This is a genomic window from Pseudoxanthomonas winnipegensis (assembly GCF_004283755.1).
In the GTDB taxonomy this organism is placed as follows: domain Bacteria; phylum Pseudomonadota; class Gammaproteobacteria; order Xanthomonadales; family Xanthomonadaceae; genus Pseudoxanthomonas_A; species Pseudoxanthomonas_A winnipegensis.
The window spans coordinates 504644-559641 of the sequence record NZ_SHMH01000002.1; the positions used below are offsets into that span (position 1 = coordinate 504644).

General features: G+C 68.0%; 53 protein-coding genes and 1 pseudogene (1 of these 54 cut by a window edge). 22 read left to right on the forward strand and 32 right to left on the reverse strand.

The annotated features are described in order from the left end of the window. Positions 1-426: the 3' portion of a thymidine kinase gene (locus EAT51_RS05590; RefSeq protein ID WP_130514888.1), read on the forward strand. 201 nt of this gene lie to the left of the window's left edge; the window shows 426 of its 627 coding nt (coding positions 202-627); its start codon lies beyond the left edge, outside the window; it ends in the stop codon at positions 424-426. A 16-nt stretch (positions 427-442) separates the two neighbouring features. Here the strand turns inward: EAT51_RS05590 and EAT51_RS05595 are convergent, their stop codons facing one another. The 4 genes from EAT51_RS05595 to EAT51_RS05610 form a co-directional block, all read right to left on the reverse strand. Further along, positions 443-3250 carry a serine/threonine-protein kinase gene (locus EAT51_RS05595; RefSeq protein ID WP_130561381.1) on the reverse strand — a complete coding sequence of 936 codons (2808 nt, stop codon included), beginning with the start codon at positions 3248-3250 and terminating at the stop codon, positions 443-445. 18 nt (positions 3251-3268) lie between these two features. Next, on the reverse strand, positions 3269-3838 hold the full coding sequence (locus EAT51_RS05600) for an ECF-type sigma factor (RefSeq protein WP_130514894.1): 570 nt from the start codon (positions 3836-3838) through the stop codon (positions 3269-3271). A gap of 84 nt (positions 3839-3922) precedes the next feature. After that, positions 3923-4735 (reverse strand): bifunctional DNA-formamidopyrimidine glycosylase/DNA-(apurinic or apyrimidinic site) lyase, encoded by an 813-nt coding sequence (mutM, locus tag EAT51_RS05605; RefSeq protein WP_130514896.1) that lies wholly within the window; start codon positions 4733-4735, stop codon positions 3923-3925. A 71-nt stretch (positions 4736-4806) separates the two neighbouring features. Beyond that, positions 4807-5628, reverse strand: coding sequence for an ABC transporter ATP-binding protein (locus EAT51_RS05610; protein ID WP_130514898.1), 822 nt, complete (start codon positions 5626-5628; stop codon positions 4807-4809). Positions 5629-5758: 130 nt separating this feature from the next. Here EAT51_RS05610 and EAT51_RS05615 point away from each other — a divergent pair, with 130 nt between their 5' ends. The 5 genes from EAT51_RS05615 (at position 5759) to EAT51_RS05635 (ending at position 10204) form a co-directional block, all read left to right on the forward strand. After that, a complete protein-coding gene (locus EAT51_RS05615; protein ID WP_130514900.1) occupies positions 5759-6958 on the forward strand; it encodes a DesA family fatty acid desaturase in 1200 nt (399 codons plus the stop codon). 183 nt (positions 6959-7141) lie between these two features. Further along, positions 7142-7477, forward strand: coding sequence for an EF-hand domain-containing protein (locus EAT51_RS05620; protein WP_130514903.1), 336 nt, complete (start codon positions 7142-7144; stop codon positions 7475-7477). Positions 7478-7645: 168 nt separating this feature from the next. Further along, the gene (locus EAT51_RS05625; RefSeq protein WP_130514905.1) at positions 7646-8503 is read left to right on the forward strand and encodes an EamA family transporter; all 858 of its coding nucleotides are present in this window, start codon (positions 7646-7648) and stop codon (positions 8501-8503) included. Between the two features lie 228 nt (positions 8504-8731). After that, a complete protein-coding gene (locus EAT51_RS05630; RefSeq protein WP_130514907.1) occupies positions 8732-9640 on the forward strand; it encodes a VOC family protein in 909 nt (302 codons plus the stop codon). 168 nt (positions 9641-9808) lie between these two features. Then, positions 9809-10204, forward strand: a complete 396-nt coding sequence (locus EAT51_RS05635; protein ID WP_130514909.1) for a MerC domain-containing protein — start codon at positions 9809-9811, stop codon at positions 10202-10204. Between the two features lie 34 nt (positions 10205-10238). On the opposite strand, the gene EAT51_RS05640 is transcribed toward EAT51_RS05635, so the two are convergent. From EAT51_RS05640 to zwf, 4 genes are all read right to left on the reverse strand, one after another. Next, a complete protein-coding gene (locus tag EAT51_RS05640) occupies positions 10239-11948 on the reverse strand; it encodes an ExeM/NucH family extracellular endonuclease (RefSeq protein ID WP_130514911.1) in 1710 nt (569 codons plus the stop codon). A gap of 93 nt (positions 11949-12041) precedes the next feature. Then, the gene (locus EAT51_RS05645; RefSeq protein WP_130514913.1) at positions 12042-12560 is read right to left on the reverse strand and encodes a c-type cytochrome; all 519 of its coding nucleotides are present in this window, start codon (positions 12558-12560) and stop codon (positions 12042-12044) included. A 227-nt stretch (positions 12561-12787) separates the two neighbouring features. After that, positions 12788-13501, reverse strand: a complete 714-nt coding sequence (gene pgl / locus EAT51_RS05650; protein ID WP_130514915.1) for a 6-phosphogluconolactonase — start codon at positions 13499-13501, stop codon at positions 12788-12790. Next, positions 13498-14982, reverse strand: coding sequence for a glucose-6-phosphate dehydrogenase (gene zwf / locus EAT51_RS05655; RefSeq protein WP_130514917.1), 1485 nt, complete (start codon positions 14980-14982; stop codon positions 13498-13500). Before zwf ends, pgl begins: the two co-directional genes overlap by 4 nt. Positions 14983-15119: 137 nt before the next feature. On the opposite strand from zwf, the gene EAT51_RS05660 reads away from it, so the two are divergent. Beyond that, complete coding sequence (locus EAT51_RS05660) at positions 15120-15869, forward strand: GntR family transcriptional regulator (RefSeq protein WP_130514919.1); 750 nt, start codon at positions 15120-15122, stop codon at positions 15867-15869. Positions 15870-15878: 9 nt separating this feature from the next. Here EAT51_RS05660 and EAT51_RS05665 read toward each other — a convergent pair whose 3' ends face one another. Further along, positions 15879-16142 carry a hypothetical protein gene (locus EAT51_RS05665; protein ID WP_130514921.1) on the reverse strand — a complete coding sequence of 88 codons (264 nt, stop codon included), beginning with the start codon at positions 16140-16142 and terminating at the stop codon, positions 15879-15881. A gap of 457 nt (positions 16143-16599) precedes the next feature. Between EAT51_RS05665 and EAT51_RS05670 the strand changes: the two genes are divergently transcribed. Both EAT51_RS05670 and EAT51_RS05675 read left to right on the forward strand, forming a co-directional pair. Then, the gene (locus EAT51_RS05670; protein WP_130514923.1) at positions 16600-17742 is read left to right on the forward strand and encodes a DUF3182 family protein; all 1143 of its coding nucleotides are present in this window, start codon (positions 16600-16602) and stop codon (positions 17740-17742) included. Further along, positions 17726-18568 carry an alpha/beta hydrolase family protein gene (locus EAT51_RS05675; RefSeq protein ID WP_130514925.1) on the forward strand — a complete coding sequence of 281 codons (843 nt, stop codon included), beginning with the start codon at positions 17726-17728 and terminating at the stop codon, positions 18566-18568. Before EAT51_RS05670 ends, EAT51_RS05675 begins: the two co-directional genes overlap by 17 nt. 63 nt (positions 18569-18631) lie before the next feature. Here EAT51_RS05675 and EAT51_RS05680 read toward each other — a convergent pair whose 3' ends face one another. The 6 genes from EAT51_RS05680 to EAT51_RS05705 form a co-directional block, all read right to left on the reverse strand. Then, positions 18632-18997, reverse strand: a complete 366-nt coding sequence (locus tag EAT51_RS05680) for a GatB/YqeY domain-containing protein (RefSeq protein ID WP_130514927.1) — start codon at positions 18995-18997, stop codon at positions 18632-18634. 103 nt (positions 18998-19100) lie between these two features. Continuing rightward, positions 19101-22490, reverse strand: a complete 3390-nt coding sequence (locus tag EAT51_RS05685; RefSeq protein ID WP_130514929.1) for a GH92 family glycosyl hydrolase — start codon at positions 22488-22490, stop codon at positions 19101-19103. 357 nt (positions 22491-22847) lie between these two features. Further along, a complete protein-coding gene (locus tag EAT51_RS20250; RefSeq protein ID WP_165422684.1) occupies positions 22848-22988 on the reverse strand; it encodes a hypothetical protein in 141 nt (46 codons plus the stop codon). A 190-nt stretch (positions 22989-23178) separates the two neighbouring features. Further along, positions 23179-23973 (reverse strand): siderophore-interacting protein, encoded by a 795-nt coding sequence (locus tag EAT51_RS05695; protein ID WP_130514931.1) that lies wholly within the window; start codon positions 23971-23973, stop codon positions 23179-23181. A 36-nt stretch (positions 23974-24009) separates the two neighbouring features. Further along, positions 24010-24360, reverse strand: coding sequence for a Fur family transcriptional regulator (locus EAT51_RS05700; RefSeq protein WP_130514933.1), 351 nt, complete (start codon positions 24358-24360; stop codon positions 24010-24012). Next, positions 24350-25042, reverse strand: a complete 693-nt coding sequence (locus EAT51_RS05705) for a PadR family transcriptional regulator (protein WP_130514935.1) — start codon at positions 25040-25042, stop codon at positions 24350-24352. Before EAT51_RS05705 ends, EAT51_RS05700 begins: the two co-directional genes overlap by 11 nt. 364 nt (positions 25043-25406) lie before the next feature. Here EAT51_RS05705 and aceE point away from each other — a divergent pair, with 364 nt between their 5' ends. Then, positions 25407-28100, forward strand: a complete 2694-nt coding sequence (gene aceE / locus EAT51_RS05710; protein WP_130514939.1) for a pyruvate dehydrogenase (acetyl-transferring), homodimeric type — start codon at positions 25407-25409, stop codon at positions 28098-28100. A gap of 46 nt (positions 28101-28146) precedes the next feature. Here aceE and EAT51_RS05715 read toward each other — a convergent pair whose 3' ends face one another. The 5 genes from EAT51_RS05715 to EAT51_RS05730 all read right to left on the reverse strand — a co-directional run bounded on the left by EAT51_RS05715 (position 28147) and on the right by EAT51_RS05730 (position 32748). Further along, on the reverse strand, positions 28147-29523 hold the full coding sequence (locus EAT51_RS05715) for a Fic family protein (RefSeq protein WP_130561383.1): 1377 nt from the start codon (positions 29521-29523) through the stop codon (positions 28147-28149). A gap of 205 nt (positions 29524-29728) precedes the next feature. Further along, entirely contained in the window at positions 29729-30214 is a 486-nt protein-coding gene (locus EAT51_RS05720) for a hypothetical protein (RefSeq protein WP_130561384.1), read from the reverse strand. Positions 30215-30372: 158 nt separating this feature from the next. Then, the gene (locus EAT51_RS05725) at positions 30373-31548 is read right to left on the reverse strand and encodes an MFS transporter (RefSeq protein ID WP_265937022.1); all 1176 of its coding nucleotides are present in this window, start codon (positions 31546-31548) and stop codon (positions 30373-30375) included. Further along, the gene (locus tag EAT51_RS20565) at positions 31449-31817 is read right to left on the reverse strand and encodes a hypothetical protein (protein WP_228257823.1); all 369 of its coding nucleotides are present in this window, start codon (positions 31815-31817) and stop codon (positions 31449-31451) included. The genes EAT51_RS05725 and EAT51_RS20565 overlap by 100 nt, the downstream gene beginning before the upstream one ends. A gap of 40 nt (positions 31818-31857) precedes the next feature. Then, complete coding sequence (locus EAT51_RS05730; RefSeq protein ID WP_228257824.1) at positions 31858-32748, reverse strand: glucose 1-dehydrogenase; 891 nt, start codon at positions 32746-32748, stop codon at positions 31858-31860. A gap of 74 nt (positions 32749-32822) precedes the next feature. Between EAT51_RS05730 and EAT51_RS05735 the strand changes: the two genes are divergently transcribed. Further along, positions 32823-33686 carry a LysR family transcriptional regulator gene (locus tag EAT51_RS05735; RefSeq protein WP_130561385.1) on the forward strand — a complete coding sequence of 288 codons (864 nt, stop codon included), beginning with the start codon at positions 32823-32825 and terminating at the stop codon, positions 33684-33686. 68 nt (positions 33687-33754) lie between these two features. On the opposite strand, the gene EAT51_RS20895 is transcribed toward EAT51_RS05735, so the two are convergent. The 3 genes from EAT51_RS20895 to EAT51_RS20750 form a co-directional block, all read right to left on the reverse strand. After that, complete coding sequence (locus EAT51_RS20895; RefSeq protein WP_228257825.1) at positions 33755-34093, reverse strand: hypothetical protein; 339 nt, start codon at positions 34091-34093, stop codon at positions 33755-33757. Between the two features lies 1 nt (position 34094). After that, positions 34095-34442 (reverse strand): hypothetical protein, encoded by a 348-nt coding sequence (locus EAT51_RS05745; protein WP_205965159.1) that lies wholly within the window; start codon positions 34440-34442, stop codon positions 34095-34097. A 178-nt stretch (positions 34443-34620) separates the two neighbouring features. Then, positions 34621-34746 (reverse strand): hypothetical protein, encoded by a 126-nt coding sequence (locus tag EAT51_RS20750; protein ID WP_265937023.1) that lies wholly within the window; start codon positions 34744-34746, stop codon positions 34621-34623. A 127-nt stretch (positions 34747-34873) separates the two neighbouring features. Here EAT51_RS20750 and EAT51_RS05750 point away from each other — a divergent pair, with 127 nt between their 5' ends. From EAT51_RS05750 to EAT51_RS05770, 5 genes and pseudogenes are all read left to right on the forward strand, one after another. After that, entirely contained in the window at positions 34874-35524 is a 651-nt protein-coding gene (locus EAT51_RS05750) for a hypothetical protein (protein WP_228257826.1), read from the forward strand. 12 nt (positions 35525-35536) lie between these two features. Next, positions 35537-36544, forward strand: coding sequence for an XVIPCD domain-containing protein (locus EAT51_RS05755; RefSeq protein ID WP_130561386.1), 1008 nt, complete (start codon positions 35537-35539; stop codon positions 36542-36544). Positions 36545-36584: 40 nt separating this feature from the next. Beyond that, positions 36585-36825, forward strand: a pseudogene (locus tag EAT51_RS05760) (hypothetical protein); the annotation flags it as partial. Positions 36826-37074: 249 nt separating this feature from the next. Next, on the forward strand, positions 37075-38199 hold the full coding sequence (locus tag EAT51_RS05765; protein WP_130561387.1) for a hypothetical protein: 1125 nt from the start codon (positions 37075-37077) through the stop codon (positions 38197-38199). Positions 38200-38202: 3 nt separating this feature from the next. Continuing rightward, positions 38203-39270 carry a hypothetical protein gene (locus EAT51_RS05770; protein WP_130561388.1) on the forward strand — a complete coding sequence of 356 codons (1068 nt, stop codon included), beginning with the start codon at positions 38203-38205 and terminating at the stop codon, positions 39268-39270. Positions 39271-39547: 277 nt separating this feature from the next. Here EAT51_RS05770 and EAT51_RS05780 read toward each other — a convergent pair whose 3' ends face one another. Next, positions 39548-40903, reverse strand: a complete 1356-nt coding sequence (locus EAT51_RS05780; RefSeq protein ID WP_130561389.1) for a DNA cytosine methyltransferase — start codon at positions 40901-40903, stop codon at positions 39548-39550. A gap of 133 nt (positions 40904-41036) precedes the next feature. Here EAT51_RS05780 and EAT51_RS05785 point away from each other — a divergent pair, with 133 nt between their 5' ends. Together EAT51_RS05785 and EAT51_RS05790 are read left to right on the forward strand one after the other, a co-directional pair. Continuing rightward, positions 41037-41489, forward strand: a complete 453-nt coding sequence (locus EAT51_RS05785) for a very short patch repair endonuclease (RefSeq protein ID WP_130561390.1) — start codon at positions 41037-41039, stop codon at positions 41487-41489. Beyond that, a complete protein-coding gene (locus EAT51_RS05790) occupies positions 41476-42282 on the forward strand; it encodes an endonuclease (protein ID WP_228257828.1) in 807 nt (268 codons plus the stop codon). Before EAT51_RS05785 ends, EAT51_RS05790 begins: the two co-directional genes overlap by 14 nt. 43 nt (positions 42283-42325) lie before the next feature. Here the strand turns inward: EAT51_RS05790 and EAT51_RS05795 are convergent, their stop codons facing one another. Beyond that, positions 42326-43048: a hypothetical protein gene (locus EAT51_RS05795; RefSeq protein ID WP_228257829.1), complete on the reverse strand. Its 723-nt coding sequence runs from the start codon at positions 43046-43048 to the stop codon at positions 42326-42328. A gap of 357 nt (positions 43049-43405) precedes the next feature. On the opposite strand from EAT51_RS05795, the gene EAT51_RS05805 reads away from it, so the two are divergent. Beyond that, entirely contained in the window at positions 43406-44125 is a 720-nt protein-coding gene (locus tag EAT51_RS05805) for an XAC0095 family protein (protein ID WP_130514950.1), read from the forward strand. A gap of 299 nt (positions 44126-44424) precedes the next feature. Here the strand turns inward: EAT51_RS05805 and EAT51_RS05810 are convergent, their stop codons facing one another. Then, positions 44425-45219 (reverse strand): EAL domain-containing protein, encoded by a 795-nt coding sequence (locus EAT51_RS05810; RefSeq protein WP_130514952.1) that lies wholly within the window; start codon positions 45217-45219, stop codon positions 44425-44427. 320 nt (positions 45220-45539) lie between these two features. On the opposite strand from EAT51_RS05810, the gene EAT51_RS05815 reads away from it, so the two are divergent. Next, positions 45540-46286 carry a glucose 1-dehydrogenase gene (locus EAT51_RS05815; RefSeq protein ID WP_130561392.1) on the forward strand — a complete coding sequence of 249 codons (747 nt, stop codon included), beginning with the start codon at positions 45540-45542 and terminating at the stop codon, positions 46284-46286. 619 nt (positions 46287-46905) lie between these two features. On the opposite strand, the gene EAT51_RS05820 is transcribed toward EAT51_RS05815, so the two are convergent. Further along, positions 46906-48660 carry a sensor domain-containing phosphodiesterase gene (locus EAT51_RS05820; protein ID WP_130553928.1) on the reverse strand — a complete coding sequence of 585 codons (1755 nt, stop codon included), beginning with the start codon at positions 48658-48660 and terminating at the stop codon, positions 46906-46908. A gap of 320 nt (positions 48661-48980) precedes the next feature. On the opposite strand from EAT51_RS05820, the gene EAT51_RS05825 reads away from it, so the two are divergent. Next, entirely contained in the window at positions 48981-49799 is an 819-nt protein-coding gene (locus tag EAT51_RS05825) for a GAF domain-containing protein (protein WP_165421892.1), read from the forward strand. Positions 49800-49907: 108 nt separating this feature from the next. On the opposite strand, the gene EAT51_RS05830 is transcribed toward EAT51_RS05825, so the two are convergent. Both EAT51_RS05830 and EAT51_RS05835 read right to left on the reverse strand, forming a co-directional pair. Beyond that, a complete protein-coding gene (locus EAT51_RS05830; protein WP_130514960.1) occupies positions 49908-50129 on the reverse strand; it encodes a hypothetical protein in 222 nt (73 codons plus the stop codon). 86 nt (positions 50130-50215) lie between these two features. Beyond that, positions 50216-50842: a YiiX/YebB-like N1pC/P60 family cysteine hydrolase gene (locus EAT51_RS05835; protein WP_130561426.1), complete on the reverse strand. Its 627-nt coding sequence runs from the start codon at positions 50840-50842 to the stop codon at positions 50216-50218. Between the two features lie 177 nt (positions 50843-51019). Between EAT51_RS05835 and EAT51_RS05840 the strand changes: the two genes are divergently transcribed. Beyond that, complete coding sequence (locus tag EAT51_RS05840) at positions 51020-51475, forward strand: PA2169 family four-helix-bundle protein (protein ID WP_130530356.1); 456 nt, start codon at positions 51020-51022, stop codon at positions 51473-51475. A gap of 121 nt (positions 51476-51596) precedes the next feature. On the opposite strand, the gene EAT51_RS05845 is transcribed toward EAT51_RS05840, so the two are convergent. From EAT51_RS05845 to EAT51_RS05855, 3 genes are all read right to left on the reverse strand, one after another. Then, positions 51597-52655: a GGDEF domain-containing protein gene (locus tag EAT51_RS05845; RefSeq protein ID WP_165422689.1), complete on the reverse strand. Its 1059-nt coding sequence runs from the start codon at positions 52653-52655 to the stop codon at positions 51597-51599. A gap of 366 nt (positions 52656-53021) precedes the next feature. Then, positions 53022-53687, reverse strand: a complete 666-nt coding sequence (locus EAT51_RS05850) for a hypothetical protein (protein WP_130561394.1) — start codon at positions 53685-53687, stop codon at positions 53022-53024. A gap of 158 nt (positions 53688-53845) precedes the next feature. Beyond that, positions 53846-54760, reverse strand: coding sequence for an outer membrane beta-barrel protein (locus EAT51_RS05855; protein WP_130561395.1), 915 nt, complete (start codon positions 54758-54760; stop codon positions 53846-53848). Positions 54761-54998 lie beyond the last annotated feature (238 nt).

The window sequence follows — 54998 nt, forward strand, 5'->3', positions numbered from 1 at the left end:
CTGCTGGCCGTGGTCGATGCCGACATCGCCGCGCACGGCGCGCTGCACTGCGTGCTGGTGGACGAGGCGCAGTTCCTCAGCCGCGCGCAGGTGTGGCAGCTGAGCGAGGTGGTCGATCAGCGCCGCATCCCGGTGCTGTGCTACGGCCTGCGCACGGATTTCCGCGGTGAGCTGTTCGAAGGCAGCCAGGCGCTGCTGGCCTGGGCCGACGAGCTCAGCGAGATCAAGACCATCTGCCACACCGGCGCCAAGGCCACCATGACCGTGCGCGTGGACGATCAGGGGCGCGTGGTCCAGGACGGGCCGCAGGTGGAGATCGGCGGCAACGAGTCCTACGTCTCGGTCAGCCGCGCCGAATACAAGCGGATCACCCGCGGCGAGTCGTCCATGCAGCCGCTGCAGGCGCCGCTGCCGCTACCCGAGTAAGCCGCCGGGACAGGCCCTAGCGGTTGCCTGCCAGCAGGCGCGCGTTGCAGGCCCGGGCGATGTCGTCGATCTCGCGGACCAGCGTGCCGCCTTCGGGCTGGGCGTCGTGCAGTTCGTCCTGCAGGGCCTTCAGCTCGGCGGCCGAGGACGGCGCGGCGCCGTCGCAGCGCGATTCGGCCAGGTAGGCGCGGGCGCGCCAGACCAGGCGCTGGGTCTCGCTGGTGTCGATGGGCAGCCGGGTCATGGCCGCCAGCGCCGCCTGCGCCGGCGCGGTCTGGCCCAGCCGCGCCCGGTTGCGGGCCTGGGCCAGCACGGCGCTGCGCTGGCGCAGCGGCATCGCGGTCTTGGCCGCGGTCAGCCGCACAGCGCTGTCGAACCACGGCGCGGCCTGGTCCGGCGTGCCGGCGTCGGCCAGTGCCTGGCCGATCATGCGGTCGGCCTCGCCGACGATCTCGGACTGCGCGCCATAGCGCTCGACGCGCAGCTGGCGGCAGGCCTGGAACGCGCCCAGCGCCTGCTCGGGGTGGCCGGCGGCCAGCTGCGCCAGGCCGATGTTGAAGAGCCCGCCATGCAGCAGCCCCTCGTTGCCCGGCGCGCGCCAGATGGCTACCGCCTGTTCGATATTGGTCAGCGCCTGGGCGCTGTCGCCGCGCTCCATGGCGATGATGCCCAGGCTGTTCCAGGCCAGGCCGGTGTTGCGATGCTGTGGGCCCAGCCGCCGCTGCACGTTGGCCAGCAGGGTGCGCGCCTGGCGCTCGGCCTGGGCGTAGCGTCCGCGGTCCACGTCCAGCGCCATCAGATAGGCGCGCAGGTTGCCCACGGTCGGGTGCTGCGGGCTGTAGAACGCCTCGGCCAGGGTCAGCGCGCGGTTGAAGCTGGCCTGCGCCGCGTCGGTCTCGCCACGCAGCCGCTGGGCCGCGCCGAAGCCGCGCAGCACGTCGATCTCCAGCGCTGTGTCGCTTTGGCCGTGCAGCTGGGCCAGCGCCTGGCGGTACAGCTCGAAGGCCGCCGGCTCGTCGCCGCGGTCGGTCGCCGTCTGCGCCAGATCGAGCAGGCTCTGGGCCTGGTTGGTCGGCAGCCCGGCCAGCCGCTGGCGCGCCAGCACCTGCTCGAACAGCGTCCGGGCCTCATCGCGTCGGCCGATCTGGCGCAGGCAGCGCGCGTACTGGGACAGGAACTCGTTGGCGACGCCCTGTTCGGGGCCCCGGCGCGACTGGGCCAGCGGTTCCAGCGGGCCCAGCACCGCCACGCACTCGGCGCCGCGGTCCAGCTGGGCCAGGGCGCGGCCGCGCTGGGTGGCCAGCTGCAGGCGCAGCTGCGCGGGCGGGTCGGGCGTGGCGTCCAGCAGCGCCTGGCCGCGCCTGAGCAGGGCCAGGGCCTGTTCGTAGTCGCCCAGGCCCAGGCGCAGGCGGCCGACCACGGCCAGCAGCTCGGCATGCGCCAGCGGCTGGCCGGCCAGCTCGCGCTCGCCGCGCGCCACGCCGTCCTCCAGCAGCTTGCGCGTGTCCAGCGCATCGCCGCGCGGGGCCGCGCCGGTGTTGTCGAACAGGCCGATCACGAAGTTCTGCATCGCCTGCGCGCGCTGCGCCTCGCGCATGGCCTCGCGCGCCTGGCGCAGGCTGACCGCCGCCGCGCCGACCAGCACGAAGATCGTCAGCGAGGCGGCCAGCAGCCACCAGCGCTGGCGCGTGGCGTACTTGCCCAGGCGGTAGGCCAGGCTCTGCCGCTGCGCCTGCACCGGCAGGCCTTCCATGTGCCGCCCCAGGTCGGCCGACAGCGCCTCGACCGACGGATAGCGATCCTCCGGGCGCTTGGCCAGCGCCTTGAGCACGATGCGGTCCAGATCGCCGCGCAGGCGCCGCGCCTGGCGGTGCGCGTCCAGGCCGACCTCGCCGGTCTCGCTGGCGCTCAGCACCATCTGCGAGGGGCGCTGCGGGTCCACCGCGATGATGGCCTGCTCCCACTGCAGCGGGTTCTCGCCGCGCAGCCGATAGGGCTTGTGGCCGGTCAGCATCTCGTACAGCACCACGCCCAGCGCGTAGACGTCGGTGCGGGTGGTGACCGGCTCGCCGCGGACCTGCTCGGGCGCGGCGTAGTGCAGGGTGAAGGCGCGCAGCTCGGTCCTGGCGACCGCGCCGTCGGGCGTGTCGAGCAGCTTGGCGATGCCGAAGTCCAGCAGCCGGGTCTGGCCGTGGACGGTGACCATGATGTTGGAGGGCTTCAGGTCGCGGTGCACGATCAGGTTGGCGTGCGCGTGGCTCACCGCCTGGCAGACCTGGCGGAACAGCGCCAGCCGCGCCTCCAGCGCCAGCCCGTGCTGGCGGCAGTAGTCGGTGATGGGCAGGCCTTCGACGTATTCCAGCGCCAGGTAGGGCTGGCCCTGGTCGCCGACGCCGGCGTCCAGCAGGCGGCCGATGTGCGGATGCTCCAGCCGCGCCAGGATGTCGCGTTCGCGCGAGAAGCGCAGGCGCAGGCGGTGGTCGGCGAAGCCCGGGCGCAGCAGCTTCAGCGCCACCCGCCGCTGGTAGCCGCCCTCGGCGCGCTTGGCGCGCCAGACCATGCCCATGCCGCCTTCGCCCAGCACGTGCTCGAGCACGTAGGGGCCGATGCGCGTGCCCGGGCGCAGGGTGGGCTGAGGTTCGTGCAGCGGCGGCGGGAAGTTGTCGTCGGCATCCTCTTCCAGCGCCAGCAGCGCGGCCAGCTCGTCGGCCAGCGCCGGGTCCAGCTGCCGGTGACGGGACAGCTCCTGCTCGCGCTGCGCCGGACTCATGTCCAGCAGCAGGTCCAGCAGGGGCGACAGGCGCTGCCAGCGCGCGGGATCCATGGGTCTTGGGCTCGCGCGCTACTCGTCCTGCATCGCCGCCAGCAGGAACAGCCGCGCCTTCTGCCAGTCGCGGCGCACGCTGCGCTCCGAGCGCTGCATCAGCTCGGCGATCTCCAGCTCGGACAGGCCGCCGAAGTAGCGCATCTCCACCACCTTGGCCAGGCGCGGGTCGGCATCGGCCAGCCGGTCCAGCGCGGTGTTGAGCGCCAGGGTGGTCTCGTCCAGGCGCAGCAGGTTGCTCTCCACGTCCTCCGGGATCTCGGCCACGCGCTTGAGGTCGCCGCCGCGCTTGCGCGCCAGCCGGCTACGGGCGTAGTCTACCACCACCGAGCGCATCGCCGAGGCGGCGTAGGCGAAGAAGTGCGCGCGGTCGTCGAAATGCGCCGCGCCCTGGGCGCCGAGCAGCTTCAGATAGGACTCGTGCACCAGGGCGGTCGCGTCCAGGGTGTGGCCCTGCTGGCCGGCCAGCTGGCGCCGCGCCATGCCGTGCAGCTCCTGGTAGAGCGTGGCCAGCACGCGGTCCAGCGCGGCGCGGTCGCCGCCGCGCGCCGAGTCCAGCAGCAAGGTGATATCGGTACCGACTTCCATGCGTCGACATCCTGAGTCGATCCCCACGAGGTCCGACTATAGCCGGTGGAACCGGAATAGCACAGAATTTTCGTTACTTTTCCGCTACCGCTGGCAGCGCGGGCACCACACCGTGGTGCGCTGGCCGATCTGTTCGACCTTCAGCGCGGTGCCGCAGCGCTTGCAGGGCTGGCCCTGGCGCCCGTAGACCCACAGCTCCTGCTCGAAATAGCCCGGCGCGCCGTCGGGGCTGATGAAGTCGCGCAGCGTGGTGCCGCCGCGGGTGATGGCGTAGGTCAGGACGGCCTTGATCGCCGCGGCCAGGGCCTCGTAGCGCTCGCGCGAGACCTTGCCAGCGGCGCGCAGCGGGTGGACGCCGGCGCTGAACAGGCTCTCGGCCGCGTAGATGTTGCCCACCCCGACCACGATGCGCTGGTCCATCAGGAAGGTCTTCACCGAGGCGCTGCGGCCGCGGCTGCGCGCGAACAGGTAGTCGCCGTCGAAGTCCTCCGACAGCGGCTCGGGCCCCAGCCCCTGCAGCAGCGGATGCACGCTGCCCGGTTCCTGCCACAGCAGGCTGCCGAAGCGGCGCGGGTCGTTGAAGCGCAGCACCCGGCCCCCGTCCAGGGCCAGGTCGACGTGGTCGTGCGCCTTCACCGGCGTGGCCGCCGGCAGCACGCGCAGGCTGCCGCTCATGCCCAAGTGCAGCAGCGCGCTGCCGGCCTGGGTGTCCAGCAGCAGGTACTTGGCGCGGCGGCGCACCGCGTCGATGCGCGCGCCGGGCAGGTGGGCGCGGACCTGCGGCGGGATCGGCCAGCGCAGGTCGTCGCGCCGCTGCAGCACCGCGCGCACCACCGCGCCCTCCAGGTGCGGGGCCAGGCCGCGGCGCGTGGTTTCGACTTCGGGCAGTTCGGGCATGGCGGGGCGCGCGAGGGGCAGGGCGGACTAGGCAAGATGGGTCTGCAACCCGCCCGCGGCAAGCCTGCCGCTCAGCCGGCGATGGCCCGGTACACGGCGCCGTCGCGCTGCACGCGTACCGGCGCGCCGTAGGCCTGCGACAGCCGCTCCGCGGTCAGCACCTCGGCGCGCGGGCCGTCGGCCAGGATCCGGCCTTCGCGCATCAGCACCACGCGGTCGATCTCCGGCACGATCTCCTCCAGGTGGTGGGTCACCAGCACCAGGGTCACGCCCTGCCGGGCCAGCTCGCCCATCAGCGCGCAGAACTGCTGCTGGGCCACCACGTCCAGGCCGGCGGTGGGCTCGTCCAGCAGCAGCGCCTGCGGCCGATGGACCAGCGCCCGGGCGATCAGCACCCGGCGCATCTGGCCGGTGGACAGCTCGGCCACCGGCCGGCCGGACAGCGCCTGGGCGCCGACCCGCTCCAGCGCCTCGGCCGCCCGGGCGCGCATCTGCGCGGTGACGTCCTGGTCGATCGGCAGCACGAAGCTGGAGAAGAACCCGGTCACCACCGCATCGTCCACGCCCAGCTGCGGCATGTCCTGCAGCAGCGCGGTGGCATCGGAGGTGACCACGCCCAGGCGCGTGCGCAGCTGGGCCACGTTCCAGCGGCTCTGGCCGAACACGCGCACCGGCGCCTCGCCCTCGCGCGCCAGCGGATACAGCTCGCGGTTGATCAGCTTGATGAAGGTCGACTTGCCGCAGCCGTTGGGGCCCAGCAGCGCGACGTGCTGGCCGAGCTGGATGCGCAGGTCCAGCGCCTCCAGCACGGGCGTGCCGCCGCGCACCACGGTGGCGCGGTCCAGTTCGATCAGGGGCTCGGAAACGGGCGTGGAATCTGACGATGCTGACATAAGGCGGGCGCTGCGCCCGCGGGGCTGAACGCCATACGCGGGCGACGGGTGAAGTTTGCGGGGGCAGCCTGCATTATGGACGCCAGCGGTGGGCGTGTTGCCTGCGCTTAGGTCCCTGGAGGGGGAACCCATGCATCCGTCCCTGATCGACTTCCTGACCGGCGGCCTGACCCAGTTCACCTGGTGGGAGCTGGCCCTGGTGCTGCTGGTGTGCACCCAGCTGACCATCTTCTCGGTCACCCTGTACCTGCACCGCAGCCAGGCCCACCGCGGCGTGGATTTCCATCCCGTGCTGAACCATTTCTTCCGGTTCTGGACCTGGCTCACCACCTCGATGATCACCAAGGAGTGGGTGGCGATCCATCGCAAGCACCACGCCAAGGTCGAGACCGAGGAAGACCCGCACAGCCCGCAGACGCGCGGCATCGGCAAGGTGTTCTGGGAGGGCGTGGAGCTGTACCGCGAGGCGCGCTGGAACCGCGGCGACATCGAGCAGTACGGCCGCGGCGCGCCGGAGGACTGGCTCGAGCGCCACCTCTACACCCCGCGCGCCAACTGGGGCCCGATCGTGCTGGCCGTGGCCTACGTGGTGCTGTTCGGCCTGCCGGGCGTGGCGATGTGGGCGATCCAGATGGCGTGGATCCCGTTCTGGGCCGCCGGCGTGGTCAACGGCCTGGGCCACTGGTGGGGCTATCGCAATTTCGAATCGGCCGACACCTCGACCAACCTGACGCCGTGGGCGTTCTGGATCGGCGGTGAGGAGCTGCACAACAACCATCACGCCTTCCCCAGCTCGGCGCGCTTCGCCATGCGCCGCTTCGAGTTCGACATCGGCTGGGCCGCGATCAAGGGCCTGGAGGCGCTGCGCCTGGCCAAGGTGCTGCGCGTGGCGCCGCGCCTGGACATCCGCCCCAACATCGCCGTGCCCGACGCCGACACGCTCAAGGCGCTGCTCTCGCACCGCTTCCAGGCCATGACCGACTACCAGCGCAACGTGTTCCGCCCGGTGCTGGCCGAGGAGGCCTCCATCGCCGGACAGAAGCTGCGCCAGCTGTTGCCGCGCCGCCTGCGCCGCGGCCTGGTCGACGACGGGCGCTGGCTCAAGCCCGAGGCGCGCGACGCGCTGCAGCACTGGATCGCCCAGCGTCCGCGCATGGCCGCCCTGGTCGAACACCGCAAGCGCCTGGCCACCCTGCTGGAGGCCCGCTCGCACGACGCGGCCGAACGCCTGCGCCAGCTGCAGGCCTGGTGCAAGGAGGCCGAGGAAAGCGGCATCGCCTCGCTGCAGGCCTATTCGCAGCGGCTGAAGGGTTACGCGCTGGCGCATTGATTGGGGGCCAGGGGCCAGGGGCCGGAGGTCAGGGGCCGGAGGTCAGGGGTCAGGGCGCCGTTGTTGCTCGTCATCCCCGCGAAGGCGGGGATCCAGTGGCTTTACCGGCGCTCTCATCTCGCGCACGCGGCGTTCGAAGCACGCCATAGCTGCGACACTGTCGGCATGACTCGATGTCGCGTGATGCACGCATCCTTGGCCGCCGCGCTGGCGCTGGCCTTCGTCCCCGGCGCGTCCGCGCAGCAGCCGGCCGGCACGTCCGACTACCTGGCGCGCATGGACAGCGACCACGACGGCCGGGTCAGCGTCGAGGAGTACGTGTCCTGGATGACCTACGCCTTCGACGAACGCGACGCCAACCACGACGGCGTGCTCGAAGGCGCCGAGCTGCCCGGCAGCCGCGGCAAGCCGGTCACGCGTGCGGCGCTGGTGCAGCAGCTGCGCGCGCGCTTCGCCCGGCAGGACCGCAATCACGATGGTTTTCTCGACGCGCGGGAGCTGGCTGCGCCGCCGCAGTAGAAACACGGAAGCGCGCGACGCCTGACGAAGCGAGGCGCGTGGAGGTGAGGCGCTGCGCCTTGCGCGGGCTTCCGGCCAGCTTTCTTTTCGTCGCACACAATCCCGCCGCCCGAGCCAGCGCGCGCTGCGATAATGCGCGGCCCTGAAACGCGCGCACGGCGGTGATCGATGTGGTGGCTTGCCCTGGCGGTGCTGTGCAGCGTGGCGGTGTCGGTCCTGTTCCGCCTGGCGCCGCGCTGGCGGCTGGATGTGCCGCAGGCGGTGACCTGGAACTACCTGGCCGGCGTGCTGCTGGCGCTGGGCCTGCTGCATCCGCCGCTGCAGGCGCTGGCCGGCGAACACGCGCCATGGCGCTGGTGGCTGCCGCTGGGCCTGCTGCTGCCCGGGCTGTTCCTGGTGCTGGCCGCCTCGGTGCGTCGCGCCGGCGTGGTGCGCACCGACATCGCCCAGCGCCTGTCGCTGCTGCTGTCGCTGATCGCCGCCTTCACCCTGTTCGGCCAGCGCGCCGGTACGGCGCAGCTGCTCGGCCTGGCGCTGGGGCTGGTGGCCATCCCCTGCCTGCTGGCGCGCCCGCGCGGCGGGCCGACGCCGCAGTCCACCGGGTGGCGCCTGCCGCTGGTGGTGCTGGTGGGCTGGGCAACCACCGATGTGCTGTTCAAGCGCATCGCCGCCGATGGCGCGCCGCTGTCGGCCTCGCTGCTGGCGACCTTCGCCGTGGCCTTCGTGCCGATGCTGGGCTGGCAGCTGTGGCGGCATGCGCGCGGCGTGCGGCTGCAGTGGCGCAGCTTCGTCGGCGGGCTGGCGCTGGGCGCGCTCAACTTCGCCAATATCGGCTTCTACCTGGCCGCGCACCGCGCGCTGCCGCAGGCGCCGGCCACCGTGTTCGCGGCGATGAACATCGGCGTGGTGCTGCTCGGCACGGCGGTGGGCGTGGGCGTGTTCGGTGAACGCCTGGGCCGGTTGAACCTGCTCGCCATCCCGCTGGCGCTGGCCTCCATCGTGCTGATCAGTCGCGGCATGGGTTGATCGTCGCGGCGCTGGCGGCGCCTCTTCGACGATCGTCCTCCCCCGAAAGAGGGAAGAGCCACCACACCGATCGTGGGTAGACGCCCCTGCAGCGGCGTTCGAGGATGCGTGACGCAGCGTCACCGTCCAGCTTTGGCATCGGTTGACGATTGCGTCCGTTCCGCACGGCGTTGAGTCCATTTCGCGTCGCGGCTGGTGCGCCGATGTTTCTCTCGCTGGAGCACGCCCATGAAGCCTCGCCTACCGCTGCTGGCCATCGCCTTGATCGCCTTGACCGCACCGTGGACGCCGCCAGCGCGAGCCGGCGCGCCTGCGGCCGACGCCTCCTATGCCGTCGGCCCGCAGTACGACTCCACCCACGTCTATGTGCAGGCGGAGGACTTCGATCGCTTCGTACGCAGCTTCGTGGCGACCTTCGGCGGGACGGTCGGCAAGCAGGCCGTCGTCCAGGTCACGCCGACGCCGAGCCAGACGCTCTCGCAGCTGGTGCGCTCGCCCGTCGGCACGCTCTCGGTGTTCGGCTTCAAGACGCCGATCCCTTATCCCTTCGGCGTCGAACGCACCGGCTACCTGGTCACCGACATCGACGCGGCCGCCGCCGCCGCCGTCTCGCTCGGCGCCACGCGCCTGGTGGAGACCTTCCCCGATCCGATCGGGCGCGACGTGGTGGTGCAATGGGCCGGCGGGGTCAACATGCAGTTCTACTGGCACACCGCGCCGCCGTCCTATTCCGCGCTGACCAGCGTGCCGGAGAACCGCCTCTATCTCACCGCCGACGCGGCCGATGCGTTCATCAGGCAATGGCTTGCGTTCTCGCACGGGCAGGTCGTGTCGGATGAGGCCGCGGCCAGCGGGACGGAGATCGGCCGTCCCGACGCCACCGTGCGCCGCGTGCTGCTGCAGTCCGGCTACGGCAAGGTGCTGCTGCTGGTCTCCGATGGCCATCTGCCGTGGCCCTATGGTCGGGAGCTGACCGGCTACGAGGTGCAGGATCTGGCCGCCACGCTGCGCCGCGCCCAGGACGCCGGCGTCGAGGTGCTGGTGGGCCCGTACACGGTCGGCGGCCGGCGCGCGGCGATGCTGCGTTTCCCCGGAGGCTATATCGCGGAAGTCCACCAGCCCGGCGCCACGCCCTGACGACCAGCGCGTCGCGGCGGGGTGGATCGGCCAAGCAGCTGGCGACCGCTCGGGGACGGCCGAGCCCTATGACATCGCCCGCCTTGGTTTTGGTCGCCCGCCGCCCGTGTTGACACCGGGGCTTGACACCTCCTGTATTGTTACTAAGTAACAAATGGAGAAGTCGCCATGAAACTGTCCTCAACCCAGGCCGCCGATGCCTCGGCCATCGGCCTGTCGATGCTGTGCCTGGCCCACTGCCTGCTGCTGCCCGTGCTGGCGGCGCTGCTGCCGGTGTTCGGCGCCTGGGCGCATGCCGAATGGGTCCACATCGTGTTCGTCGCCATCGCCGCGCCGCTGGCCGGCTTCGCGCTGTGGCGCGCGCACCGGGCCCGGCCGCTGCCCTGGCCGCTGGTCACGCTGGCCGCGCTGGGCCTGATCGGGCTGCTCGCCGGGGCGGTCGGCTGGCCCTCGCACGAGGTCGAGACGCCCGTGACCGTGGCCGGCAGCCTGCTGCTGGCCAGCGCCCACGTCTGGAACTGGCGCCGCCGCCCGCACGCGCCGCCGTGCGAGGCCTGCCACTGAGCCTGCGCGGCCTCGTCGGCCGCGCGCTCATCCGCTAGAGATCGAACCCCAGCAGCATCGGGTCATGGTCCGAGCTGCGCCACGGGCCCGGCGTGGCGTCGCGCGCGTCGCCGCGCGGCTCGGGCTCGTCGGCGTTGACGTGCCATTCGGCCGCGCCGCGCAGCAGCGGCGCCAGCGCCGGCGAGAGCAGGGCGTGGTCCAGCCGCCCGCGCTGGCCGTCGTAGACATAGCTGTAGGGCGCCGCCACGTGGGCCGCGGCGAAGGCGTCGGCCCAGCCGGCCTGGCGCAGCGTGCGCAGCGGCTGCTCCTGCGCATAGGCGTTGAGATCGCCCACGATCAGCGCGCGGGTCGCGCCGGTGCCGGTGGGGTCCGACTTGAGCCAGGCATCCACGCGCCTGGCCGACTCGGTGCGCGTCGCATTCCAGCAGCCGGCGCCGTCGTGCGCATCGGCGTCGCCGCCGCTGGCCTCATTGCAGCCCTTGGACTTGAAGTGGTTGGCCGCGACCACGAACAGCGCGCCGTCGCCGCGGCGGAAGGCCTGCGCCAGCGGCACGCGGCTGTGTTCGACGAACGGGCCACCTTCCAGGGTGACCGGCCTGCCCACCGGCGTGACCCGCGAGGCGCGATAGATCAGCCCGACCCGGATCGGGTTGTCGCCCGGGCCGCTGCCGGCATCGATGTAGCGCCAGTCGCCGCCGGCGGCGTTGAGCGCCTCGACGAACTGCGCCAGCGAGGACTGCGGCCCGTAGCCGTCGTTCTCCAGTTCCATCAGCGCGGCGATGTCGGCGCGCAGCGGCGTCAGTGTCGCCACCAGCCTAGCGACCTGGGCGCGGTATTCGGCCTCGGTTTTGGCGCCGCGCTTGGTCGGGAAGCCGCCGCCCGCGCCGTCGCCGTTGAACAGGTTCTCCAGGTTGAACACCGCGATCCTGACGCTGCCCGGCACGTCCGGCGCCGCCGGGCGCGCGGCCGCCTGCACCTGCAGCGGTGTCAGCGCCTGCAGGCGCCAGGCGCCGTGGCGGAAGTCGACCACCCCGCTCGCGCCGGTCGCGGTCGAGCCGCTGCGCACCGCGCCACCGGGCAGGTAGGGCAGGACCGCCGGATCGCGCGCATCGCTGCCATCGTCCAGCAGCAGGCGGCGATGCGCGTTGTCCGCCGCGAGGGCGGCATAGCCGGGCGTGCCCGGCACTTCGCGTTCGGACGGCGTCCACAGCGGCCCGCCGAAGCTGCCGATGGTCTGGCCAAAGCGCATGTCGGTGCCGTTCAAGGTCAGCGGCGCGTCAATGCGCACCCGCATGCCTTCCAGCGCGGCCCAGTCGGCGGGCGGGGCGGTCAGCACAACGGGCGCGGGCGTGGCGATCGCCGCGCGGAGGGCCTTGGCGTCGGCGAGCTGCAGCGTGGTCAGGGTGTGCGGGCCATCGCCGGTCTCGGCCACGGTGCCGGTGAGCTGCCAGCGCTGACCGGTGTGAATGTCCGGAAGCGCCCCGCCGGCGCCGGCCACGACCCACAGCGCATCGGAGGTCGCCGCATCGCCATCGCCGGCGTCCTGCACGAAGAAGCCCTGCAGCCCTGCACGCAGGTCCGCGGTCACCGTGCCGGTGACCGTCACGGTCTGGCCCACCAGCGCACTGCGCGCCTGGCTGCCCTGGACCTGACCGATCGGCAGCGGCGTCTCTTTCGCGTAGGCCGGCAAGGTGCAGCACAGCGCCAAGGCGGAAGACAGCAGCAGCGGACGGATCGAAGGCATGCGGGATTTCCGTAAGACGCGAGCGAGGACGGCGGTGAACGCAAAAACGCCGCCCGAAGGCGGCGTTCTCGGCCAGGCATTGTGCCTGCGCGATTACTTCGATTGTTCGAGCATCCAGTCCACGGTGGCGTGGATCTGGGCCTCGCTCAGCCCCGGGTTGCCGCCCTTGGGCGGCATCACCCCGCCGTCCGGGCCGGTGAAGCCCTCGATGGCGTGCTTGTAGAGCGTCTCCTTGCCCTTGGCCAGGCGCGCGCCGAAGCCGGCGGCGTTGAGCATCGGCGCATTGCCGATGCCGGCGGTATGGCAGGCGGTGCACAGCTGGTCGAAGATGGTCTTGCCGTCCAGCGTGCCGCCGTAGGCGCCCTGCGCGGCGGCGGCGGCTTCGGCGGCCGCCTTGGCCGCGGCCTGGGCCGCCGCACCGGTGGCGCCGGCATAGACCGCGCCGACCGGCGCGATGCGCGCCTGGGTCTGCTTGGCCGCCACCGGCGAGACTTCGGCCGGAATGACCTTGGACAGGAAGAACGCGCCGACGATCAGGCCGACGGTGACCACCGCCAGGATGCCGATCACCATCGAAAAGCGCTTGAGGAACTCCAGGTCGTGATTGCGCACAGTCCACCTTTGGCAGCGCCGTTGCCGGCGTGGCTGAAAACACTCGTCGGTTGTTGCGAATGTTCCGGACGTGGGGGTGACCGGGATGCCGCACCGGCGAGCCGGGCGGCGGGGGGATTATAAGCAGGCCCGTCGGGTGGGAGCGAGGAGTGCGTGGCAAGGCGAGGATCGAGCAAAGCCCGATCCCGCTTTCGCTCACGCCTCACTCTTCTCCACGCACTCCTGGCTCAAGGGCACCAGTAGGTCTGCACCGGCGTGCTGGCGGCGCGCAGCATCACTGCGATCGGCGGCGGGTTCTGCGCGGCCAGGGCCTCCTGCAGCGTGCGCGCCTTCTGCTCGCCCTCGATGTGCAGGTACAGGTGCCGGGCGGCGGCCAGCACCGGCAGGGTCAGGGTGATGCGCGCCTCGCCGGCGGCGGTGGCGTGCATGGGCAGCACGCGCGCGGTGCCTGCCGGGTCCAGCGCCTGGGCCAGGTAATCGCCGCCGGGGAAGAACGAGGCGGTATGCCCATCGGTGCCCATGCCCAGCACGGCCACGTCCAGCGGCAGGGTCTGCGCCAGTTCGGCCTCCAGCTCGGGCAGGGCCGCCTCGGGGCCGTCGTCGTAGCTGCGGTACAGCGGCACGAAGCGCGCCACCGCCGCCGCGCCGTACATCAGGTGCTGGCGCACCAGCGCGGCGTTGGAACGGGCGTTGGACTCGTCCACCCAGCGCTCGTCGACCAGGGTGATGGTGACCTGCTTCCACGGCAGCGGCTGCTCGGCCAGCGCCTGGAAGAAGCGCACCGGCGTGGTGCCGCCGGACAGGGCCACGGTGGCCCGGCCGCGCTCGGCCAGGGCCGCGCGCAGGTCGTCGGCCACCTGCGCGGCCAGCGCCTGCGCCAGTGCATCGTGGTCGGGCCAGGCGTGGACCTGGGTCAGGGTCTGATCGATCTGCAGGCTCACGTGCCGGCGTCCTCATGCCAGGTGCGGCCGTCGCGCTCGATCAGCGCCACGGCGGCGTTGGGGCCCCACGAGCCGGCGGTGTAGGACTTGGGCGCCTCGGGCAGCTGTTCCCAGGCGTCCAGGATCGGGTCGATCCATGCCCAGGCCGCCTCGACCTCGTCGCGACGCATGAACAGCGACTGGTTGCCACGCACCACGTCCATCAGCAGGCGCTCGTAGGCCTCCGGCTGATGCACGCCGAAGGCCTCGGCGAAGCTCATGTCCAGCGGCACATACTTCATGCGCAGCCCGCCCGGGCCCGGGTCCTTGATCATCAGCCACAGCTTGACGCCCTCGTCCGGCTGCAGGCGCAGCACCAGCCGGTTGGGCTGGGCCGGGCCGACGCTGGCGTCGAAGATCGAGTGCGGCACCGGGCGGAAGGCCACCACGATCTCCGACACGCGCTCGGGCAGGCGCTTGCCGGTGCGCAGGTAGAACGGCACCCCGGCCCAGCGCCAGTTGGACACCTCGGCCTTGATCGCCACGAAGGTCTCGGTGCGCGAGTCGTTGCGGCCCAGCTCGTCCAGGTAGCCCGGCACGGCCGCGCCGCCCGAGGCGCCGGCGCGGTACTGGCCGCGCACGGTGACGTGGCTGACCTCGGCGGCGGTGATCGGCTTGAGCGAGCGCAGCACCTTGAGCTTCTCATCGCGCAGCGCATTGGCCTGCAGCGTGGCCGGCGGCTCCATGGCCACCATGCACAGCAGCTGCAGCAGATGGTTTTGCACCATGTCGCGCAGCGCGCCGGAGGTGTCGTAGTAGCCGGCGCGCTTCTCAAGGCCGACGGTCTCGGCCACGGTGATCTGCACGTGGTCGATGCGGTTGGCGTTCCACAGCGGCTCGAACAGGATGTTGGCGAAGCGCAGCGCCAGCAGGTTCTGCACCGTCTCCTTGCCCAGGTAATGGTCGATGCGGAAGATCTGGTGCTCGGAGAACACCGCGCCGACCGCGTCGTTGATCGCCGCGGCGCTGGCCGAATCCTTGCCGATCGGCTTCTCCAGCACCACGCGCGCATTGCCGTCGTTGAGGCCGGCATCGCGCAGGCGCGTGCACAGGTCCACGAACAGGCTCGGGCTGGTGGACAGGTAGAACACGCGGATGCGCTCGGCCCCGGTCTGCTTGAGCAGCTCGGCGAACTCGTCCCAGCCCTCGTCCTTGGTCGCATCCAGCGGGCGGTAGTCCAGCAGTTGCAGGAAGGCCGGGATGCGCGCGCGTAGCAGCGGATCGTCGCTGGCGATCTTCTCCAGCGCCTCGCCCACGCGGGTGCGGTAGTCGGCGCCGGTCTGCGGATCGCGCGCCACGCCGATGATGCGGCTGTCCTGCGGGATCTGGCCGTCGGCATAGCGGCGCAGCAGGCCGGGCAGCAGCTTGCGCAGGGCCAGGTCACCGGTGCCGCCGAAGATCACCAGGTCGAAGCTGTCCACGGGTACGGTCTTGGCGCTCACGGTGAAGCCTTGTCAGGATGCGGGGAGATCGGCACAGACGATACCACCGCCCTACCACGCGGCCCAGCCCTGCATATGAACGGGCCCGTGAGTGCCGCGTGATTGCACTCTTGGTATCCCATTGGTATTTTCGCGGCATGCTGTCCGCCATCGCCACCGAATACGCCCGCCTGCAGCAGGCCGAGACCAGCCGCACCCTGGCCTATCTGCGCCTGCGCCGCGCCCTGCAGCACCTGATCGACACCGGTGTGCTCGGCCCGGGCCACGGCCTGCCCAGCGAGCGCGACCTGGCCACTGGTCTGCAGCTCTCGCGCGTGACCGTGCGCAAGGCGCTGTCCGGGCTGATCGACCAGGGCCTGCTGAGCCAGCGCCAGGGCGCGGGCACCTTCGTGTCCGAGCGGATCGTGCGCAGCTTCTCGCGCCTGACCAGCTTCACCGACGACCTGCGCGAGCGCGGGCTGGACCCGCAGGTGACCTTCCTCGAGCGCGGCATCGGCGGCGTTACCCCGGAGGAAGCGATGGCGCTGAACCTCTCGCCCGGCAGCGGCGTGGTGCGCCTGTACCGCCTGCGCCACGTCGACGGCGCGCCGATCGCGGCCGAGCGCACCCTGGTGCCGCACAGCCTGCTGCCCGACCCCGAGCGCATCGGCGCCTCGCTCTACGAGGCGCTGGATGCCTACGGCCATCGCCCGCGACGCGCGCTGCAGCGCCTGCGCGCGGTGGCGCTGGAGCGCGAGGCCGCGACCCTGCTGCAGCTGGAGCCCGGCGCGCCGGGCCTGCTGGTCGAGCGCCGCGCCTTCCTCGCCGACGGGCGCGTGGTCGAGTTCACCCGCTCGTTCTATCGCGGCGACGCCTACGACTTCGTGGCCGAACTGCAGAGCGACTGAGCGGCGCGTTCAGCCCTGAGTGCCCGCACCGACCGGCAGCGGGCTGCGCTGGCCGGTGGACAGCAGCCGCTGCGCGTCCACGCCGACCGCATCGAAGATCGCGTCGATCCGCTCGATCGCATAGCGCGCCTGGGCCGCATCGTCCACGTGCGCCAGGATCGCCGAGGCCTCGGCCGCGCAGGCGTCGAAGAAGGCCTGGTCCAGGGGCGGCGCGCCGTCAGCCACCTTGTCGTGCAGGGCATGCAGTTGCTGGTCGAGTTGGTCCTGGCGCATCTGGGGCCTCCGGTGCGTGTGCGGCTTGAGCGAACACAGTGCCGCCTTTCGCGCGGTCGTGCGCACCCGGCAAGGCGTTTCTGGAACCCGTCTCACGTCGCGCCGCCGTTTGCCGCCAGGTCCAGGTCGCGATGGTCATCAGCCCCGTCGCGATTGTCATATCGGCGCCCACGCGGCTTCGCACAGGATTTACGTGCCGCGGTAATACTCGGCGCCAGGGGATCGCGCATCTGCGCAGGCAACAGCAGACCAGGCAGATCGTCCTCGCGTCACCGCACGGGTTCGTCGTCCAGTTCGCGCATCACCCACGGCTACACGCAGCACCCCATCGGGCCCTTGGCGGCCACCACCTGCAACACGCAGTCCCGCGCTTCACCGCCTGCGCCGCAGGCGCCTTCGCACCGGGCCGCTTCGTGTGGCCTGGTGCCTTCGTTCCTCCCACCCCCGAGGGAAGACCATGGTCGCCATCATCGAATCCCGTCCCGCGCCGGCCAACGCGATCACGCTGCCGCGTCCGTACGCGCCGGCGGTCACGCCGCTGTTCACCGATCCGCGCCGCGCCGCGCACGAACGCGCCAGCGTGGACTGCATGGGCCGCCGCCTGGCGCGGCTGCTCGGGCGCGAGTTTCGTGCCCAGGCGCTGCCCGGCCTGCCCGGCTATTTCATCCCGATGGAAACGCTGACCCGCGAGGAAGCGGCGATGCGCGGCATCGGCTGCGCCGCGCATCTGTTCGGCGGCGTGGTGCCGCAGGCCTTCGTGGCCAGCAAGCTGGTCACCCATGGCCTGATCGATGGCGGTACGCGTGCGCCCGAGGGCTGGGCGCATGCGCTCGGCGACGCGCTGGGCGAGGCCGTGCTACCCGGCTACTCGGTGTTCACCGACGCCGACCTGCGTAGCGCCGTCGCCCGCCTGCTGGAACGGGGCCGCGTGCGCTGCAAGCTCAGCCACGCGCGTGGCGGCAACGGCCAGCGCGTGGTCGATTCGCTCGGCGCGCTGGAGGCCTGGCGCGCCACGCTGGACGCCGATGAGATCGAAGCCGGCGTGGTGGTCGAGCTGAATCTCGAGGACGCGGTCACCTTCAGCGTCGGCTGCGTGGAGGTGGGCGGCCAGTCCATCGCCTACTTCGGCACCCAGCACACCGTGCGCACGCCGCGCGGCGATGAGGTCTACGGCGGCTCGCGGCTGCGCGTGGCCCGCGGCGGCCTGGACCAGCTGCAGCACGTGCCGCTGCCGGCGCAGGCGCACGAGGCGATCGCCAAGGTGCAGCACTACGAGGCGCAGATCAGCGCGGCCTATCCGGGCTTCTACGCCTCGCGTCGCAACTACGACCTGGTGCATGGGTGCGATATGCAGGGCCATACGCGCTGCGGCGTGCTCGAGCAGTCCTGGCGCTTCGGCGGGGCCAGCCCGGCCGAGATCCTCGCCATGGAGGCGCTGGCCGCGCAGCCGCAGGTCGCCTGGCTCGATGCGCTCACTCACGAGAGCTGGAGCGATGAGTCGGTGCCCGACGATGCGGTGGTGTACTTCGACGGGCAGGTGGGTTCACTCGGGAGACTGCTGAAATACGCTAGGGTCGCAGTCGATGGATGTCACCCTTGAGCACATCGCGTTCGAAGTAGAAGACGCCGCGCTGTCCGGCACGCTTCTGGCGCCGGCGCGCGCCTTGCCCGGTGTGCTGTTCGTCCACGGTTGGGGCGGCAGCCAGGACCACGATCTGGCCCGCGCACGCGAGGCCGCCGGCCTGGGCGTGGTCTGCCTGACCTTCGACCTGCGCGGCCACGAAGGCGATGCGCAGATGCTGGAGCGGGTCACGCGCCAGCAGAACCTGGACGACCTGCTGGCCGCCTACGACTGGTTCGTGCAGCAGCCCAATGTCGATGGCAACGCGATCACCGTGGTGGGCATCAGCTATGGCGCCTACCTGGCCGCGATCCTGTCCTCGCTGCGGCCGGTGCGCTGGCTCGCCCTGCGCACGCCGGCGCTGTACAAGGACGAGGGCTGGGAGCTGCCCAAGCGCCAGCTGCACCAGGACCCGGACCTGATCCCGTTCCGTCATCGCCAGGTGGCCTGGAAGGACAACCGCGCGCTGCGCGCCTGCGCCGAGTTCCGCGGCGATGCGCTGATCGTGGAGGCCGAGCTGGACCAGATCATCCCGCACCAGGTGATCGAGAACTACATGGCCGCCTTCACCCGCGCCCGCTCGCGCACCTCGCGGGTGATCGCCGGCGCCGACCATGCCTTCTCCGAAAAGCCGGCCCAGCGCACCTACACCACGGTGCTGGTGAAGTGGCTGACGGAGATGGTGGTCGGCGCGCGCGAGCAGGCCGCCCGCGAGAAGATCGACGAGCGCAAGCGGGTGCGGGATGGGAAGGCCCCGTCCGCCTCGACGCACGCGGTGGCCAAGGCCGACGCTTCGACGAAGTAGGGCGCGGACGCTGTATGCGCAGGGGCTTGCGGCGCGGATTGCTGGACGCGTGCGGCGCCTAAATCAGCACGCAGGCGCCAGGTAGCGACGCAGCAGCGTCATCGCCTCCTCCAATGCCTGCGCCTGCGCATCCTGGCCGAGCTGCCGATAGGTGGCCGCGGCGTCGCGACGGGCGTGGATCTCATCTTCGATCAGACGGCGCAGCGCAGCGTCGTCCAGCGACCGGCGCGGAACTTCCACCGTCGGGTCGCCGAAGGCATGGACCACGTAGGTCGCGTGGCGATCGCCCACCGCCACCGCCTGGGCGTTATCGATCGCGGCGATCAGCTGACGCAGGAGCGCGACCTCGGCGGCGTTGCGGCTCCGCATCGCCACGGTCAGGTCGGCCTTGAGGTGCGCCACGAAGCGCTGGGCAGCATCGGCGGTCATCGCCGCATGATGGCCGCGCGGCGGAAGCGCACGCAACCGTGGCGCGCGCGCTCGATGCCGAACTCCCGCGCCTCGGTGTCCCGTTGCGCGCACCTGACTCGCGCTACTTCAACGACACCGGCACATGCGGGGCCAGCAGCTGGATCTCGGCCAGCTCGGTGCGCCCCGGCGCCTCCAGGCGCAGGCGGTACGCGTCGAAACTGCCCGGCTTGGCGATGCGGAAGGGCCGGGTCTGCAGCGTCCACGGGAAGGCCTCGTCGCTGCGCGTGTCGATCGCCTGCCAGTTGCCGTTGCCGCGCCGCGCTTCCAGCGTCCACCTGGCGTGCTCGATGGCGCGACCGCCGCTGGTGAGCGTGTAGAAGCTCGGCTGCGCGGGCTGGGTCAGCGCGATGTCGATTTGCGTCTGCGCGCCGGGCAGCGCCATCACCGTGCTGCCATCGTCGTCGACCAGGGCCGGCGCGTCCTTGCCCGCCACGGTCACGTGCGCGTCGCGGCCGATCACATCGGCCAGCGTGGTCGGCGCCTGGCCGGCCGGTGTCAGCGAGGGCGGCGCATCCTGCGGCGCGCTGCCCCACTTGGACGGCGTCGGCCCCATCACGAAGTCCAGCGTCGCGCCCTGCGCCAGCAGCGCATGCGGGATCCAGGTGCGGGTCCACGGCTTGCCGTTGACCTTGAGCGACTGCACGTAGACGTTCTCGGGTGAGTTGTTCGCCGCGCGCACGATCAGCTCCCGCCCGCCCGGCAGCGCCAGCGTGGACTGCTTGAACAGCGGCGAGCCGATCACATAGTCCGGCGAGCCCATGCGCAGCGGATACAGGCCCATCGAGGCCAGCACGTACCACGCCGACATCTCGCCGTTGTCCTCATCGCCCGGATAGCCCTGGCCGATCTCGCTGCCCAGGTACAGCCGCGACAGCACCTCGCGGGTGAGCGCCTGCGTCTTCCACGGCTGGCCGGCGTAGAGGTACATCCAGGCGATGTGGTGCGCGGTCTGGTTGCTGTGCGCGTACATGCCCATGCGCACATCGCGCGCTTCGGTCATCTCGTGAATCACGCCGCGGTAGGAGCCGCTGAACTTCGGGTCGGCCGTTTCCGGCGTGGCGAAGTACTGATCGAGCTTGCGCGCCAGCGCCTCTCGACCGCCGTACAGCGCGGCCAGGCCGTTGCCGTCGTGCGCGGCGGTGAAGGCGAAGGTCCAGCCGGAGGACTCGGTGTAGTCGTTGCCCCACACGCGCGGATCGTAGTCCTTCGCGTCCACGCGCCAGTCACCGTCGGGCTTGCGGCCCTGGAAGAAGCCCACGCCGCGATCGAACAGGTTGGCATACTCGGCCGCGCGGTAGCGGAAGTACTCGGCCTCCTCGTCGTAGCGCTGCTTGTCCTGGGCCGAAGTCGCGCTCCTGGACAGGCCCTGGGCCATGGTGGCGATGCCGAAATCGTTGAGCGTGCCTTCCAGCGTCCAGGACATGCCCTCGTGCGTCTCGGTGTCGGCATAGCCGCGGAACAGCGAGTGCGCCATGCCCTTGCGGCCGACATGCCGGTCCGGCGAGACCACCGTGGCGTTCTTCAGCGCCGCCTCGTAGGCGAGCCTGGCGTCGAAGCCCGCGATGCCCTTGGCGTACGCATCGGCGAAAGCCACGTCCGAGCTGGTGCCCACCATCAGGTCGGCATAGCCCGGCGAGGACCAGCGCGCCACCCAGCCCCCGGCGCGGTACTGCTCCAGGAAGCCGTCGATCAGCGCGCCGGCATGCGGCGCATCCAGCAGGCCATAGGCCGGCCACGCGGTGCGGAAGGTGTCCCACAGCCCGTTGTTGACGTAGACCTTGCCGTCGCGGATCGGCGCGAAGCTGCGCACCGCGCTGCCTTCGGTGGCCTTGTCCGACCAGCTGTTCTGGCTGGCGTAGCGCCACTGCGGCTGCGCCTGGCTGCCCACGTTCTCGAAGGCGGAGTTGGGATACAGGTGCAGGCGATACAGGTTGGAATACAGCGTGGTGCGCTGATCCTCGCTGGCCCCGTCCACCTGCAGCTTGCCCAGCAGCGCGTCCCACTGCTGCTGCGCGCGCGCGGCCACGCTGGCCACGGTGTCGTCCTCGCCCACTTCCAGCGCCAGGTTGTGCCGGGCCTGTTCGAGCGAGATCAGCGAGGTGGCGATGCGCATGCTCACCTTGCGCGTGCCCTTGGCGAACTTGATGTAGCCGGTGGGCCGGCCGGTCTCGATGCGGCCACTGCGCTGCCACGGCGCATCGAAACTCGCATACACGAACATGCGCGTGGCGCCGGTGGACAGGCCGCTGCGCACATCGGTATAGCCCGACAGCGTCTGCGTCTTGGCGTCCAGCGTCAGCCCGGCGCGCGCATCGACATTGTCGAACAGCAGGTTGGCATCGCTGCCTTCGGGAAAGTCGAACTCGAACACCGCCGCATGATTGGTCGGCGCCAGCGCGGCGACGATGCCGTTGTCGAAGCGCACCCGGTACTGCTGCGGGCGCGCCAGCTCATTGTCGTGGGAGAAGGCCAGCGCCCGCTTGGCGCGGTCGGCTTCCGGCACACCGCGCTCCAGCGACGGCATGACCTGGAAGGTCTGGCGATCGCCCATCCACGGGCTGGGTTCGTGGCTCAGCGCCAGCGCCTGCAGGCGCGGCCGGTTGGCGGCATCGTTCTTCTCGTTCCAGTGGTAGAGCCAGGACAGCGAGCCGGCATCGGTCACCGGCGTCCAGAAATTGAAGCCGTGCGGCACCGCCGTGGCCGGGAAGTTGTTGCCGCGCGAGAAGGTGCTGTTGGCCTGCGTGCCGCGCGTGGTCAGCACCCAGTCGGTGGGCGCGCTGCGCTTGGGTTGCGCAAGCTCGCCCAGCGCGACATCGTCGATCCAGCCGCGCGCGGTCTTGCCGGCGCCGGGCTGCAGCTCCAGCTCGATCGCCACCACGCGCTTGCCGCGCAGCGCCGGCACATCGCCCAGTCGCACCGCCTTGCGCGCCCACTGCTGCGGATACAGCGATTTCGACTCGCCCTGCGCCTTGGCCCCCAGCGCGAAGCCATGCTGATCGCGCGCCGGCGTGGCGGACACGCGCGTGCCGTCGTCCAGCACCGCATCCAGCGAGACATAGGTGGAGGCCACGGTGTCGCCGTCGACGATCTCCGGCAGCACCAGCCACGACAGCGTGGTGTCCGCCCCGATGACCGTATCGACCTTGAACAGGGCCGTACGCCCGCCACTGCCGCTATAGCCCAGCGCCCTGACACCACTGTAACCCGCATTGGCCTTGGCCGTGTACGGCGTCTGCGGCCCGCTGCCGATCCGCAGCTGCGTGCCGCTGCCTGCCGTTGCGACCGGAGCCGGCTGGCCCTCCTCGAACGACGTGGAGAACCCCGTCTGCGCCGACGCGCCGACCGGAAGCCACAGCGCCGCCGCGACGGCCAGCGTCAGCAGACCCTGGCGTCTGGCGTAAGCAGGCGCACGACGAAGCGCGGACGAGGAAGGCGAGGCAGATGGGTACATGTCAATTTAGATCGATTGAAATCGACCCGATCCTGCGTCAAACGCGCCCCACCTGCAATCCGCACTGCAGCGAAACCTCGCCTTCGCCCCCCTCCCTTTCGCCGCAGGCGAAGGGGAGGGCTGGGGAGGGGTTGGCTTTTGCTGTTGCTGTTGCTCCTGCACTGCGTCGACAGCGTCCGAGCGCAACAACAACAACAACAGCAAGATCAAGAGCGACCCCCTCCCAACCTCCCCCTTGCGCTACGCGCAAAGGGGAGGGGCACTTCGGCGGCATCAGAGCGAGCTGGACGAGCGCCGGATTCGCCCCCTCCCTTTCGCCGCAGGCGAAGGGGAGGGCTGGGGAGGGGTTGGCTTTTGCTATTGCCGTTGCTCCGGCTTTGCGTCGACGGCGCCCGAGCGCAACAACAGCAGCAACAGCAACAGCAACAGCAACAGCAACAGCAACAGCAACAGCAACAGCAACAGCAACAGCAACAGCAACAGCAACAGCAACAGCACCCCCTCCCAACCTCCCCCTTGCGCTGCGTGCAAAGGGGAGGGGCGTGACTTCGGATGCATCAGGACGAGCTTCCGGGCTTCTCCTCTCCATTCACCTGGCTACGCACCGGGCTCACGCTTACTTCTGTCCCCCTTACCTCCCCCGCTCACACTTACTCCCCCCCCACTCACTCCACGCACTCCCACCCGCTCAATCTTCATCATCCTCACTATCCGCATGCTTCCAGTACCCGGTGGACTTGATCCACGTCTTGGGCACGCTGCGGTGGCCTTCGAGGAACTTGCGCATCACCCGCGCGCGGCGCGATTCGCAGGCGATCCACCAGAACGTATCGCCGGCGGGCGACACATCGTCCAGCGCCTGCTCCAGCCGTTCGCTGCGCTGGGCGGGCACGCCGTTGCGCGGCAGCCAGTGCACGGTGGCCTCGGCCTTGGTGGGCAGATCCTGGCGGTCGGCGTCTTCGGGGATCTCGATCAGCACCGTGGCCTTGCGGCCGGCCGGCATCTCGCTCAGCCAGCGGCCGATGGCCGGCAGCGCCGTCTCATCGCCCACCAGCACGTAGTGATCGAAGTCGTCGGCCACCAGGAACGAGCCGCGTGGCCCGCCCATGGCCAGCGCATCGCCCACCTTGGCCTGCGCGGCCCAGGTGCTGGCCGGGCCGTCGCCGTGCAGCACGAAGTCGATCGCCAGCGTGCCGGCCTGCGCGTCGTACAGGCGCGGGGTGTAGTCGCGCATCGGCGAGGGCGTCTTGCCGGGCGGGAACTCCGGGCCGTTGGGGCCGGGCGTGGGCGTGACGAACTCGCCGTCCGCGTTGGGGAAGAACAGCTTGACGTGGTCCTCCGGCGAGGCGCTCACGAAGCCTTCGAGCTCACGCCCGCCGACCACGATGCGGCGCATGTGCGGGGTAAGGTCAATCGCCTCCGTCACTTCGAGGCGGCGGAACACGACCGGGTGTTGAATCCTGCGGCTTTCATGCAAGGACATGGTGAATCACTCCATAGAGAGGTAAGCCCGGCGCGGTCAGTGCAACGGCACCAGGCGATAGCCCAGCTCGGCGGCGAGCGAGCGCAACCAGACGCTCGTAGCCACCGCATCGAAGGGCGCGGAAGGCGCGGGCTGGCACAGGCGCAACAAGGTGCGGCCGTGCGGGCTGGCGATGGCAATCGCCAGCTGCCGGTCCTCCAGGACCCGCAGCAGGCGATACACGGTGCCCAGGCTCACGCGGCGGCCCTGGCCGCGCAGCTGCTGGTGCAGGGACATGGCGTCGCAGGCCACCGGCTGTTTGGCGAGTAGCGCCAGCAGCGCCCGGCGCGGCGCGGTCAGGCGCAGGCCCGCGGACTGCAGCGCCGCGTGGTAGGCGTCAGTCGCCACGGGGCACCTGCGCGATCTGCGCGGCGGCCTGCTGCAGGATCCGTGCGATCGCCTCGCCCGACTCCGCTGTCCAGTGACCGTGGTGGGCCAGCAGGGCGCGCTTGACCCCGCTCATGCCGCTGCGCACGGGCGCGGGCAGGCCGGCCTTGACCAGCGAGCGCGCGCTGCGCTCGGTGCGCAGGCGGGCGTGGTCCAGCGCCTCGGCATGGGTCTGGGCGAAGGCGCGGCCGGCGTCGGTCAGCGCATGCAGGCGGCGCGCGCCGTCCTCGCTGCTCACCACCAGGCCGTCGTCCTGCAGCTGGGCCAGCGCCGGGTAGACCGCGCCGGCCGAGGGTGCGTACTGCCCCAGGAACATCTCGCCGATCAGCTGGATCAGCTCGTAGCCGTGGCGCGGTTGGGCCTCCAGCAGGCCGAGCAGCAGCAGGCGCAGATCGCCGTGGGCAAGCCGGCGCGGGCTGCGCGGCCCGTCGCCGCGCTCGCCACGGCGACCGTGACGCTCGTGGCGCTCGCCGCGCTCATGACGCTCGCGGCGTGCCTCGTCGGCCCCTGAGGCAGGGGCGCCCGCATCGGACAGGTCGGCGGCGGCGTCGCGACCGCGCCGCCCGCGACCCTCGCGCGGCGCGTGGCGGTCCAGGCCGTCCTCGTCGGGGATGCGGCCGCGATGGCGTGAACGTGGATGCATGGCAATCCCTCCTGGTCGAGCGCGGCACCGAAGGTCTGGGCACGGCGCGGGTGTTTGGACACTGGCATGGGCGAGGCCACAGGCCACGCCGCTCCGGCGGCGAAAAAAAGATATATCTAATTTACGTAAAAAGATATATCGAATTGTGGCGCCGTCGCCACATCTGACACTTCCTCGTCATACGAAATCCTCACAACTGCAAGCTTCCCGACCCCGTCAGGACGAAATCTCGTCAGAAACGCCGTCCCCAACCGTCTACCTCCAAGGTCGAACCGACGCGCCCTTGCGCCCTGGCTTACAATCGCCGGCTCAGACAGACACCGATGCCGCAAACACGTCGCGGCGCACAGGCGAGGAGATGGCAATGAATTGGTTGAACGAGATGCTGCAGAGCGATCCGGATCCGGCCGAGACCCAGGAGTGGATCCAGTCGCTCAAGGCGGTCATCGATGCCGAAGGCCCGCTGCGCGCCCACCAGCTGCTGGAGGATCTGGTCGAACTGACCCGCCGCTCCGGCGCCTACCTGCCGTTCTCGCCCACCACCGAGTACGTCAACACCATCGCCCCCAACCTGGAGGCCAAGAGCCCCGGCGACAGCGCGCTGGAGTGGAAGATCCGCTCGATCATCCGCTGGAACGCCATGGCCATGGTCGTGCGCGCCAACCGCAAGCCGGGCGACCTGGGCGGCCACATCGCCTCCTTCGCCTCGGCCGCCACGCTCTATGACGTGGGCTTCAACCACTTCTGGCGCGCCCCGTCGGAGAACCACCCCGGCGACCTGCTCTACATCCAGGGCCACAGCGCCCCGGGCATCTACGCCCGCGCTTTCCTGGAAGGCCGCATCACCGAGACCCAGCTGGACAACTTCCGCATGGAGTGCGAAGGCAAGGGCATCTCGTCCTATCCGCACCCCTGGCTGATGCCCGACTTCTGGCAGACCCCGACCGTGTCGATGGGCTTAGGCCCGCTGAGCGCCATCTACCAGGCGCAGTTCATGAAGTACCTCGAGCACCGCGGCCTGATCGAGAAGTCCGACCGCAAGGTGTGGTGCTTCATCGGTGACGGCGAGAGCGACGAGCCGGAGACCCTGGGCGCCATCGCCCTGGCCGGCCGCGAGGGCCTGGACAACCTGATCTTCGTGGTCAACTGCAACCTGCAGCGCCTGGACGGCCCGGTGCGCGGCAACGGCAAGATCATCCAGGAGCTGGAAGGCGTGTTCCGCGGCGGCGGCTGGAACGTGATCAAGCTGCTGTGGGGCTCGTACTGGGATCCGCTCCTGGCCCGCGACACCGACGGCGTGCTGCGCAAGCTGATGATGGAAACCGTCGACGGCGAGTACCAGAACTGCAAGGCCTTCGGCGGCGCCTACACGCGCGCCAACTTCTTCGGCAAGTACCCGGAGACCGCCGCCATGGTCGCCAACCTGTCCGATGACGACATCTGGCGCCTCAACCGCGGCGGCCACGACCCGCACAAGGTCTACGCGGCCTACCACGCGGCGGTGAACACCAAGGGCATGCCCACCGTGATCCTGGCCAAGACGGTCAAGGGCTATGGCATGGGCAGCGCCGGCGAGTCGCTCAACCCGACCCACCAGACCAAGAAGCTCGACGACGACGCGGTGCGCACCTTCCGCGACCGCTTCAACATCCCCTTAAGCGACAAGCAGCTGGCCGAAGCCGAGCAGGTGCCCTTCTACAACCCGGGCCCGGACTCGCCGGAAGTGCGCTACATGAAGGAGCGTCGCGCCGCGCTGGGCGGCTACCTCCCCGCGCGCCGCCGCAAGGCCGACAAGTCCTTCACCGTGCCGCCGCTTTCGACCTACGAGCGCCTGCTCAAGGACAGCGGCGAGCGCAAGTACTCCACCACCATGGCCTTCGTGCAGACGCTCAACATCGCCCTGCGCGACAAGGAGCTGGGCCCGCGCATCGTGCCGATCGTGGCCGACGAGGCACGCACCTTCGGCATGGAGGGCATGTTCCGCCAGATCGGCATCTACGCCCCGTTCGGCCAGAAGTACAAGCCGGTCGACGCCGACCAGCTGATGTACTACCGCGAGGACCAGTCCGGCCAGGTGCTGCAGCAGGGCATCAGCGAGCCGGGCGCCATCTCGTCCTGGCTGGCCGCCGGCACCAGCTACTCGGTGTCCAACGTGCCGATGCTGCCGTTCTACATCTACTACTCGATGTTCGGCTTCCAGCGCGTGGGCGACATCGCCTGGCAGGCCGCCGACATGCGCACCCGCGGCTTCCTGCTGGGCGGCACCGCCGGGCGCACCACGCTCAACGGCGAAGGCCTGCAGCACGAGGACGGCTTCAGCCTGGTCATCGCCGGCTCCATCCCCAACGTGCGCAGCTATGACGCGACCTTCGGCTACGAGGTCACCGTCATCCTCCAGCACGGCATGAAGTCGATGATGGAAGAGCAGAAGGACGAGTACTACTACCTGACCCTGATGAACGAAAACTACACCCACCCGGAAATGCCGGCGGGTGCGGAGGAAGGCATCATCAAGGGCATGTACCTGCTCACCGACGCCGGCAAGCCGAAGAAGGGCGAGCTGCGCGTGCAGCTGCTGGGCAGCGGCACCATCCTGCGCGAGGCCATCGCCGCGGCCGAGCTGCTGGACAAGGATTTCGGCGTGACCGCCGACATCTGGTCCTGCCCCAGCTTCAACGAGCTGCGCCGCGACGGCTTCGCCGCCGAGCGCTGGAACCGCCTGCATCCGGAAGGCGAACAGCGCAAGCCCTACGTCACCCAGTGCCTGGAAGGCCGCCAGGGCCCGGTCATCGCCGCCACCGATTACGTGCGCGCCTACAGCGACCAGATCCGCGCCTTCCTGCCCACCACCAACTACACCGTGCTGGGCACCGACGGCTTCGGTCGCAGCGACACCCGCGCCAACCTGCGCCGCTTCTTCGAGGTGGACCGCTACTACATCGCCCACGCCGCCATCGCGGCTTTGGCGAAGGACGGCAAGATGACCGGGAAAGATGTGGCCCGCGCGATCAAGCAGTACAAGATCGACGTGGACAAGGTGAATCCGGACGGGGCGTGATGCCGCGTTGAGGTGAAGTAAAAGGAAGCGGCCTTCGGGCCGCTTTCTATTTGGAGCCGGCGTGCAAAGCCTGCCAGCTGCGGAACTGCGAGGGCCTGATCCGGTAGCGCGCGATGTTGCCTTCGTGCAGCTGGTTCAGTTCGTTGATGGTCAATGCGAGGACATCGTCGATGTCTTCCGCGTCGACCAGCGCCTCCACGCGTGCACGGATGCGGCCGACATCAGTGCGGCGAACACCGCCATCGATGAGCTCGGCAATCAGGGTGCGCACCACCTCGCGGTGCTTCAGCCGCAGTGGGTCCGGCGCCGGCAATGCATCGCGCAGCACCGTGTAGCGCTGGCAGGAGCGCTCGTAAGCCCAGACGAAGACATCGCGCAGCAGTGCCACCTCATTGAGCTCGTACACGCCGAGCGTCCCATCCAGGTACAGCGACTCTGGGACATCGACGAAGGACAGCGGGGCCAGATTGCCGCGGATCAAGGGGATGTTGGCGGCAAGCCGGGAGGTGCGCTTGTGCACGTCATCGAAGGGTTGCAGATACGGAAGCTGCACCATCACAAAGAACGCCTGCTCGAATGGATCGGCGATGGCAGCGGCCTTGGCGAGGAGCGTGTCGAAGTGCTCTTCGATCAACTGCGGCACCGACAGCGGCACATAGACCGATCCGGAGATGGCGACCTCGGTCTGCCGGAGCCGTCCGCCGGCCACGGGATCGGGCAGCAGGTTCTCGGACAGCAGCGCGTGCAGGTTCTGCAGGGTGTACCGGTTAAAGCCGATCTCCTGTGCCTGCTCGACCAGCATCTCGATCGCCGCCTTGTGGTTGAGGATCATCTGCGCTTCCAGCTGATCCTTGCCGGTGGCCGCCAGGCCGAACTGAATCAGGTTCTGCGTATCCAGCCGACTGTAGGTATTGCCTTCCAGTCGGCTGGAGGACCAGGACAGGTCTATCAGCAATCGGTCGAAGATCTGCCTGGCATAGGTGCCGGCAGGCCGGTCTTCGACCGGCGAGCGCCCCATCTGGTGCAGATGCCTGCGGATCTGGGGCGTCAGGTAGGCCGTCCGATTGGGCTGGTACTGCGACAGGAAATCGGCTTGGTACCCCACCGGCGTGCGTTGGGTCAGGGGGCGGTGTACTAGGGTGCGTACGCTTGCCGCTTCGGAAGTCAGAGGGATTCCGAAATCGTCGGGTTTCGCCGGCGGGGATGCGGGGGTGATCCTCGCAATGACGTGGTAGCGGCGCGCCCGCCCAGCCCCGCTCGCGCGCAACTGCCCGTGTTTCACCAGTGAAGCCGCAAGGCGTTGGAGGTTGCGACGTGGTGTGGCCGGGAACTGCGCTTCCAAAGCCTCCATGCCCAGCCCTTCAGGACTGGAGGCGATCAGCTCGACCAGCCTGTCTGGATTCAGCGAGGGCTTTCGCGCCATAGGAGCGCCTCAGCGTGGTTGATTCCGGCGCATTTATACTAAATTCCGGCGCGAAAACCACAATTGCGGCGCGATTTCTCGGGAATTGTGGCGCATTTCCTCCCGCACCTGGGTGCAGGCCTTCGCTGTTGCTGCCGTCAAGCTGCTCCAACATGATTCCTGGCGCGTTGCGACGTACTGAGCATTAAACCGGCGCCTGCGGGCATCAATGCGCGACCTGTTTCCCGCGGCGATACAGCGCCAGCAGTTGCAGCGGAACGCCAATCACCAGTGCAAGCAACAGCGCACCGAGCACGCCAAGCAGCAAGGGCGCCTTGGGGTCCTGCGCCAGCGGGTGGCTGACGGGGAGGCGTCGCAGGGTTTCCGAGACGGTGGGCACCATGAGCAGGAACACGCTCAGGCTGAGTGCGATGGTCTGCACATAGGTCCACAACCGCGCGGCGGGGCGGGCGAGGGCGATGCCGTAGCCCACCAGCAAGGTCGCCAGGGTCACGGTCGCGGCGAGCTTGCTGACCGGCTGGTGCGCGATGGGGTACACCGTCAGCACGCCCAGCAGCATGAACCAGAAATAGGCCCGGCCCGCCTTGCTGGCCGGCGTGATGCGGCCGTGCTTCGCGAGCATGTAAGCGGCCAGGGGGATGGCGGGCAGGCTGCCGAGCGTGTGCAGCCAGCCAATCGGGGAGATGGCCATCGAGGCGGTTCCTTGTGGGTGAGAAAGATTGAATCGCGTGGTCGGGGGTAGGACGCCTCAAGCGCCTGCGTATTCCATCTGCCCGTGGAGACGCTTCTCAGAGCAGCCCGGGAAGGGCGTCCCGCGTTCACCCCAGAGGTGCGCGGCCGAACACGGTCTCACGGGCCTTCCCGCACGACGCGGGCGCCCTTGGTAGCGCGGTGCTGCCGCGGCCAGCTCAGGGCCGCGGCGATCGCCAGCGAAGCGGCGATGAGCAGCGATGCGAAGGCGAACCCGTCGGCGACCACGTTTGCGCCCGCACCGTCACGCACCATCGAGAAGAACACGCCGCCCACCAGGGCGACCGACAGCGCCGCGCTGATCTGCAGCACCGCGCTGACCACGCCGGCCGCCAGCCCCGCCCATCGCGCCTCCACCTGGTCCACGTTGAGCCGCACCAGCGCCGGGTGCGCGATCCCTTGCCCAATGCCGATCAGCGCCAGGGGAAGGGGCAGCCACGCGGGCGCGGCGCACGCCGCCAGCACGGCCGCGACCGTCAGCCCTGCCGCTTCCAGACCCATGGCGAAGGCGGCCGTGCGCGCATGCAGCCGCCGCGCAACGCGTGGACCACTCAGTGCGCCCAGCAGCAGCCCCAGCCCCACCGGCAGAATCGCAATGCCCGCAGCCAAGGGCCCGTGGTGCAGCCCCGCCTGCTGGTACACCGCAAAAATCAGGAAGAACGCCGCCAGCGCATAGAAGAACAGCGTCGCCAGCAGCGTGCGGCGAAGCGCCCGCGACGAGAGCGCCGCCGGAGAGACCAGCGGTGAGGCGCCAGAGCGCTCCCGGCCCTTCTGGTGCTGCCAGAAGACGAACAGCAGCAGCGGCGCCAGCGCCAGCACGCCCAGGCTCCACACCGGCCAACCGCGCTCGCGTCCCTCGATCAGCGGCACCACCAGCGCCAGCAGCCCCAACGCCAGCAGCGCCGCGCCGGCCATGTCCAGGCGATCGGGGTTCACCGCCTTGCGCTCGGGCAGCAGCACGAGCGCCGCGGGCATCGCGACCGCGATGACCGGCAGGTTGACCAGGAAGACGCTCTGCCAGCCAAGGCCCCACGGGCTGGCCGCCACCAGCAGCCCGCCCAGCAGTTGGCCGGCGGCCGAGGCAAGCCCGAACGTCGCCCCGTACCAGCTGAGCGCGCGGTTCTTCTCGCTCGCCTGGAACAGCGCATGGATGAAGGCCAGCGACTGCGGCGCCATCACCGCGGCCGAGATGCCTTGCAGCAGCCTGCCCGCCACCAGCACCTCGGCCGAGGGCGCAAAGCCGCACAGCGCGGAGGCCACGCCAAAGCCGGCCATGCCCGCCAGGAACGTGCGCTTGCGACCCAGATGTCGCCCAGCCGCCCGCCCAGTACCAGCGTGACCGCATAGGCCGTGGCGTACACCGACACCACCAGCTGCGACACGCCCGGCGCGGCCCGTAGGTCCTCGCGAATGGCCGGCAACGCCACATTGACGATGAAGAAATCCAGCGGCGGCAGCAGCGTCCCGGCCAGCAGCACGACCAGGGCGATCCAGCGACGCGCCTCGGGGCGCGCCACGTTTGCGTCGGTGATGGATGAGTTCATGGGCTAGGCCTTGTCTTGCGCGCCAGGGCGAAGGCCCGCCTCAGCGCATGCCACCGGAGGCGATGAGGCATTCGCCGGTCACCCAGCCCGCCTCGTCGGAGGCCAGGAACGCGACGATCGACGCCACGTCCTTGACCTGGCCGATGCGACCAAGCGGCGTCTGCGCCTGATTCCACGCATGGAACTCGGAACCCATGACCCCCGCGGCGTGGGTGCCGTCGGTCTCGATCAGCCCCGGGTTGACCGCATTGACGCGGATCCCGCGCGGGCCCAGCTCGCGCGACAGCACGCCGGTGATCGCATCGAGCGCGCCCTTGGTGCCGCTGTAGATCGCGCTTTCGGCCGGCAGCACGCGCGTGACGAACGAGCTGATGTTGACGATGCTCGCGGCCTCGCTGAGAAACGGCACCGCGGCACCGGTGACCAGCAGCGGCCCAAGCACATTGAGGTCGAACTGCTGGCGATACAGCGCTTCGCTGCTGTCCTCGATCCTGGCGAACCGATAGACGCCCGAGTTGTTCACCAGCACATCCAGCCGACCGAAGTGGTCGAGCGTCGCCTTGACCAGCGCCTCGACCTCGGCCTGCTGGCGCACATCGGCCTGCACCGCCACCGCGCGCCCACCCGCGGCCTCGATGTCGGCGACGACCTGCTGCGCGCCATGCCGGTCGGTGGCGTAGTTGACGACGACCTGCGCGCCGTCAGCGGCCAACCGGCGCGCGATGCCCGCGCCGACGCCTTTCGAAGCGCCCGTCACCAGGGCGGCCTTGCCGTTCAATCTGCGCATGTTCTCTGACTCCAATGGGATCGCCGGGATCGGCGCGCGCGGCCCATGCAGGCTGCGCGTCCCTGCCGGGCGGCGCAGGCGCACCAGGCGCCGCGCCGCGTCCACCGACCCGGCGCACAGCAGGCGCGATGCAGGGGCGGGCATCGTGCGATGAACAACATTGTTTGTGCACTGCCATTCCTGCATATTCTGCGTACAGATTTGAACGGCTGAAGGCGATGGAATGGAGCGATGTCAGGATCCTGCTGGCGGTCGCGCGCGCGGGCTCGCTGGGTGAGGCGGCCCGCCGCCTCGGCGTGAGCCACCCCACGGTGGGCCGGCGGATCAAAGCGCTGGAAGACGAAGCCGAGCAGCCGCTCTTCCGCCGCACCCGCGAGGGCCTGGTGCTCACCGATGCGGGCGACCGCGTGCTGTCGCTGGCCGAGTCCATGGAGAACGCCGCGCTCTGCATGGAGCGCCGCCTGGCGGGCAACCACGACCGGCTCGAAGGCCTGCTGCGGATCTCGTCAGCGGACTGGTTCGCCGCCTTCGTGCTGGCGCCGGTCTTCGTGGAGCTGGGGCGGCTGCACCCGGCCGTGGTGCCCGAAGTCATCGCCAGCTACCGCCTGCTGGATCTCACCCGGCGCGAGGCCGACGTGGCCTTCCGCCTGGTCCCCTTCAGCGAGCCCGACCTCGTCCAGCGCCGCCTGATGACCCTGCACTACGGCCTGTACGCCACGGCGCAGACGGCCGCGGCGGCGCAAGCCGACCCCGCCTCCGTCGGCCTGATCCTGATGAACACCGCGCAGAGCCATTTCCCGGACGTGGCCTGGCTGATCGAGCGCTTCCCCGAGGCGCCGCGCGTCTTCACCAGCACCAGCCGCAGCGTGCAGGCGCAGATGTGCCTGCGCGGGCGGGGCCTGGCCGTGCTGCCGCGCCCGCTGGGCGATGCAACGGCGGGCCTGCAGCGCATCGAAACGCGCGGCACCCCGCCCACCCGCGACATCTGGGTCGGCTATCACCAGGACCTCAGGCACATGGACCGGCTGCGGGCCATGCTCGAGATCACGGACAGGCTGTTGGGCGGCGAGCCGCCCGGCTAGCGGCCTATTCCGCGCTGAAGGGCGTCGTGCGCGGATGCGCGCTTCAGTGGTGCGCCAGCGCCCGGGGCTTACTTGGAGGTCTTGCCCGTCGAGCGTGCGCCTGCGCGCTTGGCGACTTTCTTGGTCGTTTTCCTGGTCGCCTTCTTCGCGGTCCTCTTCGCCGTCTTCTTGACTGTCTTCTTGGCGGTCTTCTTTGCGGCTTTCTTCGCAGTCTTCTTGGTCGCCTTCTTGGTGGTCTTCTTCGCGACCGCCATGTTGTCGACCAGGTTGGGGTAGGGCCGCCCGGCCTTCTTCGCCAGGGACTTGGCCTCGGCTTTCTGGCCGCTGGAGAGCGTCTTGCTGGCCGACTTCTTGGCCGGGTTGGCCTTCTTCCAGGGGGCTTTCTTGGCTTGCTTGGTCGTCGCCATGTCAGGTCGCCTCCGCCTTGCGCATGCGCTGCTCGATCCGCTCGGCCCAGCGCTGGCCCGCATCGCCACCCCACAGCAGCCAGGCGATATAGCCGGCGGAGGGGTGCGTGCGGTCGGCCCAGCCCTTGCCCTGCTTGTCCACGCCGTGACGCGCGAAGTAGGAGGTCATGCGGCGCACCGTCGCCGGGGACAGCGTGGTCTGCGCCGCCAGGTCGCGCGCCCGCGCGACCCCCACCGCCGTGCCGCCCCGGCCATGCGCCTCCCGCAGCTTGAGGCCCCGGCTCGCCGCCTGCGCGGCGCCCTTGGGCGGAGTGAAGTCAATCGCGTCGTAGCGGGTCGATCGGGCCACTGCGGAGTCTCCTACCAGCGAAAATCCCAGTGTGCGTAGGCTGTAAAGGGGGCGGTGTGAAGGGGTTAGTCAACGCTCGGCGCCCATTCAAGTTTCAACGAGCTGCGCCGCGACGGCTCTGTCGACTAATCAGCCCTTCCGGTCCAGCGAGAATCTGCGCGCCGCCGGAGCGGCGCGATCAGCCGGATTGCGGCGCATTTTTATACTCCGGCGCGAAGCCCAAAATTCTGGCGCGACCTGCGGTGACCGCGGCGCGCCTCTTCGAGCGATACGGTATGCGCGCGGGCAGGATGCCGGAGCTCAAGTCACCTCCTTCCGGACCACGCTACGCTGGCGCGGCACCGCGACTTTGTTTCGCGGCGCAACCATGAGACGCTCATGCACCGGAGCGGCAACAGTGTGCCGCGGCCGGCGATTTACAAGGAGGCGGTATGCCGACCGGCAAGGGAACAATCCGGATCGCCCTCATGGCAATGGCCATGGTCATGCTGGCGGGCTGCCACGAGCAACCGCAGCCTCCGACGCCGGCAGGCGAATCCACCACCAAGGAGCCCAGCGACATGCGGACCGTCATCCCGTTGGTGCGTCGGCTTGCGCCGACCGACACAGGCCCGATTGAACTGGAGTTCGATGTCCCCGCGCTGCCTGACGATGACACCCCGCCCATCTTCATTGGGGTGCGGGTTGCCGGCCCCGATCCAACGGCGTCGGCCGCAGTGGCGGATCGTCTGGTGGATGCTGAGGTCTCGTCACGCTTGCATTTGTTCCGTCTCGGACCATCAGGCCCGGTGCCCGTAACGCTGCTGCGCAGCGATACGACGCCTGGGAGCGGGACAGAGCCTCTCAGGCTTCCCCCCGACGGCCAGGTGTCCGGCCTGATGCGCTTCGATGCTGACTACACGACGATGCAGGGTGCGGGCCTCTTGGAGCAGAACGTCGACTATCGGGATCTCGCCTTTACCTTCGTCCCGGAGCTGGCCGCCGGCCGCTACAGGCTGGAGCTGCAATTCACCGCGCATCGCCAGACGCTGACAGAAGCGAACGCCGAACTTCTGGTGGCCTATACCGCCAAGGGCAAGTAGGAGCAGTACCTCGTGGACCAGCAGACGCCCCACTACTCCGTCACCATCTACATCGCCGCGCCGGGGACGCCGCTCGTGCGTTCTGGCGGCACCTCGGCCGCTGGCCACATGTACTACGCCATCTCCGATGGCAAGCAGGAGCGGAGCTACGGATTCGCGCCCAAAGAGCATGGCCGGTCGAGTGGCCCGGGCAAGGTGTATGACACCGACCTAAAGGATTACAAGGACCCCTACTATTCCCGCACGATCGAGATCACGAAGGACCAGTACGACAAGCTGCGGGAGTTCGGCAATGATCCTGCCAAGTACAAGTTCGACATGGAGTACAGAGGCGCGCGCAACAGTTGCATCGACTTCACATGGGGTGCGCTGAATCACGCAGGCCTCCAGCGTCAGACGTTCTTCGGCATCGGCGACAAGGGCTTCGAAGGCGACCTCAAGCCGCTGCAGAACATCGACGACATCAAGACCATCAAGGCGCCGTTCCCCGACAGCCCGCTCAATGCGGAACATCAGAACAAGTTGCCCTCGCGCACCTTCCTGCAGTGGCTGATCACCGAGCAGGAGCAGGGCCGCGACGCCCGCGACATAACGGCTGGCCTGGCGACGGGGCAAGGCAAGGCGGGGCGCACTGGCCCTCCCGATCCGTTGCTTTCCCAGGCCGAAGAGGCAGTCCGGCGCCTGGAGAAAGGCCTGGGCCGCGACTACGACCAAAGCAGCGCATGCCTGGCGGCAAGCGCGGCCTGTTTGGCAAAGGAGCACGGGTTCTCCCGGATCGACCACGTGGCCCTCAGTCGGGATATCGGCACGGTCCGCCAGGGCGAGCACATCTTTGTCGTCCAGGGCGGGCTGAACGATCCCGCGCACCTTCGCGCGCACATGCGCACCGACGATGCGCTGGCCAAGCCGGTGGAGCAATCACTGGCGCAGCTGCAGACACTGAACGACCCGAAGCATCAACCGCCGGCACCTCAGGTCGTACAGCCGGAGAAGGTTGTTCAGCAACACCGCATGACCTGAGGCACCCGGCCTGGGATGGCCTGCCAAGGATCAGCTATCGGACGTGCGCGCCTGCAGCGACCAGATCCGCGCCTTCGCGCCCACAACCAATTACACCGTGCTGGACACCGACGGCGTCGGCCGCAGCCACACTCGCACCAACCTGCGCCGCTTCTTCGAGGTGGACCGCTACTGCATCGCGCACGCAGCCATCGCGAGGCTGCCGAAGGATGGCAAGATGACCGGCAAGGACGTGGCCCCGAGCGGTCAAACAGTACAAGATCGATGTGGACAAGGTGAATTTGGACGGGGCGAAATTTAGAGTAAAAAGGCAGCTCTACACCTGCCTTTATTTGCATAGCGCGCTATTGCGTATTGTTCAAGCCTGCCGCCAATACCAATTGAGCTTGCGTTGGCTTAATTCGGAAACTTACTTGTTCAGCTTAAAGGTTGGGAGCTCTGGGTTCATGTAAGCTCGAGGCGCCGGGCCTTAGCTGAGTGATGTGCCAGCTATTGCTTTTAAGAAAAATCATACCTGAAGGGGTTTCGAGATGTTTAAGGCGATAGGCGTTGATTTTGATGGGCGAATTAATGCTTGGTGTGTGACCGCCCAATGCAGCTACGCTTGGTTCCTTGAGGCCGTAAGCGGCTCCGAAGCAAATTTTGAAATTCAACGCGCCGTGATCAAAGGGCGCAAAGCTTATGCCACATTGCGTGAAGATTTGCGAAAGGGATGCGTTTTGCCGCCTATCGTTTTGGCCGAGGCCGGGGGGGGTATCAGTCCTCTGGAGGGTGAGAACGTCAAGTCGTTGGATTCGCTGTCCTCAGAGCTGAAAATGCTTAGGGGTGATGCCGTATATATAATTGACGGGCTTCAAAGAACAAATGCTATCCGTCAGACAATGGCCGAACTAGATGGAAGTGATAGAGAGCAATTTCTATCACGCCAGTTACGCGTTGAGTGCTGGCTCGGAGCGAGCTTCGGGGCTATTGCCTATAGGATGTTGCTGCTTAACGCGGGGCAGCGGCCTATGTCAATGAAACACCAAATTGAAGTTCTTAGCTCGCGCCTTGGCCATGAACTTAGCAACATACCGGGCGTCGAGATATTTACTGTGGGTGACGCTCGTCGGCGGTTTAGACCTGGTCAGTTCCAGTTAGCCAAGCTCTCGATGGCTTTTCAGGCGTGGTTGCAGGGGCAGCCAAACGTAGATGTGCGCAACGTGGTCATGGAGGAGTTGCTCGCGGAAGGCGCCGTCGAAACACTCGGCAGTTCAGTGGGGTCGAATGGAAGTGGCCCTGGATTTAAGAAGATTTTCGAATGGGTTGTGGAGATGGATAGAGCGCTTGGGGGCGATTATCTTCATTTCTTCGGCAACGAAACCGTGCTCCAAGGGTTCTGTGCTGCAGTTGGGAGTTCTGAGCGGCATCCGAAGATTGCGGATCGGGTTTGGCCGGCGCTTGAGTCATTACGCGAGGAGGCGCGAAGAACCTCTGCACAAGACGTCCTGGGCGTCGAGGTCTTTACATCTCTAAGGACTGGCTTCGACGTAAGCAAAATCAATGTTGGATCTGCGACGCGCGAACTGGTTTTCGGTGCATTTCAAGAACAATTTTTTTCCGGGGGCCTGCGTTCAATGGTGGAGTGCTGGGAGATTGCGGCTTCGAGGATTTAATTTATGCCTTTACCTAACCATGTTGCGCAGGCGCTCGGCTGTGATGTGGATATTGAGCGCGGAGAGTTCGAAGGTCTTCTTGAATCCCTGCCGGGTGAAGCTTTGCCGTGGCTTTTGCGCGATCAACAGGCTCGCGAGGAGTTCATCGGATGCTGTTTTGGTGATATCCAACTCGTCAGCTTGAAAATTTGCGATGTGGTAGAGGTCATTGATAGCTACGAGTATCGAAGGCTCGTCGAATTTTCTGGTGGGGTAAGAGAGCTCATTGCTTTTCCAGCCGTTCTCGATGAGACAAAAACACTTCCAACTGGGGCATCCACCTCCTTAGCGAAGGCATGGTTGTCCGCGGAGATGTTGCTCTCAAAGGATGGGCTTGAAATACCAATTGAATTTCTCGGCCAACTACTAATTATCGATACTCTCATAGAGAGTGAATTGCGATCGTCTGATCTCGTCGAGCTTTCGGTCGCGTTATCCGGCTATCGAGTTAAACTGGCTGCTTTGAGTGTTGCTGCTCCGGCGTGGTCAAAATTCACTCGTTTTGATGTGCAGCAGGGGGCACTTGCGACGCAGTCGACGTTGATGGCCGGTCGCCTGCTCACCGAAGTACTGTCTGAGGTAAGAGTTAGGTGGCGATTCGTATCGATATACAGAATTTTTGAAGCCGCATATCTTGTTAACGTAAAAGAGCGGCTGCTTGCGGACTTTATGAGTAGGCCAAATGAAGTACTAGCTGCCGCTCAGGAGGCGTTGGCATCAGAGTTAGCTAGCTTCCAAAAGGTTGTCGTGGAGGGGAGGCTCTCTGCGCACTTTGACTTGGTGCGTCAGGCGGTAGATGCTGATAAGGAAAATAAATTTCTCCACGCGATTAAAAGATCTCTCTATAGATCTAAACTTTCCGCTCATGAGAAAGGCGTTGCCTATTGCTACAAGGTGCGGTGTGCGATCGTGCACGCTGGTCAGCATGACGTTGTTTTTGATCGATTTGACGACGCCGAGGCCGGCGTTAATTTGCTTGTTCCGCTATTAGAGCCAGCGATTCTCGATCTTCTTGGGCTTAGGGCCGCCTGAAGCTCAGCAAGCGGTCACGGCGGAAACATGGTTCGATGTCGGCGAAGAAGCAGGGCTGCCGATCATTGCCACGCTGCAGAAGGTGCTGGGGCGCGCCGGGCGGATCCAGGCGGGGTGGTCGAGGCATGGGCGATCCTTTGCATCCGAGGTGCCGTTAGCGTTTCACCCGTGCATGGTCAGTAGAATCGGGCGATGGCTGGGCTCCATTTAGGAAATGGTGCACTCTGCCCCCGGTTTCAATGCCGGCAAGCAACGGGAACGCACCCTCCTGCCGGCATTAGCCAGGATGGTGGCTTTCTGCTGCGATATTCTGGTCCCCATTTTGCGCTTGATTGGTTCGCGCAAAATCGATGTGAACCTGCTGCGGATTGGGGTTTTTTCTATTGCGCTGAGCGATAGGGCTGATGATTCCCCAATGCCGCGCAGCCTCGGCTGTACTAAGTCTCAGCAATGCCTCGTCGCCCATAGAAAGGGAGCGCTTCGGGCGCACAGCTTTCATGCCGAGCGCCTTGAGAACCGAAGTGGCAACCGCGCGAGCAAGCGGAGGGGGAACCGAATTGCCGATTTGGCGCGCACCATGCCACTTGGTCTCGTTGAAACGAAACCAATCTGGGAAGCCATGCAGGCGCGCCATCTCCCGAACGGTGATACACCGGTTCCACTTGTAATGGATCGGGCGCGGGCTAGTGAAAGCTCCCCTTGCGGAGTCCGTGCCGGCTCGGAGGGTATTACTTACGCCTGTTGGCGAGAGCTTGAGAAACCTAGAAACTGGCTCAACTTCGCCAGGAGTGGTCTCGCCGAATCGTTTCCTCGACAGCTCGGTGTGCTCGGATCGCATGCTTGAGGTGAGTAGGAGCGGATCCCACTCGCGGCGGTAGCCGAAATACCAACCCCTATCATCAGCGCAACGGATTATCTGAGCGTAATCATTCAGCTTCGCCCACCGCCTGACGCGGACTTCGTCGGTGAACTTGAGTTCGTCGAAACGCTCCGCATCTGGAAGGTCTTCTAATGCGCTCTTGCATGTAGGCCCGAAAGGAAGCTCGCCAGGCATCGTTCCCGGCTTCGCAGTGATGGGAGACGGATACTCGGGGACTCTTAGGCCCTTTTTTGCTCCCAGCAAAAACAGCCTTTGCCGATCTTGTGGGACGCCATACATGCAGGCGTTGAGCACCTTCCAGTCATTAACCACGTCGTAGCCCGCAGCATCGAATGTCTCGATAATCTCCTCGAGAAACTTTCGGTGCTTTCCGACGGTGAGGCCTTTTACATTTTCGAAAACGAAATAGTTGGCGTCGAGCTCACTAACCAGGCGCACGAAATCCTTAACGAGCGAATTGCGTGGATCGTCGAGGGCGCGCTGCCCGATGAGCGAAAATCCCTGGCAAGGGGCTCCCCCAAAGACAACATCGATTTTCTTACCCTTCAAGTTGGCGGCCGCCCGAATTTGTTCACCCGTCAAGGCGGTGACCGAGCGGGGGATGACCGCGCAATTCGGGAAGTTGTACGCATGAACTGCTGCGTGCACAGGGTCGATTTCGACCGCTGCGACTACATCGAAGCCCGCTTGTTCGAAGCCAAGGCTTAGGCCGCCTGCTCCCGCGAAAAGATCGATCCCGATAGGTCTGCTCATGAGGGGAAGTATAGAGTGAAGTCTGGTCGTTGTCGATCGGAAGAGTCTGCAAACCTTGTAGCCGAACGACTCGGTCGTGCTGCTATGCTGGCATGTGTCGATCTCAGAAGTTGCGACCGTGTGAGGCGTCTCGATGGATAGACTGAGTCAAGAGCATCGCAGCTGGCTGATGGCTCGAATTCCTGCGAAGAACACCAAGCCGGAGCTCGCCGTCCGTTCGATGCTCCATCGGCTAGGCTACCGTTTTCGCCTTCACAAGCGGGATCTTCCTGGGTCGCCTGATGTGGTCCTTGCCGGACGCGGTGCAGTGGTGTTCGTGCATGGATGCTTCTGGCACGGCCATGCTTGCAAGAGAGATAAGATGCCGAAATCGCGCACCGACTACTGGCTTCCGAAGATCGACGCGAACCGGGAGCGGGATTTGCGTAAGCGAAGGCAACTAGCTGCACTTGGGTGGAGAGTAGTGGTCGTATGGGAGTGCGAGCTAAAATATCCGGAACGACTGGCGCGCAAGCTCGAACGCCTGTTGGGCCGTGAAAAGTTAAAGGCCGGGCAATTGAAGAGGAATGTACGTGACCGCGAGTAAGAAGCCTAATCGATATTCCGAGATAATTGGCGAGGTATTTCGCAATAACTACCGGGTCGGTGCGTGCACGGTGGCTTTCGAGCGGGACGAGTTCGTGGCCGCAGCGGAGCGTCGCGGAGTGGTTCTCCCCAAGAATCTTGGGGATGCGATTTATTCCTTTAAGTATCGCAGCCCGCTCCCGGAAGCGATCGTAGAGACCGCGCCGGAAGGTTTCGAGTGGGGTATTTATGGCGCGGGGCGCGCGCGCTACGAGTTCCGATTGAAGCGACCGCTTTCTATCGTCCCCAGGCAGAATCAGCTCATCGTTAAGATTCCGGACGCTACTCCTGAGATTATCTCCGCTAACGCACTTGGCGATGAGCAGGCGCTGCTGGCGAAGGTCAGATACAATCGATTGATCGACATATTTCTTGGCATCACTGTATCTTCGCTTCAAAATCACTTGAGAACGACCGTAAAATCAATCGGTCAAATCGAGATCGATGAGCTATATGTTGGGTTGGACAGAAATGGTGCCCAGTATGTAGTGCCCGTACAGGCGAAGGGCGGAAAAGATAAGCATGGCAGGCAACAAACGGAGCAAGATATCGAATGTTGCCGAGAGAAGTTTCCGTTTCTCATATGCCGCCCCGTATCCGCTCAATTTATTAGCTCGAACAAGATCGCCATGTTCGAGCTCGCTGTTCAGGACGATGAGATAAAAGTGGTGTCTGAGGAGCATTATGAGCTTGTGCCGTCCGCAGAAATTTCCGTCGGCGACCTAGACATCTACAAAAACAGAAGGCGAGTCTAATAAATTGCGGTAGCTATGAGTCCTAAAGGGCTTGCCCTTAAGCCTACGCCGTTACATCGGTTCGGTTCGCTTCCTCTAGCAGCTGTTCGTAGCTCTGCACGCGGGTTCGCAGTCTGATGATGTGCCAGGACATCACGTAGGCGAGTAGCAGGAGGAAGGCGAGGCAGCCCTGGATGAGGGTGACGTCGGCCAGGACGGTCCAGTCGCCCCAGTGCCAGCCTTTGAGCTGCAGGTAGAGGGCGAGGAGCAGTGGTAGGACGCCCAGCCGCTCCATCCCGCCGGTGAACAGGCCCAGGCGTTCGTGCATGTTCGATCCGCGGTTGCGGATGAAGGCTTCGCGCTGCAGGCGCTGCTCGCGGGGGAAGGCGCGTAGCGCCTGGACGATGTCTTGGTAGTGGTGGAATTCGTGCTCCATCTCCGCCGCATGCTGGGGGTAGGGATGGCGGAAGCTCGGCCACTCGCGTCTGATCTGCAGCACCAGCGTGACAAGAAGGCCGCCAATCTCCAGGGCGAGGCCCGTGGCGGCGAAAGCCAAGCCGGTCCGCCCTTCCAGGATCGAACCGAGCAGCATGCCGACCCCGGCTCCGAGCAGTGCAACGACGAAGCTCCAGCGTTCAAGCCGGCCTGCGCGATTCGGGTCCGTGTCCTGGGTGTAGCGCGCCATCGCTTCGGCGAGCGAAGGAAAGGTCAAGTCCTTCACTAAAGCGGGCTGATGTTGCTTCGCGCTGACGGGCGTTTGCTGCGTGAGGTCCGGTGAGCCTTCCATGCGTCGTGTGCCTCTTCCTGGGTGAGATGCGCGCGCCTTCTACTCTGTCGAATGAGCCGCGACGACACAACCGCATTCGCACGGACGGCACGTGTTGACAGGTAAATCTCGCAGGAGCAATCTCGCGATTAAGGAGCGTCGAAACTCCTCGTGCAGCGGTACCCACCTCCGTCAAACCGGTGGGTTTTTTGTGCCTGCATTCTTTGCAGGTGCAGCCGACGCGATGCCTGCGTCGGGAGGGCGGCTAATACAACACCCGCAAGGGGAATACGCCCGCCGACTGTGTGCGGTTTCGAACCTCCCGACTTCCCGTCCGCTACCCGCGGGCGGGCACTTCATGGTGACAAGGAGGCGACGATGAACGAGCGCGCGTTCGGCGGGCACGGTGAGATGAGTTATCTGCTGCCCGAGGACAGCCAGCAGCGGCTGCGGCAGCTGAGGGAGCACTTGGAGTTCCTGGCGGGGCTGGTGCAGCAGCGGACTGCTGACGCGTCCGCTGCATGCCCGCCCGAGGTGCTCCTGAGCGAATGGAGATACTCCTTGGGTTTGGTCATCGAGCAACTCGCCCAAGTGCTCGACGCGGCGAAAGGGCCTGCACGTTACGCGCCGGCACACGCGTCCCCGGGTGAAGTAACGCATGAGGGTGCGCAGCCCTCACCGTCTGCATGCGCCGGCACACCGCACCCCAAGACTTACGACTTCAACGCCTCGCCGCGCATGTTGTTCGGCGTCACGCTCGATCAGGTCGATGCGCTCAACCTGCTGCTCGACACCATCCGGGCCTACGCCGATGCGGTCTCCGCCGAGGACATGGCCGACTTCGCCGAGGGCACGCTGTCCCGGTTGGGGCATTCGATCTTCGACCGCGCCGGCGAGGCGCTGGCGCTGCTGGGCGAGATCCAGGACCAGCCGCTGCCCGATGAGCCGCATGTGCCGCCGTCCTCCGTCGGCGAGCCCCGGGCCACGTATCGCGTGTCGGGCGTCGCCTGCGGCGCTGACGCCATGCGGCCTTTGCCGGAGCTGCCAAGCCCTGCGTCGGCCGCCGACCCCTGGTCCACAGGCGTCTTGCTGCACTGAATGCGGCGGCGGGCCAGGGTGGGGGCGCCGGGGCGCCGCGCCGCAGCGGTCCTGGGGCGCTTGACCTGGCGGACGCCCTCAGGCGTTTCCGCGCCCGCGCTCGGCGACTGGGTGCGCCGGAAGGCACCAGGCCTACGTGTCCACGCTGGCGTCTCTCTGACGGGCGTGCGCCTGCGCGAATCTATTCACGGCGGTCGCTTGGCGGCCAGGCGAATCGGGCGTAACGGTTTGAGGCGCAAGGCTTTTCGGCAGCCTTGGCGGTCGATTATCTATTCAAATATCTATTCAAACCGACGGCTTCAGCCGTCCAGGCACTTGGCCCATAGCGCCGGGTCCACCTCGCCCAGCTGTTCGAGCAGCGGGCGGCCGAACAGGTAGCCCTGGAACAGGGCGATGCCCAGGCCGTGCAGGTATCGGAATTCCTCCACGGTCTCCACGCCTTCGGCCAGCGGCTGGCAGCCCAGTGCGTTGGCGATGCTCACGACGCCGCGCGCGATGGCCTGGCGCGCGGGGTCGCGGTCGACGTCGCGGATCAGGGCCATGTCCAGCTTGATCAGGTCGGGCTGGAAGTTGGCCAGCAGCTTCAGGCCGGCGTAGCCGGCGCCGAAGTCGTCCATCGCGGTGAGGAAGCCGCGCTCGCGGTAGTCGCGGAAGATGCGGGTCAGGTGCGCCTCGTCGCGCACCTGTTCGGACTCGGCGGTCTCGAAGATCAGCCGCTCGGTCGGGAAGCCGTAGCGCCGCGCGGCCTGCAGCGTCAGCTGGATGCAGGTGGCCGGCTCGTACACGGCGTTGGGCAGGAAGTTGATCGACAGATAGCCCTGCAGGCCCAGGCGCGCGGCGGTCTCGATCGCCTTGACCCGGCAGGTCTGGTCGAAGCGGTACAGCTGCTCGGGCGTGACGCGCGCCAGCACCTCGAGGGCGCCGCCGCCCTCGGCGGTGCGCACCAGCGCCTCGTAGCCGTAGATGGAACGCGTGCGCGCATCGACGATGGGCTGGAAGGCCATCCGGATCTGGAAATCCAGTGGCTGGCCGGTGCCGCAATTGGCGCACGGCGCTGCGTTGCCTTTCGGGTTGGAGGGGCGCGCCGGTTCCATGCGATGTGTGCCTTCGGCAGCGACAAGTGACGAGCAGGATACGCCGGCCGCGTGCGGAAAACGGTGCGTTGCGACTTTCGTTGCGCCGCCGTTGCGCAAGGGCCGCGTGCCCGTTCTCGGGAGGGCGCGCGATGCGGCGCCGCGCCGGCGCGAAGGCGCGCCTCGCATCACGCGAGCGCGCCGCGCTTATCCCGCAGACGGGATGCTTTCTCCCCCGATTGCCGGCTTATCCGGGCCGTCCCCGCGCCCCATTCTTTTGGCCGCACGCCGCCTGCGTTTGGCAGGGCGCGCGTTTTCCCCCTTCTTCAGGAAGCATCAAGATGAGCAAGCTCGCAGGAAAAGTCGCCCTGGTCACCGGGGCCTCCAAGGGCATCGGCGCGGCGATCGCCTCGGCGCTGGGCGCCGCCGGCGCGTCGGTGGTGGTCAATTACGCGTCTAGCCGCAGTGGCGCCGATGCGGTGGTGGCGCGCATTACGCAGGCCGGCGGCCAGGCGGTGGCGGTGCAGGGCGATGTGGCCGATGCGCAGCAGGCCAAGGCGCTGGTGGCCGCGGCCGTCGAGCGCTTCGGTCGGCTCGATGTGGTGGTCAACAATTCGGGCGTGTATGAGGCGGCGCCGCTGGAGGACGTCACGCCGGCGCACTTCCATCGTCATTTCGACATCAATGTGCTGGGTCTGCTGCAGGTGACGCAGGCGGCGTTGCCGCATCTGGGGCAGGGCGCCAGTGTCATCAACATCGGTTCGACGGTCAGTGCGATGGAGCCGCCGGGTCTGGTGGTCTACACCGCGACCAAGGGCGCGGTGGATGCGATCACCGGCGTGCTCTCGCGCGAGCTGGGCCCGCGCGGGATCCGCGTCAACAGCATCAATCCGGGCATGGTCGATACCGAGGGCGCGCAGACCGCGGGCTTCATCGGCTCGCCGATGCAGACGCAGATCGTGGCGCAGACGCCGCTGGGCCGCGTTGGTGCGCCTGATGACATCGCCGATGTCGCGGTGTTCCTGGCCTCGGACGCGGCGCGCTGGCTGACCGGCGAGCGCATCAAGGCGGGCGGCGGGCTGCGCTAAAGCTGTCTAGCTTGGTGGGAGCAACTGTCTCTCAGTTCAAGCCGCGGCCTTTTTGTAGAGCGGAGCTTGCTCCGCTGCTCTTCGTTCGGTTCGTGGGGGAGGCTCCAGCGGAGCGAGCTCCGCTCTACAGGTGGGAGCCGCCATGGCGGCGAGGGGCTTTACCGCTAAAGCCTCATCGCCGCCATGGCGGCTCCCACGGGGGTTTGGTGGCTTGCGGCTGTGGTGCTGCTCGATGTCGGCGCAAAGCAAAGGCAACAGCAACAGCAACAGCCAACCCATCCCCAGCCCTCCCCTTCGCCTTCGGCGAAAGGGAGGGGGCGGGATGCTGCTCCGTCAGGTCCTCCAGTGAACCGGCCTGCGCTTGCTTTGCCGAGCGCCCCTCCCCTTTGCGCGTAGCGCAAGGGGGAGGCTGGGAGGGGGTTGCTCTTGCTGTTGCTTGTTCGCTTTTGGCGCAGAGCAACAGCAGCGGCAACGGCTAGCCCCTCCCTCTCAGTCGCTAGTTGGCGACTTCGGGCTCCCCTTCGCCTTCGGCGAATGGGAGGGGGCAGAGCGCTGTTTCGTTACTTCCTTTAGCGATCTGCTGACGGGGGGCGTGGCGCTGGCGTTTCGGTCGTGCCGGTCAGGCGACCTGGCGCAGGCGGTCGATGTCGCGGGGGAGCAGGGGGCGGGAGAAGATGAAGCCCTGCGCTTCGCGGCAGCGCAGGGTCTTGAGGGCCACGGCTTCTTCCTCGGTCTCCACGCCCTCTGCCACGGTGTGGAAACCCAGGTCGTGGGCCAGGCCGATGATCGAGCGCACCATCGCGCCCTTCTGGATCGCACTGGGGAAGCCCTGCACCAGACTGCGGTCGATCTTGATGGTGTTGATCGGCAGGGTGGTGAGGTAGGCGAAGTTGCTGTAGCCGGCGCCGAAGTCGTCAACGGCGATGCGCACGCCCATCTGGCTGATCTCGCTGAGCTGGCGCGAGACTTCGGGCGTGCGTTCGAGCCATTCGCCTTCGGTAATCTCGATTTCCAGATGGCTCGGGTCCAGCCCGGTGCGCTTGAGCTCGGTCAACAGGCGGTCGGGCAGGTCCCCGCGGCGGAAGTCGGCCGGCGAGACGTTCAGCGACAGCGTCAGCTCCATGCCGCGGGCGATCCAGGTGCGCATCTGTGACAGGGATTGCCTGATGACCCAGTCGGTCACCTGCGGCATCAGCGCGGTCCGTTCGATCACCGGGACGAACTCACCGGGCGAGACTTCGCCCAGCTCGTCGTGCTTCCAGCGCAGCAGGGCCTCGACGCCGACCATCCTGCGGGTGGCCAGTTCCACGCGCGGCTGAAACACCAGATACAGCTGGTCGTTGGCGATGGCCGCCGGCAGGTCGGTGGCCAGGCGGTAGTCGCGGCGCAGCTGGAGGTCGCGCGTGGGTTCGTAGCGTACCCAGGGCTGGCGCTGGTCCAGGGCCTGGTGCATGGCCACGATCGCCCGGCGCAGCGCGTCCTGGGCGTTGGAGGCATCGAAGGCGGTGATGCCGCCATGGCACATGGGCAGCATCTCCAGGCCATCGACCAGCACCGAGCGCGTGGCCACCCGGCGGACGCGTTCCAGGATCGCCTCGCGCTCGTCGCTGGACAGCTCGCTGAGCACGAAGGCGAAGCGCGACACGCCCACGTGGTAGAGCGGGGCGATGTCGGACAGCAGCTTGGACAGGCGCTCGCCGATCTGGCGGATCAGCGACTCCACCGGCGCCATGCCGCGCGCCTGGCCCAGCAGATGCGCGGCGTGCACGTCGAAGACGTCCAGGATCATCAGCGTATGGCGATCGTAGGGCCTGATATCGGCCAGCGCGTCCAGGTCCAGGGCGAACTGCTGGCGGTTGGGCAGGCCGGTGACCGGCTCGCGCCGGCCGACCGAGCGCAGCAGGCTGATCTGGTCGATGGTCAGCGCCGCCAGCGTCTCCAGCTGGTGGCGCTGCTGTTCGGTGAGTTTGCGCGGCTTGTGGTCGAGCACGCACAGTGCGCCGATGGCGTAGCCGGAGGAGGTGATGAGCGGGGCGCCGGCGTAGAAGCGCAGATGCGGCGCGTCCACCACCAGGCAGTTGTCGGCAAAGCGCGGATCCTGGGTCATGTCCTCGACTTCCAGGACCTCCCGGCCGCGGATGGTGAAGTCGCAGACCGAGGCGCTGCGATCGGTGGAACTGACCGGGAAACCCTCGCGGGAGATGAAGTACTGGTGTTCCTCACCGACGATGGAGATCAGCGCCATGGGCATGTCGAAGATCTCGCAGACCAGCTGGGTCATCCGCTTGAGCTCGGGCAGGTCGACGATCTTGAGCAGATCCAGGCTGCGGATCAGCGCGAGACGTTCCTCTTCGGTTTTCAGCGACTGGACCATGGAATTTCACCGGGCAAGACCACGAGGAGCTCAGCAAGAAACATGCCATACGGGGAGGCGGCGATCGGTACGGACACGTGGCCTTCGCTTGCCAAACTACGCGCCCGCGCGCGGCGGGGATGCGACCGTTCGGCGGCTTGTGCAGCCTGCCTCACCGCAGGCGCCGGGTTGGGCCTCAGAGGCGCGGGCGGTGGGTGTTCAGCGGATGGAGGTGCCGGCCCAGGCCGGCGGTCGATCCGATCGCATCGTCGGTTCAGGAATCGACGCAATTGGCGCGCCGCCCCGTTAAGCTAGTGCCTGTCCAACCGAAGAAGCCGCCGATGCCGCATACCCCGCCGATGCCGCATCTGCCGTTGATCGTCGGCTTCGAGGTGCCTGGCCCCGCTGCGGCGGGGCACGACGACGTGCTGGTGGCGCTGCTGGACGCCGCGCCCGGCGCCGACTGGCTGACCCAGCTGTCCAAGCACGCGGCCGATTTCAAGCTTCGGCACGGGCTCAAGGATGTGCGTTGCGTGGGCCGGCATCTGTGCCTGGTTGGGCCCAACCAGATCGTGCGCAGCGTGGTCTCGGCCGTGCGCGGCTTCGTCGATCATCTGACCATCCAGGTGCTGGCGGCGCGGATCCGGCGCGAGCGGGGCACGCCGACCCAGGCGGGCCAAGCGCGGGAATGGATCGATGCGCAGGTGGCCGAGCAGGTCGAGGGCGTGCCGCAGATGCTGCGCGCCATCCACGACCTCACCGGCATGCGCTTTACCGCGCTGTCCCAGGTCGACCAGACCCACTGGAACGCGCTGGCCTTCTACGACCAGCTGGATTTCGGCATGGCGCCGGGGCAGAAGCTGGAGCTGGAAGTCACCATCTGCGGCGATGCGCTCAAGTCGCGCGAGGTCATCGTCTTCGGCGCGGCGGCCGATCATCCGGTGTATGCCTGCAGCCCGCTGCCGGCGCTGTATGGCTTCAAGAGCTATATCTCGGTGCCGATCCTGCTGGAGGACGACACCGTCTTTGGCACCGTGTGCGCGCTGGACGCCGAGGCGCGCACCGTTACCCCGGACATGATCCAGCTGATCCGCGCCTACGCGCGCAGGATCGCCAGTCAGGTGCAGCCTGCGACGGACAGGCCGGTTCAGGCGGGTTGAAGGCGACGCAGCAAAACGCCGAGGCGCCGGCCCGTTGTAGCAGGGCCTGACGCTTCGGCGCTGGTGTGTCGCGATGCCGGGGCCGTTAGAGCCCCGGCCTTGAGGTGTTCAGCTTTCGCCGAAGCCGCGGCTGGATTGCGCGGCCGGCGTGGCCGGTTCCGGTTCCCAGCTGGCGGTGGCCGCGCCGATCAGCGGATCGCCGTGCGGCGGAGTGACATCAGCACGATCGTAGGCGGGGGCGGCCGCGGCATCGCGCGCCTGGCGGTCCTTCCACAGCTTGTAGGCGATGGCGCCGGCGGTGCCGAGGGCGACGAGGCGGAACAGTCCCATGTGCTTCTCCCGAGGATGGATGCGCCGACCTTGGCACCGGCCGGGTCATCGACAGGTGACGGTGCGCTGTCATCGCGGCAAGCTGTTCAGGGCAGCAGCACGCCGATGCGCTCCAGCGCCGGCGAGGCGGACATGTCGTTGGGATTGGTGCCTGGCGCGTCCTGCGGCACGGGCATGCCCTTGCCGCGGTAGAAGTCGACCCAGTACGGCGAAATCTGCCCGGTCTGCGGGTTCTTGAAGTTCATCGGCTGCAGCGCGAAGACATGGTGCGCGCGGAAGGCGCGTTCGATGAAGTCCGAGCAGTAGTAGCTGTCCTCGTTCTGCACGTAGGTGAAGTTGTACGGCTTGCCCAGCAGCGTGCGCGCCTTGGCGATGGCGTCGGGAATCGCGGCGCGCTGCTCGCGCTTGAGTCGGTAGACCACCACCTGCCGCTGCTTGGCCCGCGCCTGGTCGAGGAACTCCTTCAGCGGCTGCGCGCGCGAGCCTTCCTCGTCGGCATGCAGCACCACCTGGGTGCGGCCGTCGTGTGCGACCAGGCCCACGTGGTCGTAGCTCGGCTGGCCCTGCCTGGCGGTGGCGTCGTCGATGGCGCCGCTCAGCCCGGTCCTGGCGGCGGTCACGAACAGCAGGTCGCCGTCCTTGACCCGCACGCCGGCCTGCGCCGGTAGCGCGAAGGTCAGGGTCAATGCCAACAGCAACAGGAAGACACGCATCTGGGAGACCGCTGAGAAAGGGGCGCTCATTATCGCCGCCCGCGCCTGCGCGGTTGCGTGGCGTTCATCGCGCGGGGCAGTCGTTTGCGCCGCGTCACGACGCGCGCGACAAGCGCTCACGGCCCGCTTCGGGCGCGTCGGCAGACTGGCCCTCCCTTTGAATGCCAGGAGACACCCATGTCCGTCGAGAAGCACACCGCCCACGCCGTCAACGACCTGATCGAGATCGCCCGTGACGGCGAGAGCTTCTACCGCGATGCCGCCGAGAAGGTGAAGGACGCCGAGCTGGCGGGCCTGTTCAGCCGCATCGCCGGCACCAAGGCCGACATCGTCAACCGCCTGACCAGCGTCGTGGCCGCCTCCGGCGAGAAGCCGGCCGAGCACGGCACCCTGGTCGGCAGCATGCAGGAGCTGTACGGCAAGGTCCGCGCCGCCTTCGGCGACACCCAGTATGGCTATGTGGCCGAGCTGGAAGAGTCCGAAGACCGCCTGCTGAAGGCGTTCAAGGAAGCCGCCAACGACGCCGATCTGTCGGTCGCCGCCAAGCAGGAAATCGTCCAGCTGCTGCCCAAGGTGCAGGAGACCCACGCGGTCATGCGCGATCGCAAGCACGCGATGAAGCAGGCCAGCTGATCCAGCGCCGCGTGCCGGTCTCGCTCCATGAGACCGGCGCGCGGCAGGCTGCACGCGTCCCATGTTCCTTCGGCCGGTTCTCACCCCGGCCTTTTTTTTTGCCTGTTGCCCGTAACGCGCGCTACCAGGCGGCGCGGTTGCCGCCTTGATGCTTGGCGCGGTACTGCGCCTGGTCAACGCGCTGCATCAGCGTCGCGGGCGTGTCGTGCTCGGCGGCCAGCGCCATGCCCAGCGAAGCGGTGACGCGCGGCGTCGTCTCCAGCGTCAGTGCGGCAAGCGCCGCGCACAGCTGATCGGCGAAGTCCTGCAGCGCCGTGGAATCCAGCGACGGCAGGACGATCATGAACTCATCGCCGCCCCAGCGTGCAGCACAGGCATCGCGCGGGGCACGCGCCTGGCAGCAGTCCGCCACCGCCTGCAGCACCGCGTCGCCGGCCGCGTGGCCCAGGCTGTCGTTGATGGCCTTGAAGTTGTCCAGGTCGAACATCAGCAGCGCCACCGGCGCACGCCGCGCCAGCAGGTCCTGCAGCACGAGCTCGCAGAAGCGCCGGTTGTAGAGCTGGGTCAGCGCATCGCGATTGACCATCGCCTCCATGCGCGTGCGTTCGTCCACCAGGTGGCGGATCCTGCCGGCCAGCCCTCGGTGCACCGGCAGCAGCACCATGATCATCACGAAGCACGGCCCGTAGGTCATGACCAGGTCGGCGCCGCGTGCGCTGTGCAGTTCCTGCGGATGGGTGAACAGATAGCCGAGCACGGGCCCGGCCACCAGCAGCCAGCACAGCACCAGCGTGGGAATCGCCTGGCGCGGCGGCAGGAAGATCACCGTCGTCGCCAGCAGTGCCAGCAGCAGCGCACTGATCGGCGGATAGGTCTCGATCAGCCGCAGGTCCGGGTGCGTGGCGGCCTGCCAGGTGTAGAACCACGCCGGCGCGGCCAGCGCCAGCAGCGAGACCAGCACGGCCAGGCGCATGGTCGTGGCCAGGTGCTGCGGCCTGCGCTTGAGCGCGACGAACAGGCCGGCGAAGGCCAGGGAGACCAGCGGCGGCACGACGACGTCCATGGGCGCCTTGATCGGCCGCAGCCAGTTCACCAGCGTGGTGGCGCCGGCGGTGAACGAGGTCAGGGCCAGCGTGACGAGGCCCGCGCGCCGGATGAAATGTTCACGGGACAGCGTCAAGGGCATCGTGCGGCAGCCATGTCTGCAGTGGCGAAATGTTAGCCCGGGCCAGTGTGTCGGATGCAGCAAGAAACGGCGGGGTCGCCGAAGCTCGGGTGCCGATCTTCCCCAGCGCGCGGGCGTCGCGGATCGCAGCGCCGCCTCGCTGCGTCGTGATGCGGTACGGGAAATCGGATGTGTTCGCGTGGGCCGGTATGGCTAGGCCGGACGCAAGGCGACGCAGAAGGCCGTCGGCTCGATGGCGCCGTCAGAAGGCCAGTGAGGTGGAGCGAGCGGGCCTGGCCATCGCCGCGCGCCTTCGCCCCTTCGTTTGGAGGAGGGCGCTGGCCGCCTGCCCTGCGATGCCGGGCATCGCGGAGCGGCCGGTCACTGGTAGCGGAGGTAGTGGCCGCTCAGCGCCAGGTACTGGCCCATGTCCACGCCGCCGGTGGCGATGGTGACGCGCGGTCCGGCGACGGCCATGTCGTAGTCGCGCGTCGGCAGGCGCGCCGCGCTCGCGGTGCGGGGCGCGGTGTCGAGCCGTGTGTGCCGGACCGGCGGCGCTGGCGGCGGGGCGACGATCTTGGGCGCGGCGGCCGCGATGACGACCGGGGGCGCCGGCGCCGGCGCGACGCTCGGCGCGGCTGGGATGAGCGGCGCCTGATCGTAGGACGGCACGGACACGGCGGCGCTGCGGCCGGCGTGGACCACGCGCGGGGACGTCGGTGCCGGCGTGGGTTGAACGGGGGGCGCGTCTTCCGCGAGCACCGTGCAGGTGGACGCCGGGGGCGCGGGTTGGGCCACGGTCGGCGCGGTCTCGAGCGTGGTCGCGGCGGTCGGCTCGGCGGGGGCCGTCGCCACGGCCATGGCGTGCGGCACGCCGAGCCCGGCCGTCGCCGTCGCCGCCACCGGCGCGGTCGGCAGCAGGCGCGCGTGCGCGTCGCGGCGGGCTTTCAGCCAGGCGTCGAAGGCGGGCGAAACGGTCTGGGCACCGGCCGGCGCGGCAAGGCTGACCAGCAGGCAGGCCAGCAGCGCTGCTGTGGATGTCTTCATGGCGGGCTCCCCCCCGGACTGCAGGCTCGCACAGTGGCCGTGCGCCGGAGGGCTGTCAAGGCAAGCGCGCCCGCCGCGCGTGCGGTCTGCACGTGCGGCGCTGGATCGGAATGCGCGCTGCCGGGGAGGTGTCCTTGCCGCCAGGTGGGTAAGGAGGTTTAGAAACGCACCTCGAGCCCGAGATTGAGCGCGTCAGCGTAGTTGGGGTCGTACTCGTCGTAGTCGTAGCTGTTGGAGTAGACGTAACCGGTGTAGTTCAGGCTCAGGCTGGTGTGGCGGTTGAGATCCACGCCGATGCCGAAACCGGCGTAGGCACCATAGACGTGTTCGCGCGAGCTGTCGTATTTGATGTACGAGCTACCGTCTGGGCGATAGTAGCGGCCGCGCGTGTCGTACTGCGTCGTGTTGCCGTACCAGTAACCAAGGCGTGCAAGCGCGAACCAGGGGCTCCGACGCCCGAAGTTGAAGCGTGCGATGGCGCCCAGGCTGTAGAAATCGGAAGCGCCGTATTTATCGTCCTGCCGCTTCGTTTCCTGCAATTTGCCCGCCGCGGCCTCGATGCCGATCAAGGACACCGAACCGGCCCGCCAGCGATAGCCGGCGGTGAGGCCGTACATGGTCTGGTCCACGTCCTCATACACCCAGCCCTTGCCCGCCTGCACGCCCACGAAGGCGCCGCTGGCGTTGCGGGGCTGCTCGCGCGGCTTGCGCTGCACCGGCGGCGGCGGCGGGGCCGGCGCAGGCACCGCCGCGTAGGTCGCAGGGGCGGAGGCGACGGCCACGGGCGCATCGGCGCGCGGGGCCATCGGCGGGACCGGTGCGGCCGGCGGCACCGGCGGCACGGGAGTCGCCGGCGCGGGGCGCGCACTGGCATAGGCAGGGGCCTGGCTCGCCAGGTTTTCGGTCAGCGGGCGCTGCTCGGGCGAGGCAGGCGGCGTGGCCGCACCCGGCTGGGCCGGCGCGCGACGCGACTTGAGCCAGGCGTCGAAGGCCGGCGACACGGTCTGGGCCTGCGCCTGCGAGGCCAGGCCGGCCAACAGGCACGCCAGCAATAGCGCGGGAGACTTGTTCATGGCATTCCTTCTCTTTGGTCTCGTCCTGGATGTGCGTCCCCGCGGCGGCGTGCCACGAACGACTTGCCGGCACGTCTTCGACAGACGCGCCCTGCAGGCCAGGAGGCACGCGGTTCCCCTTGCCAGCCCCGGCGCCCGCGCGACACCGTAGCCCCGCCGCATCGGCTTGCGCCGCACGGCTCTTGCAGTTCCCCTGGCTGCAGGTTCGCACAGTGGCGTCACGCCCGAAGGCTGTCAA

What these genes read in the sequence shown, in the direction of transcription:
- EAT51_RS05665 (WP_130514921.1), bottom strand. Translation starts at nt 16,142, where the DNA reads ATGCGCCAGGACCAACTCGACCAGCAACTGCATGCCCTGCACGACAAG.
- EAT51_RS05685 (WP_130514929.1), bottom strand. Translation starts at nt 22,490, where the DNA reads ATGTACCCATCTGCCTCGCCTTCCTCGTCCGCGCTTCGTCGTGCGCCT.
- EAT51_RS05680 (WP_130514927.1), bottom strand. Translation starts at nt 18,997, where the DNA reads ATGACCGCCGATGCTGCCCAGCGCTTCGTGGCGCACCTCAAGGCCGAC.
- EAT51_RS05600 (WP_130514894.1), bottom strand. Translation starts at nt 3,838, where the DNA reads ATGGAAGTCGGTACCGATATCACCTTGCTGCTGGACTCGGCGCGCGGC.
- EAT51_RS05630 (WP_130514907.1), top strand. Translation starts at nt 8,732, where the DNA reads ATGAAGCCTCGCCTACCGCTGCTGGCCATCGCCTTGATCGCCTTGACC.
- EAT51_RS05620 (WP_130514903.1), top strand. Translation starts at nt 7,142, where the DNA reads ATGCACGCATCCTTGGCCGCCGCGCTGGCGCTGGCCTTCGTCCCCGGC.
- EAT51_RS05635 (WP_130514909.1), top strand. Translation starts at nt 9,809, where the DNA reads ATGAAACTGTCCTCAACCCAGGCCGCCGATGCCTCGGCCATCGGCCTG.
- EAT51_RS05720 (WP_130561384.1), bottom strand. Translation starts at nt 30,214, where the DNA reads ATGGCCATCTCCCCGATTGGCTGGCTGCACACGCTCGGCAGCCTGCCC.
- EAT51_RS05670 (WP_130514923.1), top strand. Translation starts at nt 16,600, where the DNA reads ATGGTCGCCATCATCGAATCCCGTCCCGCGCCGGCCAACGCGATCACG.
- EAT51_RS05725 (WP_265937022.1), bottom strand. Translation starts at nt 31,548, where the DNA reads ATGGCCGGCTTTGGCGTGGCCTCCGCGCTGTGCGGCTTTGCGCCCTCG.
- EAT51_RS05770 (WP_130561388.1), top strand. Translation starts at nt 38,203, where the DNA reads ATGCCTTTACCTAACCATGTTGCGCAGGCGCTCGGCTGTGATGTGGAT.
- EAT51_RS05750 (WP_228257826.1), top strand. Translation starts at nt 34,874, where the DNA reads ATGCCGACCGGCAAGGGAACAATCCGGATCGCCCTCATGGCAATGGCC.
- EAT51_RS05735 (WP_130561385.1), top strand. Translation starts at nt 32,823, where the DNA reads ATGGAATGGAGCGATGTCAGGATCCTGCTGGCGGTCGCGCGCGCGGGC.
- EAT51_RS05730 (WP_228257824.1), bottom strand. Translation starts at nt 32,748, where the DNA reads ATGCCCGCCCCTGCATCGCGCCTGCTGTGCGCCGGGTCGGTGGACGCG.
- EAT51_RS05830 (WP_130514960.1), bottom strand. Translation starts at nt 50,129, where the DNA reads ATGGGACTGTTCCGCCTCGTCGCCCTCGGCACCGCCGGCGCCATCGCC.
- EAT51_RS05835 (WP_130561426.1), bottom strand. Translation starts at nt 50,842, where the DNA reads ATGCGTGTCTTCCTGTTGCTGTTGGCATTGACCCTGACCTTCGCGCTA.
- EAT51_RS05855 (WP_130561395.1), bottom strand. Translation starts at nt 54,760, where the DNA reads ATGAACAAGTCTCCCGCGCTATTGCTGGCGTGCCTGTTGGCCGGCCTG.
- EAT51_RS05660 (WP_130514919.1), top strand. Translation starts at nt 15,120, where the DNA reads ATGCTGTCCGCCATCGCCACCGAATACGCCCGCCTGCAGCAGGCCGAG.
- EAT51_RS05615 (WP_130514900.1), top strand. Translation starts at nt 5,759, where the DNA reads ATGCATCCGTCCCTGATCGACTTCCTGACCGGCGGCCTGACCCAGTTC.
- EAT51_RS05640 (WP_130514911.1), bottom strand. Translation starts at nt 11,948, where the DNA reads ATGCCTTCGATCCGTCCGCTGCTGCTGTCTTCCGCCTTGGCGCTGTGC.
- EAT51_RS05815 (WP_130561392.1), top strand. Translation starts at nt 45,540, where the DNA reads ATGAGCAAGCTCGCAGGAAAAGTCGCCCTGGTCACCGGGGCCTCCAAG.
- EAT51_RS05780 (WP_130561389.1), bottom strand. Translation starts at nt 40,903, where the DNA reads ATGAGCAGACCTATCGGGATCGATCTTTTCGCGGGAGCAGGCGGCCTA.
- EAT51_RS05795 (WP_228257829.1), bottom strand. Translation starts at nt 43,048, where the DNA reads ATGGAAGGCTCACCGGACCTCACGCAGCAAACGCCCGTCAGCGCGAAG.
- EAT51_RS05785 (WP_130561390.1), top strand. Translation starts at nt 41,037, where the DNA reads ATGGATAGACTGAGTCAAGAGCATCGCAGCTGGCTGATGGCTCGAATT.
- EAT51_RS05595 (WP_130561381.1), bottom strand. Translation starts at nt 3,250, where the DNA reads ATGGATCCCGCGCGCTGGCAGCGCCTGTCGCCCCTGCTGGACCTGCTG.
- EAT51_RS05675 (WP_130514925.1), top strand. Translation starts at nt 17,726, where the DNA reads ATGGATGTCACCCTTGAGCACATCGCGTTCGAAGTAGAAGACGCCGCG.
- EAT51_RS05840 (WP_130530356.1), top strand. Translation starts at nt 51,020, where the DNA reads ATGTCCGTCGAGAAGCACACCGCCCACGCCGTCAACGACCTGATCGAG.
- EAT51_RS05625 (WP_130514905.1), top strand. Translation starts at nt 7,646, where the DNA reads ATGTGGTGGCTTGCCCTGGCGGTGCTGTGCAGCGTGGCGGTGTCGGTC.
- EAT51_RS05695 (WP_130514931.1), bottom strand. Translation starts at nt 23,973, where the DNA reads ATGTCCTTGCATGAAAGCCGCAGGATTCAACACCCGGTCGTGTTCCGC.
- EAT51_RS20895 (WP_228257825.1), bottom strand. Translation starts at nt 34,093, where the DNA reads ATGGCGACGACCAAGCAAGCCAAGAAAGCCCCCTGGAAGAAGGCCAAC.
- EAT51_RS05715 (WP_130561383.1), bottom strand. Translation starts at nt 29,523, where the DNA reads ATGGCGCGAAAGCCCTCGCTGAATCCAGACAGGCTGGTCGAGCTGATC.
- EAT51_RS05805 (WP_130514950.1), top strand. Translation starts at nt 43,406, where the DNA reads ATGAACGAGCGCGCGTTCGGCGGGCACGGTGAGATGAGTTATCTGCTG.
- EAT51_RS05765 (WP_130561387.1), top strand. Translation starts at nt 37,075, where the DNA reads ATGTTTAAGGCGATAGGCGTTGATTTTGATGGGCGAATTAATGCTTGG.
- EAT51_RS05705 (WP_130514935.1), bottom strand. Translation starts at nt 25,042, where the DNA reads ATGCATCCACGTTCACGCCATCGCGGCCGCATCCCCGACGAGGACGGC.
- EAT51_RS05810 (WP_130514952.1), bottom strand. Translation starts at nt 45,219, where the DNA reads ATGGAACCGGCGCGCCCCTCCAACCCGAAAGGCAACGCAGCGCCGTGC.
- EAT51_RS05850 (WP_130561394.1), bottom strand. Translation starts at nt 53,687, where the DNA reads ATGAAGACATCCACAGCAGCGCTGCTGGCCTGCCTGCTGGTCAGCCTT.
- EAT51_RS05610 (WP_130514898.1), bottom strand. Translation starts at nt 5,628, where the DNA reads ATGTCAGCATCGTCAGATTCCACGCCCGTTTCCGAGCCCCTGATCGAA.
- EAT51_RS05820 (WP_130553928.1), bottom strand. Translation starts at nt 48,660, where the DNA reads ATGGTCCAGTCGCTGAAAACCGAAGAGGAACGTCTCGCGCTGATCCGC.
- EAT51_RS05825 (WP_165421892.1), top strand. Translation starts at nt 48,981, where the DNA reads ATGCCGCATACCCCGCCGATGCCGCATCTGCCGTTGATCGTCGGCTTC.
- EAT51_RS20565 (WP_228257823.1), bottom strand. Translation starts at nt 31,817, where the DNA reads ATGAACTCATCCATCACCGACGCAAACGTGGCGCGCCCCGAGGCGCGT.
- mutM (WP_130514896.1), bottom strand. Translation starts at nt 4,735, where the DNA reads ATGCCCGAACTGCCCGAAGTCGAAACCACGCGCCGCGGCCTGGCCCCG.
- aceE (WP_130514939.1), top strand. Translation starts at nt 25,407, where the DNA reads ATGAATTGGTTGAACGAGATGCTGCAGAGCGATCCGGATCCGGCCGAG.